Raw genomic sequence first — 57528 nt, forward strand, 5'->3', positions numbered from 1 at the left:
GGCCGGCGCGATCTGGTGGCCGTCGGTCGGGTAGCCGCTGCGACCGGTGAGGTCGACATTCGTCAGTGGAAAACGGCGCGGCAGCACGACGATCCGGGCGCTGCTGTCCGGTACGGCATGACCCGTGCTGTGCAGCGCCAGCGGGAAGTCCGAGCGCAGGTACAGGGGGCCGATCCGGTGATGGCCGCGGCGCTCGCAGCGGATGCGGTAACTGAACGGCCGGCGGCCGGCGAGGCGGGCGATCAGCACGCTGTAGTCGTCCCGGTCGAGGAACGGCAGGCGATCGACGACCTGCAGCATGTAGCGGGCAAAGAGCCCGGTGCAGCTGAGCGCGAGGCGCACCTCGATCTCGTCGCCCTCGGTCGCCTCGGCGGGCAGCTCGCGTCTGACCGCGACGCCACGGGTGTTGTGGCGCGGCAGCAGATAACCGGCGACCAGGGTCGCCAGCAGCAGCACGCCGAGCTGGTAGAGCTGGGCGATGCCCTGGTTCCAGGCCGCCAGCAGAATTCCCAGCGCCAGCAGACCGAGCCAGGGACCGGGCGAGTGCCACCAGGCTGCGGTATCGGCGCGGCCGCTCACAGCGCCTGCGCCTGCTCGAGGACCGGCGGTTCGACCTGGCGCAGCAGCTCGGCCACCAGGTCCTCGGGCCGGCGTCCCTCCAGCCGGGCCGCCTGGCTCAGGATCAGCCGGTGTGCCAGTACCGGTACCGCGACCTTGCGTACCTGGTCGGGACTGACGTAATCGAGTCTGTCGATCAGCGCCGCGGCTCTGGATGCCTTCATCAAGGCCAGGGCGCCGCGCGGGCTGGCGCCAAGTTCCAGCAGCGGATGCTGGCGGCTGGCCTGGACCAGGTCGGCGATATAGCCGAGCACCCTGTCGTCGATATGGATCCGCTCGACCGCCTGCTGCAGCTCGCGCAGCCGGGCGATGCCGAGGCAGGGTTCGAGGCTGTCGATCGGGTGGCCGCTGTGCTGTTGCTGCAGGATGCGTATCTCGGCGTCGCGGTCCGGGTAGCCGATCGACAGGCGCATGAAAAAGCGGTCGAGCTGCGCTTCCGGCAGCGGATAGGTGCCGTGAAACTCGATCGGGTTCTGGGTCGCGATCACCATGAACACCTCCGGCAGCGGCCGGGTCAGGCCTTCGGTGGTGACCTGGTACTCGGCCATGCACTCGAGGAGGCTGGACTGGGTGCGCGGCGAGGTGCGATTGATCTCGTCGGCCAGCAGGATGTTGCAGAACACCGGCCCCGGCATGAACTCGAAGCGGTGCTCCTGCTGGTTGAATATCGAGACACCGGTGATGTCCGACGGCATCAAGTCCGGAGTGCACTGGATGCGCCGGAAATCGAGGTCGATGCTGCGGGCCAGCGCCCGTGCCAGCATGGTCTTGCCGAGACCGGGCACGTCCTCGAGCAGCAGATGGCCGCGGCACAGCAGGCTGACGAGGCTCAGGGTCAGGACGCGGCTCTTGCCGACGATGGCGCGCGCCATATTGGCGTGCAGGTTTTTGAAAAGGTGTTGATGTTCGCTCATCCCTGGATCTCCCGTAGCGAAACGAATACAGGAGGCGCGATGGCAGGGGCGCATCGTGGAAAATCGACCGTCCTGGTCGTTGCTGGCGGAACCTCCTGTTCCTGAAACGCAGATTAGACCATGGACGGTCTGTATGCAGCAATTGCAGGAGCAAATTGCTGCTTAGACCATGGACGACGGAAGGCCGCCCCACGGAACGCCGCCCGGTCTCTATGCAGCAATTGCAGGAGCAAAAACACCGCCCCTGCATCGAGGGGCGGCGAGGCCTTGGGGCCTGGTGCTCGTCAGCGGCCGCCGGCGCCCGGCGGGAACGCTCGGTGTTCTCGACCAGGATGCCGGTACCGATGCGGTTGATCTCGTCCCAGAGGTCGCCATCGATCTCGATGCCCCGATCGACGCTGTGCTCCTTGTTCAGGGCCAGCTGTTGCGGGCTGACATGGCGGGCATTGCGGTTGCCACGGGACTGCTGCAGCGAACTGTTCAGGTCGACCCGGGAGCTGCAGATAATGGTCAGGGTCTGACGCTCGTCCGGCTCACCCTGCAGGCTGGTGGTCGCTTCGCTGTAGCTCGGGTAGCGCTCGCCGGCGCGGATCGCGGCGGTATGCTCGGTCACGGTCCGGCTGCCGTTCTGCCAGTAGGCGACCACGCTGATGCCGCGACGGCCGCAGTCGGTCAGCGCCTTGAGCACGAACTTGCGGTTGTGGCAGTTGTGCACCGTGACCGTGGACAGGCTGCTCTCCAGCGCCTTGGCATGGGCCAGGTCGACGGCGGCGGCGATGCAGTTGAGGGCGCTGCGGCCGTTGCTGTCGATAATCGCCGAGGTGCTGTCCTCGTAGACCACGGTGCTCAGCGGCTTGTCGCTGTCGAGGTCGATGTAGGGCAGCGCGCGGCGCAGCTCGCCGAGGCCGTCGAGGCCGTGCTTTTCCAGCCAGAGGATCATGTTGGCGGCATCCTCGTAATTGCCGACGAAGTAGCCGGTGGCCTCGAAGCAGCGGCGCAGCGCAGCCTTGAGTTCATTCATCGATACGTGCATGGGGCTCTCCTCAGCGCTGCGGGGCCAGCGGCATAAACCAGTCGTCGTTAAAGGTCCGGCCGATCTCTTCCATCAGCGGCGCGCCCTGGAACATGGTGTTGCGCACCCAGAGGCGTGAACGTGGATCGAACTTGCTGACGCCGAAGAACGCCAGTTTCGCCCGCAGCAGGTGCATCGGCAGCACGTCCCGGTCCAGCAGGTTGGCCTGGATGTCGCCGTAGACGCAGCGGTTCATGCTCTGGATCCGGCGCACGATGCCGCGCAGCTTGGGGCGCGCGACCATGAAGCGTGCGGTGGTATGGTCCGGGTGCTGCTGCACGTACTCGCACAGCTGGTCGTAGCATTTGCGCACCGCATAGGCGACCCCGAGGGCCATCTGCTTTTCGCGTCCCTCGTCGCAGGAGGCGCTGCCCAGGCGGGGCTCCATCTTTTCTTCCGAGCGGTACCAGAAGGTCTCGCGAGCACCATCGGCGCCGAAGTCGATCTGCAGCGTCCAGTCGTAGCGCTGTTCGATCACCTGCTGCAGCTCACGCACCGGCATCAGCGGATCGAGGTCGAGGTACTCCTCGGCACTCATGTAATCCTCGAGGTCCTCGACCAGCTCCGGGTACAGTTCCAGCAGGATCGAGACCAGCAGTTCCTGTCCCTGCAGCGAGCAGTGACCCTCGCTCCAGCGCAGCAGCTGGTCCCAGGACTCGAGACCCGCGGTGACCCGGTTGTGCAGCGCTTCGAGGTCCTTCAGCACCTGACGGTTGTTGTCCGACTGCCACGGGTCTTCGGTGACCGTATCCTGCATATGCGAGGTACAGCGGTCGATCAGCTCGCGCAGGTCCAGGCGTCTGCGGTCGTCGAGCTGGCCCAGTGTACGCACCCGTGCCAGTGCCAGTTCACGCATCTCGACCCAGCGGTTGATCAGCTGCGGATGGTTGATCAGATAGGGCGCCATACCGAGGCCGGTGGAGTTGCCGATGCCGAAGTAGCGCTTGATTTCGGGCTCCATCGACCGGAAAGTCTCGGGCGCGCGATGGCGGGCGATATGCTCGGCCTGGAGCAGACTGAAGTTGCGCAGCATCCAGCAGACGAACATCTCCGCCGAGAAGGGACGGGCGAAGTCGGGGAAATGGCTGCTGACCTTCTCCCAGTCGGCCATGCCCAGTTTGCCGCTGCCGTAGACGGCGGTGGTCCTGTAGAGGTAGCCGACGCGGGCGATCTGGGCCACATCGGGCTGGCGGCCGGCGGACAACTGCTCGACCACGGTATCGAAGTTGCGGGCGCTGCGGTTGGCGCGGGACAGCACCAGTACCCGGGCATCGACGCGGCCGGCTTCCTGTTTGGGCACGTTCTGGCGCAGCTGCTCGAGATATTCCGGCTCTACGCTGCCCGCGACCAGGGCCATGGTCAGGTCCCATTGGGTCGCGATGACGCGGTCGTTGCGCTCCTCGGGCGACAGGTAATCCGAAAACAGTACGAAGCTGAACAGGTCATGGGGCGTGCGAACCTCGTAGACAACCGTGCCGTAACCCTGGTCGTCCAGCTCGAAGTGCGCGGGGGCGATCTGCCAGCGTTCGCGCATGATACGGCGGATCAGAATGCGCATGAAACTCAGCCGGCTCTGGTGCATCGCACCCAGGCGCTCGAGCTGCATGACCTGGCTGGTCGGGCGCAGCGGCAGGGCATTGTCGCCCCGCAGGGAGGCGTTAATGGCTGCTGGCGTCGTCATTATGGTTGTCCTCGCTAGTTTGGATGTCACATCGTGTATAACAACCGGTCCGAAGGCCGGCGACAGCATAGATGTGCCGAAACGCTGCGCTGCGCATCCCTGGCGGGTTTCGGGTCTAGTTATTCTTAACGGTGCCGTTCATATCGGGCCCCGGTGGTAAGGACATCATCGGGTATTGCGGCGAGGCTCATCAAATCAAAAGGTTCTATCGTCTGATAAGTCGAACTTATCAGGTTGTGCAAGGTATTATTTTTTTTAACGTAAAAGGTTGGCCAAGCCTGTCCCGCTCGGCCAACGGCGGCGGACAGCTACTGCGGGCTGTTGGCAAGAATAAAGTCGACCAGTGCCTGGGCCGGAGGCGTCAGTGACTTGTTGCCAAGCTGCACGATGCCGGTGTGCCGCAGGATTGTCGGGTTCGTCAGCGGCACGAAGCTCAGGGTGCTGCTCTCCTTCGGAAAGGCGTACCAGGGCAGGGTGGTGATGCCGAAGCCCGCCTCCAGCATCGCGATCAGCGAGATCATGTTGGAAATATAGAACTGCGAGTGGCCGAGCAGCGGGCGGGCCTCGCTGTCCTCCAGCAATGCCGAGGTGCCGTTGCTGATCAGACGGTGCCGGCGCAGTTCCTTCCAGTGCACGCCTTCTTTTGCCGCCAGCGGGTGGTCGTTGGGGCAGACCACCCCGACCTGATCCTCCCATATCGGCCTGAAGGACTTGTCGCTGTGCTCCTCCTCGTGGAACAGGCTGGCGATGCCGAAGTCGACCTGTTCGTTCTCCACCATCCGCAGCACGGCGGCGGAGTTGTCATCGAAAAAGCTGATATGCAGGTCGGGGCTGTCGGCGACAAAGCGCAGCAGCAACTCCGGCAGCACCCGGCTGGCGATCGACGGCACCGACGCCAGGCGCAGATGTCCCTTCTTGTGCTCGGACAGCAGCGTCATATCCTCGGCAACGCGGTCGTGATGGGCGATCAACTCCCGGGCCTTGGGCAGGAACAGCTGGCCGAACGGCGTCAGGTCGGTCTTGGCCGTTCTGGCGTTGCGCTTCTCGAACAGCGCTTCGCCGAGCTTGTTTTCCAGGTCGCGGATCGACAGCGAAATTGCCGGCTGGGTGCGGTGCGCCTTTTCGGCGGCGGCGTGAAAGCCCTTGAGCTCTGCGACCCAGACGAAGTGCCGCAACTGGGCAATCTTGAACTCCGGCAGCATGATAAGAACCTCTTATCGAGTGATATTTTTTATTAACTTTTGTTATTAAATCATGGTGCCTATGATGATTCCAACCAGCTTCAGGAGGTCATCATGTCGGATTCAATTTTTCGCAACTACATCGCCGGTGAATGGGTAGAAGGCAAGGGCACGATCGCCAATGTCAGTCCGGCTGACAGCCGCGATGTCATCGGCCATTATGCGCAGGCGGACGCTGCCCAGACCGAGGCTGCCATCGAGGCCGCGATCAAGGGGCAGGAAGAGTGGCAGAAAAGCGGCCTCGAACAGCGCTACTCGGTGCTGATGGCGATTGGCGACGAGCTGATTGCGCGCAAGGATGAACTGGGCCGCGTACTGGCCCGTGAAGAAGGCAAGACCCTGGCCGAAGGCGTGGGCGAGGTTTATCGCTCCGGTCAGTTCTTCCATTATTACGCCGCCGAAGTGCTGCGCCAGATGGGTGAAACCGCCGATTCGGTGCGCCCCGGCGTCGAGATCGAGACCCGTCGCGAGCCGGTCGGTGTCGTCGGCATCATCACCCTGGAACTTCCCCGTCGCCACCGGTGCCTGGAAAATCGCGCCGGCACTGGCCTTCGGCAATGCCATCGTCTTCAAGCCGGCCAACCAGGTCCCGGCCAGCGCCTGGGCACTGACCGAGATCATCTCCCGCCAGGACTGCCGGCCGGCACCTTCAACCTGGTCATGGGGCCGGGCGCCGAAGTCGGCGATGCGCTGATCAACTCCCGCAAGATCAATGCCCTGACCTTTACCGGCTCACTGGAAACCGGGCGCAAGGTCGCGGCCGCCACGGCAATCAACCTGGTCAAGTGCCAACTGGAGATGGGCAGCAAGAACGCCCTGGTGGTGCTGGACGATGCCGACCTGGAAACGGCCGTCGAATGCGCCGTCAACGGTGCCTTCTTCGGTACCGGTCAGAAGTGCACCGCGTCGTCGCGCCTGATAGTCACCGAAGGTATCCATGACCGCTTCGTCGAGGCCGTGATCGAGCGCATGAAGAAGCTGGTGGTGGGCCATCCGCTGAAAGAGGGCGTGCATATCGGCGCCGTCGCCGACGGGCGCCAGATGGAGCAGAACCTGAAGTACCGGCAATCGCCCGGCAGGAAGGGGCGACCCTGGCCTTCGGCGGCGAGGTGATCAACGAGGAGACCGAAGGATACTTCCTGCAGCCGGCGCTGTTCACCAACACCCGTAACGACATGACCATCAACCGCGAGGAGGCGTTCGCGCCGATCGCCAGCGTCATCAAGGTGAAGGACTTCGAGGAAGCGCTGGCGACGCTGAACGACACGAACTACGGCCTGACCGGCGGCATCATCACCCAGTCGCTGAAATATGCCAGCGAATTCAAGCGTCGCGCCAAGACCGGCTGCGTGATGGTCAACCTGCCGACCGCCGGTACCGATTACCACGTGCCCTTCGGCGGTCGCAAGGAATCCAGCTTCGGTCCCCGTGAGCAGGGCGCCTATGCGAAAGAGTTCTACACCCTGGTCAAGACCACCTACATCCGTGCGTAACGGAGGCCGCTGCCATGCATAACGAGCTGATAGTGATCGACGGTCTGCAGTATTCCAACTGGAACCGCGAGATCTTCCAACAGCTGCGCGAAGGGCGTGACGATGGTGCATGCCACCATCGTCTACCACGAGCAGATCCGCGAGACGCTGCTGCGGATCGCCGAATGGAACCGCCACTTCGAGCAGAACGGCGATCTGATCATGCCGGTCAAGAGCGCGGCGGATATCCGCCGCGCCAAGGAACTGGGCAAGGTCGGCATCCTGTTCGGCGCCCAGAACTGCTCACCGATCGAGGACGATATCGGCATGATCGAGGTGATGCGCGAGCTCAACCTGATGATCATGCAGCTGACCTACAACAACCAGAGCCTGCTGGCCTGCGGCTGCTACGAGGCCGAGGACAGCGGCGTCACCCGCTTCGGCCGCCAGGCGATCCGGGAGATGAATCGGGTCGGCATGATCGTCGACATGAGCCATAGCGGCGAGCGCAGCACCCTGGACGCGATCGAGATCTCGGAGCGACCGGTGGTGATCTCCCATGCCAATCCGTCGAGCTTCCACGATGCCAGGCGCAACAAGTCGGACAAGGTGCTCCGGGCGCTGGGTGAATCGGGCGGATTGCTGGGCTTCAGTCTCTACCCGTTCCATCTGCAGAACGGCTCCGACTGCAGCCTCGAGGACTTCTGCGACATGGTCGCCCGTACCGCCGACCTGATGGGGATCGACCATATCGGCATCGGTACCGACCTGTGTCAGCAGCAGCCGCTGTCGGTGCTGGAGTGGATGCGCAACGGCCGCTGGTCGAAGGAGAAGGATTACGGCGAGGGCTCCAGCTCCAATGCGGACTGGCCGCGGCCGCTGTCCTGGTTCCGCGACAGCCGGGACTTTCCGAACCTTACGCAAGGACTGCTGGCACGGGGCTTCGGGCCCGACGAGGTTGCCCGGATCATGGGACTGAACTGGCTGAACCTGCTGGAAGACGGCCTGTCGCCCGAGATCCGTTGATTATCCCGGGCGTTGCGCGACCGGTGCCTGCACCCTGAGCAATAGCCTGATTCGGCAATAAATATAAGAGTCATCAGGAGAACCTTATGAGTAATGTTTCCCAGGCTTCGCTGAGCGTTCCCGAGAACGCCATGACCCGGAATCGCTGGTTTGCCGGTGTCGATATTCCGGTCTTTCTGATCAGCGGCGGCGCGCTGGTGCTGTTCGTGATCGCGGCGCTCTACGATATCGAAATGGTGTCGAGCTGGGTGAACAGCGCCTTTGCCACCTCGACGAAATATTTCGGCGCCTACTGGCAGGTGCTGCTGCTGCTGACCTTCGTCATCGGGCTGATTCTGGCGCTGGGCCGCACCGGCTCGGTGGTCATGGGGGCGTGAAAACGCCCGAGATGAGCGGCTTCAAGTGGGTCGCGGTAATCATGTGCACCCTGCTGGCCGGCGGCGGCGTTTTCTGGGCCGCCGCCGAACCGATGGCGCACTTCACGTCGCCGCCACCGCTGTTCGGCGGTGAAACCGGCACCCTGGACGCCGCCTACAATGCCCTGGCCCAGAGCTTCATGCACTGGGGGTTCCTGGCCTGGGCGATCCTCGGCAGCCTGACCGGCATCGTCTACATGTACCTGCACTACGAGAAGGGTCTGCCGCTCAAGCCCCGCACCCTGCTGTACCCGGTATTCGGCGACCGCGTGATGACCGGCACCTTCGGTGCCATCGTCGACGCCTGCTGCGTACTGGCGGTGGTCGCCGGGACCGTCGGGCCGATCGGCTTCCTCGGCCTCCAGGTGAGCTTCGGCCTGGAGAAAATGTTCGGCATCCCGAACGAATATTCGACCCAGGTCGCGATCCTGGTCGGCCTGATCGCCATCTATACACTGTCGGCGGTCAGCGGCGTGACCCGTGGTATCCAGATGCTCAGTACCGCAAACGTCATCCTGGCCGTGGTGCTGATGCTGTTCATCCTGGTATTCGGTCCGACCGCCTTTATCGTCGACGGCTTCCTGCAGTCGTTCGGCATCTACCTGCAGGAGTTCATCCCGATGGCGACCTTCCGTGCCGATACCGGCTGGCTGGACTGGTGGACGGTGTTCTTCTGGGGCTGGTTCCTCGGTTACGGTCCGTTGATGGCGATGTTCGTCGCCCGTATCTCCCGTGGCCGCACCATCCGCGAAATGATCCTGCTGATCTCGGTTGTTGCGCCGGTGATCACCTGCTTCTGGTTCACCATCGTCGGCGGCAGCGGTCTGGCATTCGAACTGGGCAACCCCGGTGTGGTTTCCGAGCCCTTCACCGGCTTCAACCTGCCGGCGGCGCTGCTGGCGATCACCGAGCAACTGCCGCTGGGTGGCCTGGTCTCGGCGCTCTTCCTGGTGCTGACGGTGATTTTCGTCGCCACCACCGGCGACTCCATGACCTATGCGGTATCGATGGTGATGACCGGTACCGACCATCCGCAGAGTGCCGTACGCATCTTCTGGGGCGTAATGATGGGGGTCGTCGCCGCACTGCTGATCTCGATCGGCTCGGGCGGCATCTCGGCACTGCAGTCCTTTATCGTGGTAACGGCCGTGCCGGTTTCGCTGGTGCTGCTGCCGTCGCTCTGGAGCGCGCCGAAGATCGCCCGCCGGATGGCCGACGAACAGGGCCTCTGATTCGCCTTGCAACCCTTTGTGGAGCGGCTGCGGCCGCTCTCTTCGTTTCACAACCGGAGTCTGCCGAAATCTTATGAAACAAGTCGTCAAAACCGATCTCTTTGCCTCCAAGGCCCCGCTGGAGTGGGCCACCATCGCCAACGGCCAGCTCTATACGGCACAGATTCCCATCGATGCCGGTGGGCAGGTGGTCGGGGGCGGAATCGAAGCCCAGGCCCGTCAGACGATGGACAACCTCAGGCACACCATCGAGGCGGCCGAACTGACCATGGCCGATGTGACCCAGGTGCTGATCTACGTCACCGACCGCAGCCAGCTGCCGGTCTTCAATGCCGTTTATGCCGAATACTTCGAGGCACCGTACCCCAACCGGGCGGCGATGATCGTGGCGGGCCTTGCGCGCGAAGAGATGCTTTGCGAAGTGGTGGCCTACGCTGCCGTCCCCGCTGCCTGATCCGGCGGAATTGCCGGGAGGCTCGTCCAGAGTCTCCCGCTGCTGCGGCCCGTCGACTTCCCGCGGTGTCGAAATGCCGGTCAGTTCTGTATCAATCTTCCTGCCGAAGCGGGAAAACCTTCAATCCGGCTTGCGGCCCGTTGCGCTTTTTTCCGATAATTTGGGATGCCCGTCTGTTGGAGAGTCCCATGCTCTGGTTGCGTTCGCTGCTGATTCTGCTTTTGCTTTCACCGCTGCTGCCCGTCTCAGCCGGCGAGCTCGCGGTCCCCGAGGGGCCGGTGATCCTCACGGTCGAAGGCGCCATCGATCATACCAATGGCGACGGCTGTGCGCGTTTCGACCGCACCATGCTCGAAGGCCTGCAGCAGAAGCTGGTTCGCACCCGAACCCCTGGACCGATGGCGTCAATGATTTCGAGGGCCCCTGGGCCGCGCCCTGCTGGAAGCGGTCGGTGCCCGAGGCGATACGCTGCTGATTACGGCACTGAACGATTATCGTGCTACGGTTCCGGTGGCGGATCTGTGGGCCCACGATGTTATTCTGGCCCTGAAGATGAACACCGAATATATGCGTATCCGTGACAAGGGGCCGTTGTTTCTGGTGTATCCCTTCGATTCGGATCCGGCACTGAGAACCGAGGTCATTCAGAACCGTTCGGTTTGGCAGATCAAGCATATTCTCGTCAAGTAACCACCAGGGATAGCGGGGAGCAGGGATTGGGATATCTGAAATCGGCATTGGCCGCGATGACAGCCCAGGGCCGTCGCTTTCTGCTGCTGCTGGCGGTGTCGGTGCTGTTTCTCGTAGCCGTTCTTGCGCTGCTGCTGCTGCTGGTCCAGCGCCAGCAGGTCGTGCTCAGCGTTGCCGAGGAGGATGCCCTCTGGGCCGCGTATCAGATCGACCGCGAAAGCCTGAAGCTGCAATCCGGGCTGCAGCGCCTCGTCGAGACGCCCGGGGACGGGCGCCTCGAGGAGGTACGGTTGAGGTTCGAGATCCTCTACAGTCGCATCAGCTTGCTGGACAAGGGGCAGCTGCACGATGTCTACAGCCGGGATGCCGAGGTAAAGCAGGTGGCGGACCTGTTCATCGCCGAAGTTCAGACGATGGACCGCCAGATGTCCCGGCTGCAGGAACCGGGCATGCCCGCGGCACTGCTGCAGCGGTCCGCGCTGATCAGCGAGCATGCCGATGAGCTGATTCTGCAGGTGCTGTCGGCGCGGGCCGAGCTGAAAACCGAGGTCCGCAACGAGACCCTCATTATGCTGGGCTATCTTGGCGTTCTGGTGGTGCTGCTGATGTTCAGCATGGGGACCCTTGTCCTGCTGCTGTTCCGCCAGATGCTCGCGGAACTCCGGTCGCGGGAGCGGGCCGAGCAGCTGGCCGTGCAGTTGCGTGATTCCGTGGCCCGCGCCGAGGCGGCGAGTCAGGCGAAGACGGAGTTTCTGGCGACCGTCAGTCACGAGATCCGCACGCCGATGAACGGCATCATCGGCATGACCAGTCTGCTGCTCGACACCCGCCTGGACCCGGAGCAGCGTCGCTTTGCCGCGACTGTCGGCGAGTCGGCCGAAGCGCTCTTGAAAATACTCAACGATATTCTCGATATCTCCAAGATGGAGGCGGGACACTTCGAACTGGAAAGCTCCGCCTTCGACCTTGAGGAGCTGCTGGAGACCGTCGTCGAGCTGCAGCGCAGCCGTTTGCAGCACAAGCCGGTCAGCCTGCGGCTGGAGGTCGACGAAGGGCTGCAGGGACGTTACGAAGGCGACCCCGGACGCCTGCGACAGGTACTGCTGAACCTGATCGGCAACGCGGCGAAATTCACCGAGCGCGGCCATATAAGGGTGCGGGTTTCGCTGGATGCACTCCGGCAGGGAGGCTGCGACGAGCTGCTGTTCGAAGTCGAGGATACCGGTATCGGCATTGCGACAGAGGTGCAGCCGAAGCTGTTCGGCATGTTCGTGCAGGGAGACGCGTCCACGGCGCGGCGTTACGGCGGCACGGGCCTGGGGCTGGCGATCTGCAAGCGCCTGGTCGAACACATGAATGGCGAAGTCGGCTTCGACAGCGAGCCGGGGAGGGGCAGCCGCTTCTGGTTCCGGCTGGGCCTCAGGCCCGCGCCGGCCACGGCGTCGGTGCCGCCGGCCACAGCCACGGTCACGGCCGCCGCCGGCAACGGTGGGGCGCCTCTGCGCGTCCTGGTGGTGGAAGACAACAGCGTCAACCAGCAAGTGGCATTGGGGATCCTCAATTACCTCGGCCACGAGGCCGATCTGGCCGGCGACGGTCTCGAGGCCCTGGAAATGCTCGAACGGCAGCGCTACGACCTGGTGCTGATGGATGTGCAGATGCCCAATATGGATGGTCTCGAGGCGACCCGGGCCATCCGTCGCCTGCCGGCCCCGCTGGGGCATATCGCCATCGTCGGCATGACCGCCAATGCCATGAACGAGGACCGTCAGGCCTGCATCGATGCCGGTATGGACGATTATCTGTGCAAACCGGTGACCCGTCAGCGCCTGCAGGAGCTGCTGTCGCAGTGGCAGCCGGCGCTGCCGGATGCCCGGCCGCAGCAGACCGGCAGCGATGCGGCGGACGCCGTCGGGACGGAGCTGATGGACCGCCATGTGCTGGCGGACCTGAGGGAGATGATCGGCGAGGAGGGCTGCCGGGAACTGGTCGAAAGTTTCAGGGGCAGCCTGGCCGGTTACCGCAGCCGTATCGAGGCCGCCTTCGCTGCCGGTCGCTACGACGAGGCCGCCAGGGTCTGCCATACCCTCAGGGGTACCGCCGTCAACCTGGGTTTCATGCCGCTGGTGCAACGGCTCACCGAGTTCGAGGCACAGCTGCGCGGCGAGCAGCCAACAGCGGCTGCGCTGCAGTCGCTGATGCAGGCAATCGAGGCGATCGAACAGGTGCAGAGTGAACAGTTAATAGATAACAGTGAACAGTGAACAGTGAGCAGTTAATAGTTAACAGCGCTGGTTACCATTCGCATGACCGCTCACCACTCACTCACCCTCACCGCCACGAAGCGCCATCTGAATTCGCAGCTCGATTGGTTTATCATAGGCGCCTGTTGAACCTTGCAGTCAATCCGGAGTGGCGCATGAGCCTTAAAGGAACCCTCTATATCGTCTCGGCACCTTCGGGCGCCGGCAAGACCAGCCTGGTCAGACAGCTGCTGGCACGTGACAGCCTGGTGCGCGTCTCGGTTTCCCACACCACCCGTACGATGCGCCCCGGCGAAACCGACGGCCATGACTACAACTTCGTGACGATGGAGACGTTCAACGCCCTGATCGAAGAGGGCCGGTTCCTCGAGTTCGCCGAAGTGTTCGGCAACAAATACGGCACCTCCCAGTGCTGGGTTCAGGAGCAACTGGACCAGGGCATCGACGTGATTCTCGAGATCGACTGGCAGGGGGCGCAGCAGGTGCGCCGGCTGATGCCCGAGGCGGTGTCGATCTTTATCCTGCCGCCCTCCCGCGAGGCGCTGCGCGAACGGCTCACCGGCAGGGGCCAGGACGACGAGACGGTGATCGACGGGCGCATGGCCGAGGCGGTCAGCGAGATGAGCCATTTCGGCGAATACGACTACCTGATCATCAATGACCGCTTCGAGCAGGCGCTCGGTGAACTGCACGCGGTGCTGGTGGCGCGTCGGCTGCGGATGGATGTGCAGCAACACCGTCAGCTCGAGCTGATCGGCGGGCTCTTGTCAGAGCAGTAGCGGTAGATTAAAATCCCCGGTCTTTTTGTTTTCGCAATTGCCTTTTCGAGGTCCCTGATGGCACGAGTAACCGTTGAAGATTGCCTGGATAACGTTGATAACCGCTTCGAACTGGTCATGGTCGCTGCCAAGCGTGCGCGCCAGCTGGCGGTAGGCGGCAAGGATCCCAAGCTGGACTGGGAAAACGACAAGCCGACCGTGGTCGCGCTGCGTGAAATCGCCGAAGGTCTGACCGACAAGCGCGTGCTGGACGATATCGACGAAGACTGATCTTCCCGAAAGCCTTCTGATACGGCATCATTCCCGGTATAGCCTTATTGACCGGAGCCTCGATGCCGACGATAGACGCACTCTCTCAGCGACTGACTGAATACCTCGATCCGGATCAGATCCAGAGGGTGCGTCGTGCCTACTACTTCGCCGAGCAGGCGCACGACGGCCAGCGCCGCAAGAGCGGCGAACCCTACGTGACCCATCCGCTTGCCGCCGCCGGCATTCTTGCCGGCATGCACATGGACCATCAGAGCCTGATGGCGGCCATGCTGCATGACGTCATCGAAGATACCGAGATCAACTACGACTCCATCGAGTCGCAATTCGGCATTGCCGTGGCCGATATCGTCGACGGCGTCTCCAAGCTGACCCATCTGGAATTCGAGACCAAGGCCGAGGCCCAGGCCGAGAACTTTCAGAAGATGGTGCTGGCGATGGCCGAGGATATCCGCGTGATCCTGGTCAAGTTGGCCGACCGGCTGCACAACATGCGCACGCTCGGCTCGATGCCACCGGTGAAACAGCGCCGCATTGCCCGCGAAACCCTCGATATCTATGCCCCGATTGCGGCCCGTCTCGGCATGCGCGACCTGCAGGTGGAACTCGAGGACCTGGCGTTCCAGGCCTACCACCCGATGCGCTCGAAATATATTCGCCGCGCGGTGGTCAAGGCGCGTGGCCAGCGCCGTGACATCATCAGCGAGATCCAGCAGACCATTCAGCGACGCCTTGACCAGGAAGGGCTGCCGGGCACGGTCAGCGGGCGCGAAAAGCACCTCTACAGCATCTATCGCAAGATGCGCATGGAGCGCAAATCCTTCGCCGAGATCATGGACGTGTTCGCCTTTCGCATCGTCACCGACAAGGTAGACGACTGCTACCGCATTCTCGGCGCGGTGCACAACCTCTACAAGCCGGTGCCGGGGCGCTTCAAGGACTATATCGCCATCCCGAAGGCCAACGGCTACCAGTCGTTGCACACCGATCTGTTCGGCACCCGCGACATCACCATCGAGGTGCAGATCCGCACCCGCGAAATGGACGCCGTGGCCAGTCAGGGCATCGCCGAGCACAGCCACTACAAGGCCTACGGCGACTCGGACAGCGCCATCGGCTCCTACAACCGGGCGCGCAAGTGGGTCCAGGGGCTGCTGGAGATGCAACGCAATGCCGGCGACTCGATGGAGTTCATCGAGCACGTCAAAAAGGACCTGTTCCCGGACGAGGTCTATGTGTTCACCCCCAAGGGGCGCATCCTCGAGCTGCCGCGCGGCGCCACGGCGGTCGATTTCGCCTATGCAGTGCATACCGATATCGGCAACTCCTGCGTCTCCTGTCGCATCAACCGGCGGCTGGCCCCGCTGTCGGCACCGCTGGTCAGCGGCTCGACCGTCGAGATCATTACCACGCCCAGTGCGCAGCCCAATATGGCCTGGCTCAATTTCGTCGTTACGGGCAAGGCCCGTGCCAGCATTCGCCACTTCCTCAAGAACCAGCAGCGTCACGAGTCGATCGCGCTGGGGCGGCGGTTGCTGAACCAGTTTCTCGGCAACTACGGCATCAGTCTCGACGATGTCGAAAAGAAAAAGCTGCGCCAGCTGCTGAAGGAGGCTGAGTTGCGCTCCGTCGAAGAGCTGCTCGAAGATGTCGGTATGGGTAACCGCATGGCCTATGTGGTGGCGCGGCGTCTGAGGCCGGAGACGCCGCTGGAAGAGGGAGAGCCGGTGCCGGGGAAGCGCGGCACCAGGCCCATGGCGATACAGGGCACCGAGGGCATGGTGCTGCACTATGCCAAGTGCTGTCACCCGATTCCCGGCGATACCATCATCGCCCATATCAGCACCGGCCGCGGACTGGTTATCCATCGCGCCGATTGCCGCAATATCGGCTACCTGCGCGATGATCCCGAAAAATGCATCTATCTGGAGTGGTCCAAGAGCATCGAAGACGAGTTCCGGGTCGGCCTCAAGCTCGAAGTGGTGTCACAGCGCGGCATCATCGCCAATCTCGCCACCACCGTGGCCACTGCCGGCGCCAATATCATCAAGATCGACAGCGGCGAGAAGGACGGTCAGCTTAGCCAGGTCACACTGGATATCTCGGTGCACAACCGCGTTCATCTGGCCTCGGTGATGAAGAGTCTGCGGGTATTGAAAGCGGTCAGTCGTATTCACCGACAATAGACCGGGGACGGCGTGGCACCCTGTTGCTATGCTGTTAAGCTTATACGGCGGTTGCCCTGTTCGTTCATTGCGGTACCGGCGGCCAGCCGGAAGGGTACGCAAGGATAGTCCCGAAGGAGAGAGTGTTTTGGCGATAGGAGTTCGTACGCTCGAGGAAGCCGGTGTGGCGTCGGGCAAAACGGTGCGCGTGCTGCTGCTGCACGACGCCGATGGCAAGGTCCTGGTGTTGCTGCCCTGGTCGGGGCTGCTCAATCTCAATAACGTCTGGAAGGACTCGGGACGCAAGCTACAGCCGGTCCGTGGCGAGGATGCGCGGCGCTTTTTCGGCCAGGAGGCACTGGGGCAGGAGGACGGATTGCGCAAGCTGCTGTCGCTGCCGCTGCTGCTCGATCAGTCGCTGCAGACGGAAGCCGAGCTCGAGCTCTACGAGCCCCATTCGGCACGGACCTTCCGGGTGCCGTCGAGCTGGCTCGAACAGGGCGGTATCGCCGTGCACCGGCTGGGGCTGACACGGGACGATATCGATGCCGGCCAGCCGGACGGCGACGACCGCACCCTGATCTATCGTGCGGTCGAGAAATTCACCGCATTGCGCATCCGCCAGCGCCTCGAGGATACCCTCGGGCTGCCGTCGCTATCGCCCACGACCCAGAAAATCATCATGATGCGCTGTGATCCCGAGGCCGGTGTCGACGGCCTGGTACCGGTGGTGCGCGTCGACCCGAGCCTTTCGGCCCAGGTGATGAGCTGGGCGGCATCGTCCTACTACGCCGTGCCCGGCAAAGTGCATTCGCTGGAGGACGCCATCATCCGGGTGCTGGGTTTCGATCTGGTGATCAACCTGGCCCTGGGCGTAGCCATGGGCAAGACCCTCGAGCTGCCGAAGGATACGCCGCGGGACGGCACCGATTACTGGCAGCAGGCAGTCTACTGCGCGACGCTCGCCGAGCGTCTCTGCGCACAGATGCCCAGGCTGGAGCGGGAACGGCCGCGTCCGGGACTGGCCTATCTGGCCGGGCTGCTGCACAACTTCGGCTACCTGGTGCTGGCGCACCTGTTTCCGCCGCACTTTTCGCTGCTGTCACGCTATCTCGAGGCCAATCCCCATATTCCGCAGGAGTATGTCGAAAAGCAGGTACTGAACGTGACCCGGGAGCAGGTCGGCAGCTGGCTGATGGAAAGCTGGTCGCTGCCTGCGGAGGTCTGCGTGGCCGTGCGCCGGCAGAACGAATGCGACTACCAGGACGAGCACTGGCAGTATGCGGCTCTGGTGTGCCTGAGCAGCCGCCTCCTGCGTCAGCGCGGTCTCAGCGATGGTCCGATCGAGGCGCTGCCACAAACGCTGCTCGATGCACTGGGGCTGGATGCGGAAACGGTCTCCGAGGTCGTCGAGCAGTTGATGGGCGAGCGCGAAGCGCTGGATGAACTGACGCGGCTGTTCGAGATCGCACGGCGCAGCTGACACTTCATTGTCGGGCTGCGCCCTCGGGCCAATCTACGGCTCCCCAGCCGACGACAGTTGCTGCTCGAGCGCTTCCAGGGCTTCCTGGCGCTCCAGCCACTCGCCTTCGATCTGTTCGGCCCTAAGCTTCAGTTCACCCTGCTGTCCCAGCAGGGTTTTCAACCGGTCCTTATTGGCGTCCTGGTACAGACCGGCATCGGCCAGCAGTTCCTCGACGCCGGTCAGTTCGGTCGATACCCGTTCCAGCTGTTGCTCCAGCTTCTCTATGGCCTGGCGCAGCGGGCGCAGTTTGGCCCGGTTCTCGGCTTCCTGCCGCTTCTGGGCCTTGCGGTCGGCGGCGCTGTTGCCTCGGTTGTCGTCCGCCCGCGGCTCCGGGGAGGCCTGACGTCGCTGCTCCGCCAGCCAGCTCTGGTAGTCCTCGAGGTCGCCGCTGAACGGCTCGACCCGGCCGTGGGCGACCAGCAGCAGATCGTCGACGGTATTACGCAGCAGGTGACGATCGTGGGACACCAGTATCAGTGCGCCCTCGAAACTCTGCAGCGCCAGCGTCAGCGCATGACGGACCTCCAGGTCGAGGTGGTTGGTCGGTTCGTCCATCAGCAGCAGGTTGGGTCGCTGCCAGGCGATCAGCGCCAGTGCGACCCGGGCCTTTTCACCGCCGGAAAAGCGTTTTACCGGCTCCAGTGCGTCGTCGCCGTTGAAGCCGAAACTGCCGAGGAAGTCGCGGATCTGCTGCTCGCTGGCCTTGCCGTCGAGACGCTTGATATGCAGCAGCGGCGAGGCTTCGAGGTCCAGCGCCTCGAGCTGGTGCTGGGCAAAATAGCCGACCTGCAGGTGCTCGCCGCCCCGCTTCTCGCCGGCCAGCGGTGCCAGGTCGCCGACCAGGGTCTTGATCAGCGTGGATTTGCCCGCCCCGTTGGGGCCGAGCAGGCCGATGCGTGCGCCCGGGGCCAGTGAAAGGCTGACCTGCTGCAGGATCGCCTTGCCGCTGTAGCCGCAGTCGGCCTTGTGCAGCGTCAGCAACGGATTGGAAACCTTGTCCGCCGGTCGGAAACCGAAGCTGAAGGGGCTGTCGACATGGGCCGGTGCAATCAGCTCCATGCGCTCCAGCTCCTTGAGCCGGCTCTGGGCCTGCTTGGCCTTGGTGGCCTTGGCGCGGAAACGACGCACGAAGTTTTCGATTTCGGCGACACGCTGCTGCTGTTTCTGGTACTGCACGTCCTGTTGCGCCAGGCGCTCGGCCCGGGTGCGTTCGAAGGCGCTGTAGTTGCCCTTGTAGAGGTCCAGCTGCTCGTGCTGCATATGCACGATATGACCGACGACATTGTCGAGGAAGTCGCGGTCGTGGGAAATCAGCAGCAGGGTGCCGGGGTACTGTCGCAGCCACTGTTCGAGCCAGATGGTGGCATCGAGGTCCAGGTGGTTGGTGGGCTCGTCGAGCAGCAGTACGTCGGAGCGGCACATCAGGGCTCGTGCCAGGTTGAGGCGTATGCGCCAGCCACCGGACAGCTCTCCGACCTGGCGCCCGGCATCTCCCGCCAGGAAGCCCAGGCCGTTCAGCAACTGATGGGCGCGGGCTTCGGCACTGTAGCCGCCGATGGCGTCGAGTTCGGCATGCAGTTCGCCAAGCCGGTGGTGCTGATGATCGCGTTCGGCGGCCTCGATCTGCTGCTGGATTTCGCGCAGCTGGGCATCGCCGTCGAGCACATAGTCCAGAACGCGACGGTCGACGGCCGTGACCTCCTGGGCCATATGGGCAATGGTCTGGTTGCCGGCCAGCTGGAGCTCGCCGGCATCGGCCTGCAGCTCGCCGAGAATCAGTTTGAACAGGCTGGACTTGCCGACGCCGTTGGCGCCGATAATGCCGACCTTCCAGCCGGAATGAAGGGTCAGGCTGGCCTGGTGCAGCAGGCGCTGAACGCCGCGATGTAAGCTGAGTTCGAGTATCTGGATCATGGTGGCGGATTTTATCTTATTCCGCGTAAGGAAACCTAGATATGGTTACGCGTCACGCGTCAGGCGTAACCTGTTACGATTCTGCATGTTGTCACTGACCGCACTGAGCCCGGAGGAAGGAAACACCATGTCCCTGGAAAATCCCCTGTGGGATTATGCCCTCGAACTCTACCGTCAACCCGGCGTCGAGCAGGCCTGTCTCGGCCTGCAGCAAAAGGGCGGTCTGAGTATCAACCGGCTGCTGTTCTGCTGCTGGCTGGCCGGCGAGGGGCGCCGGCTGCGCGCCGATGAACTGGAAGCCTCCGATGCGGCGCGCTGGCAGCGGGAACTGACGGCACCGCTGCGGGCGCTGCGCTACCAGGTGCGTGAGCAGAAGCGTCGGGAGGATGGCCTGGAGGTCGTCTATCGGGCGTTGCGACAGGCCGAGCTGGCGGCCGAGCAGGTGGAACTGGCGCGGCTATTCAGTCTCGGCACCCGCTGGCCGGCAGAGAGGGCGATCGACAGGCCAGCTCTGCTGCTGTGCAATATCGTCGGCTATCTGCGCCAGGCCGGTGTCGCCGCGGACGCCTGTCTGGCGGACGATCTGGAAATCCTGCTGTGTGCGGCGCAGCCGGCACTGGACAGGACGGCGGTTCGGCTATTACGGTGGTAATGGGGTGAACTTTAGAGTTAAATCAGTCACTAACCATCGACACCATCGCCAAGGATTTTTTACTGATGAAGAAAACTTTGCTGGCCGTGACACTGGCCTCCCTGATGACTGCAGGGCCTGTGGCTCTGGCCGATGATCTGGATACCGAAGACAAGAAACTCAGCTATAGCCTGGGGCTGATCCTCGGCGACAAACTCAAGCAGGATATCGAGACGCTGGATGTCGAAGCCTTCAGCCAGGGTGTCGAAACCATCTACAAGGGCGAAGAGCCGCAGCTGGATCAGGAGCAGGTTGCCCAGATCATGCAGGCTTTCCAGATGAAGAAGATGGAAGAGCAGCGTCAGCAGTTTGCCGAGCTGGCTCAGGCCAACCTCGACAAGGGGCAGGCCTATCAGGCCGACAATGGCAAGAAGGATGGCGTCACCACCACCGAGTCCGGTTTGCAGTACGAGGTGCTCGAAGGTGGCCAGGGCGAAAGCCCGACCGCCGAGGATACCGTCAAGGTTCATTACAAGGGGCAACTGGTCGACGGCACCGAGTTCGACAGCTCCTACGCCCGTGGCGAACCTGTCTCCTTCCCGCTGAACGGCGTTATTCCGGGCTGGACCGAAGGCCTGCAACTGATGAAAGAGGGCGGTAAGGCACGTCTGGTGATCCCGGCGGATCTGGCTTATGGCCCGGGCGGCATGGGCAATGCCATCGGCCCGAACGAGACCCTGGTGTTCGAGGTCGAGCTGCTGGAAGTGAATCCGGAAGCGGAGCAGGAAGAAGCCGCCGGCGAGTAAGCATGCAGCCTTCCGCCGATACCGAAACCCGCCCATTACGGCGGGTTTCGTTTTGGTAGGAGCGGCGCCCCGAGGCGAAAGGTTCCGGTACCGAGGTTGTTCGCACCGGGGCGGCGCTCCTACGGCGGGCGCCGAAATTTCCGAGGGCGGCTTTAGCCGCGAACTGCCGCCACAGTTGCCATCCCCTTCGCGGCTAAAGCCGCTCCTACAATCAGCGCAGCAGGTTGATCAGGCCGTTGGAGCCGATGGCGTAGTAGCCGTCGGTGCCGAAGGCGACGGCATAGACGCCGGTACCGGGTGTTGCCCCGTAGGGCGCGTGCGGGTGCAGGCTGCGTGGGAGCCTGCTCTGTGGGCGAATACCGCGGTTCGCCCGGAGGGCCGGGCTCCTACAAATATCGTTATCCGTGGGAGCGGCTTCAGCGCAGCCGGTTGATCAGGCCGTTGGAGCCGATGGCGTAGTAGCCGTCGGTGCTGAAGGCGACCGCATAGACGCCGGTGCTGGTCGGCCCGTAGGGCGCGCGCTTGTGGACGCGCCAGCGTTTCAGCTCGCGACCGCTGGCCACATCCCAGAGCTGTACCAGACCGGAGGCGCTGCCGGTGAGCAACTGGTCGCCGTTGGCCGAAAAGCGGGCGCTAAGGTAGCTCATGCGGCGCTGGAAGAGGCTGCGGAAGTCGGACAGGGTCTGCAGCACTTCGCCGTTGCGGGTGTCCCAGATCAGGGCGCGGTCGAGGGTCGCGGCGGTGAAGGCCAGCCGGGCGTCCGGCGACAGGGCAACGGTGTCGACGACATTGCCGAATTCGAGGCTCAGGAGCTTCTCGCCGCTCTGGATGTCCCACAGGGTCGCCCGGTAGTCGTCGGAACCGGTCAGGGCGAAACGGCCGTCCTGGCTCAGATCCACCGCGCCGACCCGGGCGTCATGGCGGAAGGTACGACTGACGCCCCCTGCTTGATATCGAAATAGACAGCCTCGTGATTGGCCAGCCCCATCAGGGCGTGATCGGCATTGGGTGCCAGGTCGAGTGCAAGAATTTCGGCCGGTGAGCTCCAGTACCAGACCGGACCGCCGCTGATCAGACTCCAGAGCACCAGGTCCTGCTGCCCGGCGGTGACGGCGAAGGTCTCGTCCTGGGATATCGCACTGGTGACGATATTCGTGAATTCGCCCTGATGGTGATTCCAGCTGAACAGGCGGGCGTTGCGACGGGTGTCCCAGAGGCTGCCGCCATGGTTGATGGAACCGATCAGAGCATAGCGTCCCAGTTCGGACAGGGAGGCGGAATAGGCGCCCTGGGTGGCGTATTCATGCCATTGCTGCGGTGCTTCGGCCCGGCCGCAGCCGGCCAGCAATACGGCCAGCATGGCCGCCATCCAGGCAGCCCGGGCGCTGCGCATCGGTTACTCTCCGGCTTCGGTCAGCACCAGGTCGCGATGGGAGTTGTGCAGGATCTCGATCATCCGGTCCTCGAGCTCGAAGCGTTCCTCGAGCTTTTCGCCGAGGCGGGACAGGTGATCGGCGAATTCCCTGACCTGATGCACCGTCGGGGCGGCCAGGCAGGCAAAGCCGTTATCGTTGAAATCAAGGGCGTAGTCGGTGCTGTCCTGGATGCGCGGGAACAGCTTCTGGGCTTTTTCCAGGCTGCCGTCGTCGAACTCGCTGCCTTCACGCAGCAACTGCTCGTAGACCTCGAAATGGCCCGACGAGAGGTAATCCATCAGCAGGTCGCAAAACGCCTCGGTATGGGCCTTGAGCTCACTGTCAACCTTGAGAGAAGGCAGCGCCACAAAACGGCTGATCAGTTGTTGGCGCTCTTCAAGCAGGTGGTCGATAATCTCGCTGACGCCACCCCAGCGTTCTTTGGCATTGCGACATTTTTCCAGCATCGCTTGGCTCCTGTCTCTCGGTCAGCCCCAATACTAATCCCAATGCGAAGGCAGGCGCAATAGCGTGCAGAAAGCCGCTGCAGGCCCCTTTTGTAATGATAACCTATTGTTATTTAATGGTATTTTGTCTTATTGGTGAGCCAGGTAGGCCTGGTTGGCGGTTTTATATTGCGTGCAGCGCGGGAAAAACGGCGGGGTATTGCCCCGCTTAGCCGCATTGAGACCCGGCCCTTAACGCCGTTGCCGTCGCCGGGCTATACTGGCGCCTCTGCGAGGGCTGTCATGGACGGGAGATCGATGGTGCGAAACTGGGTGTTGGGGGTGTTGTTGGCGCTGTGGCTGCCGCTGGGGGCTCTGGCGGATGAGTCGGCGGAGGATTACGTCAACTATATCGAGCTGAAGCCGTTCATCGCCAATTTCAGCAGCGAGGGCACGCTGCGTTTCGTCAAATGCGAGATCACCATCCAGGTCAGCAGTCCCGAAGCGCACCATGCGGTGAACTATCATCTGCCCCATATCCGCAACGATATCGTTTTTCTGCTCAGCGCCCAGACCGAAGAGCAGCTGGCCACGGTCGAGGCCCAGCAGACGCTGGCGCATGAAGCGCTCGAACGGGTGCAGACGATTCTGGTGGCGGAGGAAGGAGAAGCGTTCGTGACCGACCTCTTCTTCACCAGTCTTGTGATTCAATAATCCATCGCAGGATGGGCAGAGGCCATCGGGCCGAAGCCCATCATTAGCGCAGGTCGACCGCAGTTGTTGGGTTTCGTGCCTTCGGCACTCCACCCAACCTGCGGCTGTCAGCTGGCCAGATACTGTGCCAGAAATTCATCGAAGGCGAGGCTGTCCGACGCTTCCATTTCAGCTTGCTCGTCGAGCGACGCGGCGGCCATTCGGCTCAGGTATTCCAGGCGCTCGGGTTGCAGCGCAGTGGCCAGCAACAGGTCCCGGTGTGCACGACTCTGGGCCAGCACGAATTCGCTGTAGCCGATACCTTCTTCCCGGAGATGGCGCAGCACCTGAGCGGAAGGCGTCAGGTCCGGCTCCTCGAGCTTCTCCCGTTGTGCGGCGACCGCACGGGAGTAGCGACTGTCCTCGACGTTGCCATCCATCACCGAAGCGGTTTTGCCGACTTCGTCGAGAATTTCCCGGCCCCAGTCGAGCAGCGGTCGTTCGCCGTCGCCAAAGGTCAGTTCCAGTCCCGGTTCCCGGCCCCGGTTGACGACGCGGGCGAGGTTTTCACTGATGCGGTCGCATTCGTCATCGTCGATCAGGTCGTCCGATGCCAGCAGGCAGGTCACCAGGAAGGCGTCGAGGAAGTCGGCCTGTTGCCGGTCAATGCCGACCGGCAGGAAGGGGTTGATGTCGAGGTTGCGAATCTCGACGTACTCGACGCCCCGCATCTGCAGCGCATGCAGCGGTTTCTCGCCGGCCGAGGCCACGCGCTTGGGACGGATGTCGCTGTAATATTCGTTCTCGATCTGCAGAATGTTGGCGTTGAGCTGGCGGTACTCGCCATCCACCCTGAGTCCGATCGCCTCATAGGGCGCGTGGGGCGTGTGTATCGCCCGGTGCAGCGACTGGGTGTAGGTCTGCAGGTGATTGAAGCAGATGCCCAGCGACGATTGTGCCTTGTTGGAATACCCCAGGTCGCTCATGCGCAGCGAGGTGGCGTAGGGCAGGTAGAGCGTATCGTCCCGCAGGCTTTCAAGCTTGTGCGGCCGGCCTCTGAGAAAGGAGCTGCACAGTGCCGGCGACGAACCGAACAGGTAGAGCAGCAGCCAGCCGAAGCGGCGGAAGTTGCGGATCAGGCGGAAATACTGCGCCGAGCGGAATTCCTGCAGGCTGTGCCGGTCCTGCTGCTGTTCCTGCAGCACCTGCCAGAGTTCGTCCGGCAGCGAGAAGTTGTAATGGATGCCGGCGATGGTCTGCATCATCTTGCCATAGCGGTATTTCAGTCCGACCCGGTAAAGATGCTTGAGCTGTCCGCTGTTGGAGCTGCCGTATCGGGCGATCGGGATGCTCTCTTCGTTCGGAATGTCGCAGGGCATGCTGGCGCCCCAGACCAGCTCGTCGCCGATGGCGCCGTAGCCGAAGCGATGCAGGTCGGCGAGAAATTCCAGTGCATCGGCAGGGTCTCTGAACACCGGCGTGATGTACTCGAGCAGCGCCTCGGAATAGTCGGTGGTGATATGGCTGTGGGTCAGGGCCGAACCGAGCGGACGCGGATGATCCGCCTGGGACAGGTGACCCCGGGCATCGACCCGCAGGCCTTCCTTTTCGATGCCGTGCAGGATGCCTTTGAGCAATGCCGCCTGGCCGTTGCGGACCAGCCGGTCCAGCTGCTTTTCGAGTGCTGCAGACAAGTTTCTGCCCCTTTGCGTGTTTATCGGCCGCCATTATAAACCAGTCGGTCAATTAATTAGACGGATAAATCGTGATGTTTCTGCGCAGGTCGCTCTTAGCCCCTGCGCAGGCCGGCGGCCTTCAGCCGTGCTGCCAGTGTACCTTCCGCGGCCGGCGCGGGCTTGGACTTGGGCGGCTGCGGCTTGCCGCTTTCCGACTTCATGCTCAGGGCGATGCGCTTGCGATCCGCATCCACCGACAGCACGCGCACCCTGACGATCTGGCCCGCACTGACCAGTTCGTGCGGGTCCTTGACGAAACGGTCGGCCAGCTCCGAGATGTGCACCAGGCCATCCTGATGCACGCCGATATCGACGAAAGCCCCGAAGTTGGTGACATTGGTGACGACGCCCTCGAGCGACTGTCCCGCCGACAGGTCCCTGAGTGTCGTCACGGTCTCGTCGAAGCGGGCGGTGCGGAACTCCGGGCGCGGGTCGCGGCCGGGCTTCTCGAGTTCGCGGAGGATGTCGGTCAGGGTATAGTCGCCGAAACGGTCGCTGCGCAGCGCCGACAGGTCGAGCTTCCCGAGGCGATCGGCGTCGCCGATCAACTGTGCAAGGGAGCAGCCGAGCTGTGCCGCCATGCGCTCGACCAGGCCGTAGGCCTCGGGATGCACCGCCGAGTTGTCGAGCGGCTGGGCGCCGTCGCGAATGCGCAGGAAGCCGGCGCACTGTTCGAATGCCCTGGGCCCCGTGCGCGGGACCTTGAGCAACTGGCGCCGGTCGACGAAAGCGCCCTGCTGGTTGCGGTATTCGACGATGTTGGCCGCCACGGTCCGGCTCAGTCCCGCCACCTGGGCCAGCAGCTCGGCCGAGGCGGTATTGAGATCGACACCGACATGGTTGACGCAGTCCTCGACCACGTTGCCGAGCATGGCGGTCAGGGCGTTCTGGTCGACATCGTGCTGGTACTGGCCGACGCCGATCGAACGCGGCTCGATCTTGACCAGCTCGGCGAGCGGGTCCTGCAGCCGGCGGGCAATGGAGACCGCGCCGCGTAGGGTGACGTCGAGATCCGGAAACTCGGCGGCGGCCAGCTCCGAGGCGGAGTAGACGGAGGCGCCGGCTTCGCTGACCACCACCGGCACCAGGCCGAGGCCGGGTTCGCGCTCGGCCAGCTCGCGGGCCAGCTGTTCGGTCTCGCGCGAGGCGGTACCGTTGCCGATCGCGATCAGCTCCACCCGGTGTGTGCGACAGAGTCTGGCCAGGCTGGCCAGCGCCTGGTCCCAGCGTTTGTGGGGGCGTGGGGGTAAAGCGTATCCTGGGCCAGCAGTTTGCCGGTGGCATCGACCACCGCCGCCTTGACGCCGGTGCGCAGCCCCGGGTCGAGGCCCAGGGTGGCGCGGGGGCCGGCCGGCGCCGCCAGCAGCAGATCGCGAAGGTTGCGGGCGAAAACGCGGATCGCCTCCTCTTCGGCGGCGCCGCGCAGCTGCCGCGTCAGGTCGGTTTCGATACCGGGCAGCAATTTCTGACTCCAGCACTGGCGGACCGTCTCGTCCAGCCAGAGGGCGCCGGCGCTGTTGCCGGAGGGCAGGCGCCAGTGGCGGGCAATGCGCTGCGGCCCCTCCTGTTCGCGACCTTCGGGCGGGGTCAGGCGATACCGCAGTACGCCTTCCTGCTGGCCACGCAGAATCGCCAGGGCGCGGTGGGACGGAATGCGGCTGCAGCGTTCGCGGTAATCGAAATAGTCGCGGAACTTCTGACCTTCGCTGTCCTTGCCCCGGACGAGGCCGACGCGCAGTTCGCCCTGCTGCCACAACCAGCTTCGCAGCTCCTCCAGCAGGTCGGCACTTTCGGCGAGCCGCTCGATGAGGATCTGGCGGGCGCCCTCGAGGGCCTGCTCCGCTGTCTCGATGCCGGCATCGGGGTTCAGAAAGGCCGTCGCCTGCCGTTCGGGCGCCTGGCCGCCACGGGCCTGCAGCAGCTGATCGGCCAGCGGCTCGAGGCCGGCCTCGCGGGCCTTCTGGGCCCGGGTGCGGCGCTTGGGCCGGTACGGCAGGTACAGGTCCTCGAGCCGGTTCTTGGTCTCGGCGGCGAGAATCTGCTGCTCCAGCGCCGGGGCCAGTTTGCCCTGGGCACGAATGCTGTCGAGAACGACCTGACGCCGCTCCGCGAGTTCGCGCAGGTAACCCAGGCGCTGTTCAAGGGTGCGTAACTGGCCGTCATCGAGGGCGCCGGTCGCCTCCTTGCGGTAGCGGGCTATAAAGGGCACGGAGGCGCCTTCGTCCAGCAACCGTATGGCGGAACTGACCTGTTCGGGACGGGCATTGAGCTCGCTGGCAATAAGCTGTTCGAGTCGCATACTGATTCTCTGACTGCTATAGATATCAAGCCGGTGTGGCGATATCGGGTCGATCACCTGTCGCCGGGCCCGCAAACACTAAGGAGGCACCGGCAAGGTGTCAATGAATCCGTGCTCCCCCTTGGGGGAGCCGCCGCGGTATTTAAAGTTTCGGTGCCGCGGCGCATAATGACCAGAGCCATGAACGATCTGAACCGCCCTGGTGCGTCTCCTTCATCCAGACATCGAATACAGCGACCTGTCGTCATCCTGTTGCTGCTGCTGGTATTCGTCCTGCTGATGGCACAGGTGGCGATGCTGGTGCGCCAGCAGGCGATGCAGGAGGTGCAGCTGCGCAGTGCGGCCGACATGAATCGTTATACCCTGAGCCTGCAACAGAAGCTGGATCGCTACAAGGACCTGCCGCAGCTGCTGTCGAGCCACTCCGAACTGCTCAATGCGCTGATGTTCGAACAGGACAGCGATGCCCGGATGCGGGCCAGCCTCTACCTGGAAGAGGTCAACCGCACCATCGGTACCACCGACGCCTATCTGATGAATCCCGAAGGCGTCACCATCGCCGCCAGCAACTGGGCTCAGGACGCCACCTTCGTCGGGCGCAACTTTGCCTTCAGGCCCTACTTCAGACAGGCGATGGCGGGTGAGGCAGGGCGCTATTTCGCCCTCGGTACCACCTCGAACCGGCGCGGCTATTTCTACTCCTACCCGGTGCGTATCGCCGGTCGCGTCGCCGGGGTGATTGTCGTCAAGATCGACCTCAACGATATCGAGGGGGACTGGAACGACCCGCTGCTGGACATCCTGGTGACCGACGAGGACGGCGTTATCGTCATTTCGACGCGGCCGGAGTGGAAGTTCCGAACCCTGAAGCCCCTCAGCCAGGCGGAGCTGCATCGCATCATCGAGAGCCTGCGCTACGGTGCCCATGAGCTGACCTCCCTCGAGATCCTCTGGCGTGAGGAACAGCCGGACGGCGGCCACCTGATCACTTTGTTTGAGGGCAACCGCATCGACAATGCGGCGCTGGACGGCATACGCACCCGCCATTACCTGCTGCAGACCAGCCCGGTACCGAACTCCGGTCTCAGTGTGGCGGTTCTGGCCAGCATGAAGCCGGTGGAGCAGCGGGTTTTCCGCGCCCTGGTGCTCACGGCGATCGTCTATCTTGCCGGTCTGCTGCTGGTGCTGGTGCTGGTGGCCCGCCGTCGCATCAAGCAGGAGCGGGCGCGCTTTCGCAGTCGCGAACTCCAGGCACTGGCGGAAAACGAAGCCCTGATCCGGGCGATTATCGACAATACCCAGGCGGGTCTCATCACCCTCGATGCCCAGGGGCGTATCGAGTCGTTCAATCCTACCGCCGAGAAACTGTTCCACTACCCCGAGGCGGAGATCAGCGGGCAGTATTTCAGCCACCTGCTGGAGCATCAGGACCGTCCCGTCTGCTGGCGCCACATTACCGGCGGTGCCGGTGATACTGCGCGGGAGCTGCATATCGAGGCCTCGGCGCGGCGGGCGGACCAGTCGCTGTTTCCGATCGAGCTGACGATCGGGCGGATGCCGGCCAACGGGCAACGCCATTTCATCGTGACCATCCACGACATCACCGAACGCAAGCAGCAGGAGCAGCAGCTGCAAAGGGCGCAGCATGAACTCGAGAGCCGTGTCGAGCAGCGTACCCGGGATCTGACCCGGGCCAATACCCGCTTGCAGCAGGAGATCCGGCAGCACCAGAAAACCCAGAACGAGCTGATCCAGACCGCCAAGCTGGCGGTGCTGGGGCAGATGTCGGCCGGCATCAATCACGAACTCAACCAGCCGCTGACCGCCATCCGCAGTTATGCCGACAACGGCCGCCTCTTCCTCGAGCGCGGGCGCAGCGAGACGGCAATGACCAATCTCGAGGAGATCTCGCGGCTGACCGAGCGCATGGCCAAGATCATTCATCCGCTGAAAGAGTTCGCCCGCGTCAGCAGCGGTGCGCCGGAACCGGTCTGCCTGAAGGCGGTGCAGGACGGCGCCATGTCGATCCTTTACGGCCGGCTCGACAAGCAGTCGGTGAGCATTCACTGGCCCGAAGGGCTCGACAAGGTCTATGTGCTGGGCGATATACTGCGCCTGGAACAGGTGCTGGTGAATCTGATCGGCAATGCCCTGCAGGCGATGGAAGGGCAGGCTGAGGGGCGTATCGAGATCGGCCTCGAGCACAGTGGCGGCGAGATCCTGCTGCGCGTGCGGGACACGGGGCCCGGTTTCGAACCGGCGCACCTCGAGCGCCTGTTCGAGCCCTTCTTCACGACGAAGAAGGCCGGTCAGGGGCTCGGGCTCGGACTCTCGATCTCCCATCGCATCATCGACAGCCTGGGCGGCCGCCTCGAAGCCAGCAATCACCCCCGGGGCGGGGCCTGTTTCACCATCGCGCTGAAACAGGTAGCGCACCCCTACACCGCCGCCTGAACCTTTTCAGGCAGACAAGCGACAGCGAGCCGATGCCAAACGACAGACTGCAACAGACCGAAGTGCGTCCGATCATCCTGGTCGACGACGAGAAGCATATCCGCCTCGCGGCCAGCCAGTCGCTGGAACTGGCCGGCTACGACGTGACGGCACTGGAGCGGGCGGAAAAGGTGCTGGAGCTGATTCGCGACGACTGGAGCGGCGTGCTGGTCTCGGACATCAACATGCCGGGCATGGATGGGCTGGCACTGCTCGAACGGGTGCGTGCCGTTGACCCGGATCTGCCGGTGATTCTGATCACCGGCCACGGCGACATCTCGATGGCGGTGCAGGCGATGCGCAGCGGCGCCTACGACTTTATCGAAAAGCCCTTCGCCACCGAGGTGCTGCTCGATGTGGTGCGGCGGGCGATGGAAAAGCGTGCCCTGACCATCGAAAACCGTCGCCTGAAACAGGAGCTCGAGGCCCAGAGTGCACCGGGGCCCCGGCTGCTCGGCAAAACGCCGGCGATTCAGCAACTGCGGCGTCTGGTCCACAGTATCGCCGATGCGCCTGCTGACATCCTGATCCAGGCCGAAACCGGTTCCGGCAAGGACCTGATGGCGCGTTATATCCACGAGCACAGCCTGCGCCGCGACCGCAACTTCGTCGCCATCAACTGTGGCGCGGTACCGGAGAGCCTGATCGAGTCGGAGCTGTTCGGCCACGAGAAGGGGGCCTTTACCGACGCCAAGGCGCGCCGCATCGGCAAGTTCGAGTACGCCAACGGCGGCACCCTCTTTCTCGACGAGATCGAAAGCATGCCGCTGGCACTGCAGATCAAGCTGCTGAGGGTGCTGGAGGAGCGGGCGATCGAACGGCTCGGCGCCAACGAACCGATTCCACTGGACCTGCGCATCATCGCCGCGACCAAGGCTGATCTCAAGGCGCAGGCGGCGCGTGGCGAGTTTCGCGAGGACCTGTATTACCGGCTCAACGTGGTACGGCTCGATATTCCGCCGCTGCGGGAGCGGCCCGAGGACATTCCGCTGCTGTTCCAGCATTTCGCCCTGGTGGCTTCGGCACAATACAACCGCGAAATGCCGCCGTTGTCGGCGGAGCGCATGCACAGCCTGATGCTGCACGACTGGCCCGGCAACGTGCGGGAACTGCGCAACCTGGCCGAGCGCTACGTGTTGCTGGGAGAGGCCTGCACCTTCGATTTCGACAACCGGCCGATCACCGAGGCCGGGGACCAGGGTGTCGCTGCCGGAGCAGGTCGAGCGCTTCGAGAAGACGCTGATCCAGGCGGCCCTGTCCCGCACCGGCGGTTCGATCAAGGATACCCTCGAGTTTCTGGGACTGCCGCGCAAGACCCTCTACGACAAGATGCGCAAGTACGGGCTCGACAAGAGCGATTACAAGTAATGGGCGGATTTCCACCCATTACCCGTAGGAGCGCCGCCCCGGTGCGAATAACCGCTGTGCCAGATTCTTTCGCCTCGAGGCGAGGCTCCTACAGCCGGAAGCGCTTGAGCATCGTCGACAGCTGCCCGGCATGACTGTTCAGCTCGCCGGCGACGCGGGACAGCTGATCGGCCCTGGACGCAGTCTGCTCGGCGGCCTGGCTGATGTCGCCGACGCTCCGTTCGACGCTGCCGGCCATCTGGGTCTGCTCCCGCACCGAGGCCGCGACCTCGTGATTCATGCGGTTGATCGCCTGTACCTCGGTGGCAATCCGCCCCAGGGCATCGGCGGTCTGGCGTACCTGCTGTACGCCGTTGCCGGCGCTGTCGAGGGATGCCTGCATGGCGTTGACGGCGTCCTTGGCGTCCTGCTGCAGCTGCTGGATGATGACCTGGATCTCGTCGGTTGAGTGGCGGGTGCGGGTTGCCGGGTGCGCACTTCGTCGGCGACCACGGCGAAGCCGCGGCCCTGCTCGCCGGCCCGGGCGGCCTCTATCGCGGCATTGAGTGCCAGCAGGTTGGTCTGCTCGGCGATGCGCTGTATCACGTCAAGGACCTGGCCGACCTTTTCGCTCTGGTCATCCAGTTGCACGATCACGCCGGTGGCGTTGCCTATGTTCTGCTGCAGCTGTTCGATGGCGGCGATGGCATCGTCGGTGATGCGCGTGCCGTCGCGGCTCTCCTTCAGAGCCTGGTCCGAGGCGCTGACCGTGTTGCCGGCGCTGGCCTCGACGCTGCGCGTCGCCACTTCCATCTGCGCCATCGCCGCAGCCACCGAGCCGGTCTGGCTCTGCTGCAGGTGCACGGCCCGGTTGGCCAGCTCGGCGATTTCGCCGATCTGGTGGCTGGAACTGCCCAGCATCTGGGCCGTCCGGCTGACCTGCTGTAGGCTGTCGTGGAGCGTCTGCAGCATGCCGTTGAAGGCGATGGACATCTGGCCGATCTCGTCCGGGCTGCCGACCGGCGCCCGCAGACTCAGGTCGGAGCCTCGCTCTATCTCGCCGATGGTCTGGCTCAGGGCCTGTATCGGCTTGACCACCAGGCGTCGCAGCAGCAGGCCGATCACCAGAATGCCGGCGACGAAGAGGCCCAGCTCCAGCGCGGCGACGCGGGCCAGGTTGGCGGCGATCTGCTGATCCAGGCTGGTGAAGGAGTAGGTGACGCGCACGGCGCCGAGCACCGTGCCTTCGCTGACCTGGTGACAGGTCAGGCAGTTGGTGCCCTTGTAGTTCTGCTGCGCCTGCATCGGTGTGACCACGACCAGGCGGTGACCCTGTTCGTCGTCGAGTTCCTCGACGATCGCTTCACCCCGCAGTGCACGACGGTCGTACTCGTCCCGGATACCGGCATCCGCCAGGCCCGGACCGTAGGTGTCGCTGACGGCCTTGCCGCGGATGATGCGGGCCTCGGTCAGGTCCGGGTTGCTGAGGATCTTCTGCTGCAGTGCCTGGCGATTGCCCATAGCGCCGCTCAGCATCAGGATGTTGATGCTGTCGAAATAGGAATCGGCGGTATTGCGGGCGGTGGTCTTGGCGACCTCGCGCACGAGACCGGTTTCGCTGCGAAAGATCGTGGTCAGGGAGCTGATGAGGATCAGTACGAAGACGACCAGCAGTGAAAGATTCACCTTGGTCTGAATGGATATGCCAGCCTGCTTGCTCAAGTGGAATCTTCCGTTTGCTGCCAATGGCATTGATGAAGGACAGGGACGGGCGAGTCACCCATGGCCTCAAAGGTATATCGGCAAGGGTAAGGGAAATCTGCAGGGCTTTTATGAAGCCAGATCAAAAAAAGTAGCCATGCGTCACAGCGCCGATGCAGAAGTGGCGGATTTCCGCCCATTTGTCTGCCTGGCACTGGGGGAAATTCCGCCATTCCATCCGCCACCGTCAGCGTCGATCACCCGCACGCTTTTCCTGGAAGCCCGTAAGACGGGGGCTGGAAGGTCTTTTTCTTTGTTGGCACGATCCCTGCTTTTAAGTATCCAGGTAGCAGCGAATGACTGCCCCATAAAAAGAAACCTGGAGACATCACAAGATGAAAAAGCTCACCCTGACCCTGTCCGCCCTGGCACTGTCCATCTCCGCCACTGGCGCTTTTGCCAACTGCGACAGCGGTGAGATTGTTGCCAAACTGAGCCACGTGACCGGTGGCACCTCCCATCCGAAAGTCGTTGCCGCCAACAACTTCGCCGAGCGCGTCAACAACGAGATGAACGGCAAGCTCTGTGTCGAGGTCTATCCGAACTCCACGCTGTTCGGTGACAGCAAGGAGCTCGAAGCCCTGCTGCTGGGTGACGTTCAGATTCTGGCGCCGTCGCTGTCGAAGTTCGGCTCCTATTCACCGAAGTACGGTGTCTTTGACCTGCCGTTCATCTTCAAGGATATGGATGCCGCCATCCGCTTTACCCAGTCCGAAGCGGGCAAGGGACTGTTGCACGAGATGGAGGACGTCGGTTTCGTCGGCCTGGGTTACTGGATGTCCGGCATGAAATACTTCTCGGCCAACAAGCCGCTGATCGAGCCGTCCGATGCCAACGGCATGAAGTTCCGTGTCCAGACGTCCGACGTCGCCAAGGCGATGATCGAGGCGATGGGCGCCTCGCCGCAGCCGATGGCGTTCTCGGAAGTTTACGGCGCGTTGCAGACCGGCGTCGTCGACGGTCAGGAGAACACCTGGTCCAATATCTACACCCAGAAATTCTTCGAGGTCCAGGACAGCATTACCGAAACCAACCACCAGCTGCTGGCCTACCTCTTCATGACCTCCTCCGAGTTCCTGGACAGCCTCGAGCCCGAGGTGCGTGAGCAGTTCCTGAAAATCGCCGACGAGGTGACTCAGGAAGCGAACCTCGCGGTCAAGGCGGCCGAGGCCGAGAACCGCCAGAACATCCTGAATGCCGGCGGCAAGATCAATACCCTGAACGATGAGCAGCGGCAGAAGTGGGTCGATACCATGAAGCCGGTCTGGAAGAAGTTCGAGAGCGAGATTGGCGCCGACCTGATCGAGGCCGCCGCGGGCGCCTGATCGGCGCATCCATCCGGGAGCCCCTGGGCTCCCGCAGCGCTGGCCCTGCCCACGCCGGGCCAGCCCATCGATCTCCACTCAACTCTTTCGGTCGGGCTGTTCCCGCCTGAACCGCAATGGTGTTTCTCATGGACTACTGGCCGCACATCTATCTACTGGTCTTCATCGGGATTCTCTGGATCCTGGAAAAACTCTTTCCGCGGGCGATGGAAAAGGCCGAAGAAAACCTGCTGGTGATCATCATCACCGCCATCATGCTGGTGTCCTTCGGCCAGGTCATCGCGCGGTACGGTTTCAACACCGGCTGGTCCGCGGCTCTGGAATTCAACACCGTCGCCTTCTCCTGGCTGATCCTGCTGGGCATGAGCTACGGCATCAAGACCGGCATCCACCTGGGGGTCGATATCGTCCTCAATGCGGTACCGCACCGCGTTACCAAGGCGCTGTCGCTGTTCGGTGCCTTCGCCACCCTGATGTACGGCCTGATCCTGATCGATTCGACCTGGCTGGCGATGCTCGGTGTCGATGTCAGGGGCGGCGCCATCGAATACTGGGCCAAGATGTACAAGATCGGCATCGGCTCGGAAGAACTGCGTTACCCCGAGTTTCTGCAGGAGGCTTTCGGCTTGCAGCCGCGGGTGCACCGCTGGCTGGTGCTGGTGATCCTGCCGATCAGTCTGGCGCTGCTGATCTACCGGTCGCTGCAGGCTTTCATCGATATCTGGCGCGACAAGCGGCCGATGCTGATCAGCGGCCATGAGGCCAAGGATCTCGTCGACGAAAACCTGAACGTCCTCAAAGACTGATAGCTGCGGAGAGCACTGCTGTGGAAGCACTGATTCTGTTCGTGATGGTTCTGGCCCTGCTGTTCCTGGGGCTGCCGGTCGGCATCTCCCTGGGCCTGTCGTCCATCCTGTTCATCACCTTCTTTTCCCACGACTCGCTGTCGTCGGTGGCGATTTCGCTGTTCGGCGCCGGTCAGCACTATACCCTGCTGGCGATTCCGTTCTTTATCCTGGCGTCGGCCTTCATGTCCACCGGCGGTGTGGCCAAACGCCTGATCAACTTCGCCATCGCCAGTGTCGGTCACTTTCGCGGCGGCCTGGCGATGGCGTCGGTACTGGCCTGCATGATGTTCGCGGCACTCTCCGGTTCGTCGCCGGCGACGGTCGTGGCGATCGGTACCATTGCCATCGCCGGCATGCGCCAGGTCGGTTATTCGAAGGAGTTCGCCTCCGGCATCATCGCCAACGCCGGTACCCTGGGAATCCTGATTCCACCGTCGATCGTGATGGTGGTCTATGCGGCGTCGACCAACGTCTCGGTCGGCCGCATGTTCCTCGCCGGCGTCATTCCGGGGCTGCTGGCGGGCGGCATGCTGATGCTGGCAATCTATGTCGTGGCAAGGATCAAGGGCCTGCCGTCCGAACCCTGGAAGGGCTTTGGCGCCATCGTGCGCGGCGGCAAGGAGGCGGGCTGGGGCCTGTTCCTGATCGTCATCATCATGGGCGGTATTTACGGCGGGGTCTTCACGCCGACCGAGGCAGCCGTGGTGGCCGCGGTCTATGCGATGCTGATCGCGCTCTTCGTCTACCGTGACATGGGGCCGCTGAAAGACACGCCCTGGGTACTGGATTCGGATAGCGCCGTGGCCCGGGTCGGCTTCAACGGCAGCGTCTATGGCGTCTCCTTCTTTCTCGTCTGGATGATCATGTCGTTCTTCGCCACCGCCGGCAGCGAAACCGTGACCGCCGGCGAGCGGGCGGTCTGGGGACTGGTGTTCGGTCTGGGTATCGCCTTCTTCTACATCTACAAGCGCGGTCATGATCTGCATGAATCGATGCTGCGCTGCCTTCTGGCGGGTCTGCCGGTCTGGCGTCGCAACCTGGTGGCGGTGGTGTGCGCCTTCTTCCCGGCGCTGTTCGGCAGCGAAAGCCGCAAGGTGATGCTGGAGGGTACCAAGACCACGGTGATGCTGATGTTCATCATCGCGAACGCGCTGCTGTTCGCCCATACGCTGTCGTCCGAGCGGATTCCGCAGGTCGTCACCGAGTGGATGCTGGGTGTCGGCTTCAACTGGTTCACCTTCCTCATCGCGGTCAACATCCTGCTGCTGATCGGCGGCCAGTTCATGGAGCCGTCCGGACTGCTGGTCATCGTCGCGCCGGTGGTGTTCCCGATCGCGATGGAACTCGGTGTCGATCCGATCCATCTGGGTATTATCATGGTGGTGAACATGGAGATCGGCATGATTACACCGCCGATCGGGCTCAACCTCTTCGTGACGTCGGGCATTACCGGCATGAGCCTGGCTCGCGTCGTCAAGGCGGCAATGCCCTTCGTCGCCGTGCTGTTTGTCTTCCTGATCCTGGTGACCTACGTGCCGCCGCTCTCGACCTGGCTGCCCTACAGCATCATGGGGCCCGAGCTGATCAATCCCTGACGGGCGCAATGCAAAAGGGTCGCTGCTCCGGCAGCGGCCCTTTTTTATGTTCAGGATGAACGGTATGCCGCGGGCGCAGGGATGCGAAGGAGCGGCGATGTTCGCGCAGACGATTGCCCGACGCAGGGAAGGGTGCCGGATAAACGGCGGCAGGATATAATGTCGGCCTTTCCTTATTCGTTAAGCATGCGGGGCGGGTCTAGTGTTGGGTTCTCTGGCGGCATTTTGGGGTTATACCGGCATTCTGCTGATCTTCGGCAGTGCGATCTATCGCCTCGGTCAGATCAGCTGGCAGATGTTCGGTCAGCCCTTGCAGGCCTATCACTGGGCGGCGCTGGCGTTCAGTCTGGTGTTCATGGGCTTCGCAGAAGGCTATCGCGGTTTTCAATGCGGCTTTTCGCCCCGGGTCGCGGCCCGCATCCAGTATCTCTCCAGAAATGTCACGCCTGTGCGGCTGCTGCTGGCACCCCTGTTCTGCATGGGATTTTTCCATGCCACGCGGCGGCGCCAGATCGTGACGTTCTGTCTGACACTCGGCATCCTGGTGCTGGTCATGCTGGTGCATCAGCTCGAGCAGCCCTGGCGCGGCATTGTCGATGCCGGTGTGGTACTGGGGCTTTGCTGGGGCATTGTCTCGCTGAGCATCTTTACCTTCCAGGCCTTCTTTGGCGAAGGGTTCGAGCATTCGCCCGAAACCCCCGGTTCCTGAGGGTCATCAAATCGCAACGCCGGGCTGGCAGTATCTGACGGGTACCGGCCTGCTGCAGGGGCTGGCAGAACTTTTGTGCACTGCACAAAAAGACTTGATCCGGGCAGATGAACCCGTATAATGAATCTCAATTGTGCAGTGCACAACAACTTGGGAGAGAATAGAGATGACCACTAAAGTAGATTTCCAGAAGCCGTTCGAAGCTGTCCAGACCCTGATGAACATTCAGGTCTCTGCCATCACCAAATCCGTCGAGCAGCAGAAGAAAACCGGTGAAGAGCTGGCGTCCTTCTTCAAGACTGAAGTCGAGAAAGCCCGTGAACTGAAGTCGCCGGAAGACGTCATCAGCTACAACGTCGCCGCTAACCAGGCGCTGTTCGAACTGCTGAAAGCACAGGGCGAAGCCTTCACCGCTATCGCCAACGAAGCGCGCGAAGCCGCTACCGCCGAGTTCAGCAAGCTGGCCAAGTAAGCCGGAGCGCCGTTCTCGAAAACCCCGCTGGCCGTCAGGCCAGCGGGGTTTTTTGGGTGACGCGTAACGGCCAGAATCTCACGCCTCACGCCTCACGTTATTGTGCACTGCACAAAATTCTTGCCTGATCAGTTTTTGTCCGTATAATGAGTCTTATTGTGCAGTGCACAAATTCCAGCGGAGGAAGTGATCATGAATGCCAACAGCAATCTCAAGAAGTCGTTCGAAGCGGTAGAGTCCCTGATGAGTCTTCAGATGGGAGCGATCAACAAGTCCATCGAGCTGCAGAAGAAAACCGGCGAAGAGCTGGCGGCCTTCTTCAAGACCGAGGCGGAAAAAGCCCAGAAACTGACCACACCGGACGAGGTCCTGGCGTTCAACGTCGAGTCCAGCAAGGCGCTGTTCGAGTTGCTCAAGGCCCGGGGCGAAGCCTTTACCGCCATGGCCAACGAAGCCCGCGTCGCCGCGACAGAAGAGCTCGGCAAGCTGGCCAAGTAAGCCGCAAAGCCTCACTCCAAAACCCCGCTGGCCTTCAGGTCAGCGGGGTTTTTCTTTTTCAGGTGACAGGTGACAGGTGACGCGTAGAATCGTCGCCTCACGGCCTCACGGCCTCACGGCCTCACGGCCTCACGGCCTCGCGCCGCCTGACATCTACTTGCCCAGAAACAGCCGGTATGCCGTATTGTCCGTTTCTTCCCAGTAGCTGTAGCCGATATCGGTCAGGAATGCCTTGACCTGCTCATGTTCCGCCGGCGGCACCTGCATGCCGACCAGCACCCGGCCCCAGGCGGCGCCATGGTTGCGGTAGTGGAACATCGAAATGTTCCAGCGCCCGCCGAGCTTGCTGAGGAATTTCATCAGCGCACCCGGACGTTCCGGGAATTCGAAACGGAATACCACCTCGTTGTCGACCGAGGCCGGTGCGTGACCGCCAACCATGTAGCGCACATGCAGCTTGGCCATCTCGTTGTCGGTCAGGTCGATCACCTCTTCGAGGTGCTCCCTGAGTTCCGATAGCAGATCGTCACGGCCATGACCGCCGGGGCTGATCTGAACGCCGGCGAAGACCACGGCCTCCTCGTCGTCGCCGTAGCGGTAATTGAATTCGGTGATATTGCGCTTGCCCAGTGCCGAGCAGAACTTGCGGAAGCTGCCGGGGCGTTCCGGGATCTTGGCGGCGATGATCGCCTCGCGCTTCTCGCCGACCTCGGAGCGTTCGGCGATATGGCGCAGGCGGTCGAAGTTGACGTTGGCACCGGAGTCGATCGCGATCAGGGTCTGGGCGCTGCACTTCTCCCGGGCCACGTATTTCTTCAGACCGGCGACGCCCAGTGCGCCGGACGGCTCGCAGATCGAGCGGGTATCGTCGAAAATATCCTTGATCGCGGCGCAGATCTCGTCAGCCGTGACGGTGATCACTTCGTCGACATACTGGCGGGCGATATCGAAGGTGTGTTCGCCGATCTGGGCCACCGCAACCCCTTCGGCAAAGATGCCGACCTGGCACAGCTTGACCCGCTCGCCGGCTTCCAGTGCGGCCTTCAGGCAGGCGGAATCCTCGCACTCGACGCCGATCACCTTGACGTCGGGGCGCAGATACTTGATGTAGACGGCGATGCCGGCGATCAGGCCACCGCCACCGACCGGCACGAAGACCGCGTCGATGGGCCCGCTCTCCTGATGCAGCATTTCCATGGCGATGGTGCCCTGGCCTGCGATGACATCGGGATCGTCATAGGGCGGCACATAGGTCAGCCCCTTCTCGTCGACGAGGCGCTCGGCGTGGGCCTTGGCCTCCTCGAAACTGTCGCCGTGCAGGAGTACCTTGCCGCCCAGTGCCTTGACGTTGTTGACCTTGATGTCCGGTGTTGTCTTCGGCATCACGATGGTGGCCTTGACCCCCATGTGGCGTGCCGAGATGGCCAGCCCCTGGGCATGGTTGCCGGCCGAGGCCGTGACGACCCCCTTCGCTTTCTCCGTCTCGCTGAGTTGCGCCATCTTGTTGTAGGCGCCGCGCAGCTTGAACGAGAACACCGGCTGCAGGTCTTCGCGTTTCAGCAGCACCCGGTTGCCGAGTCGTTCGGACAGGCTGCGGGCATGGTCCAGCGGAGTTTCGATGGCCACATCGTAAACCCGCGCTTCCAGTATCTTCTTGATGTATCGGTGCGCCATAGGAAAGGGATTGCCATTGGTTAGGTCGTGCAGCGGTAAAGCCGCCGCTACAAGGAACAGGAAATGGTATAAGCTGCCAGTGCTTACGTCTACAAGCGCGCCCTGACTGGCGTATAATTTGCGGCCTTTAACAGGCAGACGGGTTCAAGTTGATGACACAGGATGAAATGAAAAAGGCGGTGGCCGAGGCGGCGGTCGACCGTATCAGGGGGCAGCTGCGGGCCGACTCGATCGTCGGTGTCGGTACCGGGTCGACGGCCAACTGCTTTATCGACGCGCTGGCGGGCATCAGGCAGCTGTTCGACGGTGCCGTGGCGAGTTCGGAAGCGACCGCCGAGCGTCTGCGGGGGCATGGCATTCCGGTTTACGACCTGAACGCGGTCCCGGGCCTCGATCTCTATGTCGACGGTGCCGACGAGTTCGATGCCGGGCTGAACCTGGTCAAGGGCGGTGGCGGTGCCCTGACCCGCGAAAAAATCGTGGCGGCGGCGGCGAAGGAGTTCATCTGCATCGTCGACACATCGAAAAGGGTCGAGGTGCTGGGCCGCTTTCCACTGCCCGTGGAGGTAATACCGATGGCGCGTTCGCTGGTGGCGCGGCAACTGGTCAAGCTTGGCGGTCAGCCCGAGCTGCGCGAAGGTTTCGTCACCGACAACGGCAATCTGATACTCGACGTCTACAACCTCGAGATCCGGGATCCCAAGGTCCTGGAGGCCGAACTGAACAACATTGTCGGCGTGGTTACCAACGGGCTCTTTGCGCGCCGCGGCGCCGATGTGGTGCTGATGGGGACGCCGGATGGCGTCGAGACGCTGCTTCCGAATTGACGGCCAGTGCAGCCAATGCCAAGTTGAAACCGTAGGTTGGAATGAGTGGAACGAATTCCGACGCATGTGCAGTCCCGACAATTATGCCAAGGCCGCGCCTTGGACGTCGGAATTCGCAGGCTCATTCCAACCTACGATACGGCTTTCAGCTTGCCGCTTGCCGTCTGTTACCACTGCACGATCTTGGTCAGTGCGATGGTGACCGGCATGGTGATCCAGAGCATTGCCAGGACATTGATGAAAAGCCAGCCATAACCGGCCGGGTCGCGGAAGTTCGCGTCATGATGAGCCATTTTATTCACCCTGATAATAATTGTTGAACAAGCCCATGGGGCTCTGTGCAGCTCTCTGCAGCCAGAAGGCAGGAGCCATTTTCTGTCAAGCATAGAAGGCCCGCGATTCTATCAGCAAAGCCGCAAGCGGTGTAGCACCTGGTCATGGTCGGTGCTGCTTCAGCCGGCCTTCAGCAGACTGAAGCAGCGTGCCTGGTCCAGCGGTTTGCGCACCAGGGCGCCGATGGCGATAAACAGCAGTGCCGACAGCGGTGGCAGCAGCAGCCAGCCAAGCGGGTGCAGCATCGGTGCGATCTGCAATACCTGGCCATGCACCAGCCAGAGTACCGCCTCGGTGGCGAAGGCCGCCAGGACGCCGCAGATCAGACCCAGCCAGAGCAGCTCGAGCAGGTCCAGTTGCCGGCTCTGCCGGGGTGTGGCTCCGAGTGTCTGCAGCAGGGCGCTCTCGTAGCGGCGCCGTTCCAGCTCCTGCATCAGGGTCACCAGCAGTAACAGCAGTCCGGCCAGCAGCGTCAGCAGCAGAATCAGGCTCGAGCTGTCGACCAATCGTTCGATCAGGGTCTGAGCCTGGGTCAACAGCTGATCGATATCGATCAGGGTCAGGGTGGGGAACTGCTGCAGCAGGGTGCGGGCCAGCTGTCGCTGTTCGCCGTCCAGGCGCATCGCGGTTATAAAGGTGGCGGGCATCCCGTCCAGCGCGCCCGGCGAGAAGATGACGTAGAAGTTGGGCTGGAAGGATTCCCACTGCACGCTGCGGATGCTCGCCACCCGGGCCTCGATCTGCTGGGCGCCAATGCTGAAGCCGAGCCGGTCGCCCGGCGAGAGGTCGAGCGCTTCGGCCAGGTCCTGCTCGACCGAGATCAGCGGCTCGCTGCCGTCGGGGCCGGACCACCATTGGCCGTTCAGCAGGCGGTTGTTGTCCGGCAGACTTTCACTCCAGGTCAGGTTCAGTTCCCGCCTCAGTGCATTGTGGCGCCGCTGGCCGGGCTCCAGTTCGAGGTCGGTCAGCGGCATGCCATTGCGGCTGCTGATGCGGCCGCGCACCATTGGATAGAGCACCGGGTCGAGATCATGTTCGGCCAATACCTGGTCGAGCGGCGCCTTTTCCCAGGGCTGAATGTTGATCAGGAAATAGTTTGGCGTCTCGGCCGGGAACTGGCTGCGCCACTGCTCCAGCAGGTCGCCGCGGGCAATCAGCAGCGTCGCCATCAGGGTCAGCAGCAGCGTCATGGTGGCGGCCTGAAGCCGGTGCCAGCGGCGCTGCTGCCGTATCCGCAGGACCAGCAGACGACCGAGGCGCAGGCGATCGCGCAGGCCCAGCGACAGGTAATGCAGCAGCCGCTGGGCGATCAGGCCCACCAGCAGGCCGCTGAGGATCAGGGCGCCGAGCAGCAGCAGCGCCATGCTCAGTGACTGGATGTAGAGGCTCATCATGCCGGCCAGCAGCAGCAGGCCGAGCAGCTGGAACAGCCTCACGCGGCTGTCGGTCGGCAGCCGGGTTTCCCGGAACAGCGCCACCACCGGGACCCGGCTCAGACGGTAGAAGGCCGGCAATCCGAGGGTCGCGAGCAGCAGCAGGCCGATCAGCGCGCCGCTGGCGATGGCGCCGGAGCCGGCCCGGGGCACCGGTTGCGGCAGCAGATCACCTACCAGCCCGACCAGCAACTGCTGCAGTCCGAAGGCCAGTGCGGTGCCGAGCAGGGCGCAGGCGATCCAGCCGAACAGCAACTGGTAGCCGTAGAGCCAGAGCAGGCGCCGGCTGTCGAGTCCGAGGCTCAACAGCAGTGCGGCCCGGGAGTGCTGGGCGGCATTGTAGCGCCTCAGGCTCAGGGTGATGGTCAGGGCGCCGAGCAGCAGCGCGAAGAGCCCGCTCAGGCGCAGGTAGAGTTCGGCGTTGCGCAGCGCCCGACCCGTGACCGGCTGGTCCGAGCGCAGCGAGTAGAGCCGCTCGTCGCTGTTCAGGCCGGCCGCGAGCCGCCGTTCGAGTGAAGCGATGGCGCCGGCGGGGCCAGCGAAAAGCTGCCGGTACTGCACCCGGCTGCCCGGGGCGATGACCCCGGTGGCTTCGAGTTCATCGGCGCGAATGATCAGGCCGGGGCTGAAACTGCGAAAGCCGCTGCCGCGATCCGGCGAGCTGATCAAGCGGTGGCTGAGGCGAAACTCGCTGTAGCCCAGCTGGATAAGGTCGCCGGGCTCGAGCTGCAGCATCTCGAAGACCCGCGGCTCGGCCCAGGCGGTGCCGGGCTCAGGGATCACGGCATGCGCTGGCGGTTCGGTGACGATTTCGCCACGCAGCGGATAGGGGGCGGTGACCGCGCGGACCGAGACCAGCATCATCTCGTCTGCGGCTTCTATCATGGTCGGGAACTGGGCCACCCGGCTGCTGCGAATGTTGCTGTCGGCGGCGATATCGACCGGCTCCTCCGAGCGCAGCACCAGGTCGGCGCCAAGCAGCTCGGCGGTACGCCGGTTGAGGCTTTGTTCCAGCCGGTCGCCGAACTGGGTCAGCAGCGATATCAGGGTAATGGCGATCAGCAGTGCGGCCAGCAGGGCTCTCCATTCAGGGCTGCGCCAGCTGCGGCGGGCCTGCTGTCGTGCGAGCTTGGTAATGGCTCCGTTCATTTGCGCGGCCTCCTGGTGACGTGCCTGTTGAGCAGGCGCTCTGCCAGATATGCAGGACTGCGCCAGCTGCGGCGGGCCTGCTGTCGCGCGAGCTTGGTAATGGCTCCGTTCATTTGCGCGGCCTCCTGGTGACGTGCCTGTTGAGCAGGCGCTCTGCCAGATATGCAGGACTGCGCCAGCTGCGGCGGGCCTGCTGTCGTGCGAGCTTGGTAATGGCTCCGTTCATTTGCGCGGCCTCCTGGTGACGTGCCTGTTGAGCAGGCGCTCTGCCAGATATGCAGGACTGTGCCAGCTGCGGCGGGCCTGCTGTCGTGCGAGCTTCAGGATGGCGCCGTTCATGCGGGCTGCTCCTCGAACAGCTGTCCCTGGCGCATCTGCAGGCGCCGCGAGCAGCGGCTGGCGAGCTGCGGGTCGTGGGTGATCAGGATCAGGGTGGTGCCCTGCTGGGCGTTGAGGCCGAACAGCTGTTCGACGATACCGTTGCCGGTTTCGCTGTCGAGGTTGCCGGTCGGCTCGTCGGCGAAGAGGATCTCGGGGCCGGTGGAAAAGGCTCGGGCAATGGCCACCCGCTGCTGTTCGCCGCCCGACAGCTGGCCCGGCAGGTGATCGGCACGATCGGCCAGCCCTACCCGTGACAGCCAGTGCCGCGCGAGGCTCTCGGCATCCGCCTCGCCGCGTATATCCAGTGGCAGCCGCACATTGTCCAGAGCGCTGAGTTCCGGCAGCAGGTGGAAGGACTGGAAAACGAAACTGACCGATTCGGATCTCAGCCGTGCCCGGGCGGTTTCATCGAGCTGCGCCAGGTTCTGGCCCGACAGGTAAATTTCTCCGTCGGTGGGTTGATCCAGCCCGGCCAGCAGGCTCAGCAGGGTTGACTTGCCGGCCCCGGACGGGCCGATAATGGCTATGCTCTCGCCGCGCCGGACCTGCAGATCCAGGTGCTCGAACAAGCTGAGTTCACCGGCCTGGGTCCGGAACTTTTTGCCGACCCCGCGGGCCGAAACGACTACCTGGTCTGGATGAGGAGTGTCCATGTTCCGCCTGTTGCTAGTGCTTTTCGTGATTCTGACACCGGGTATCGGCTCGGCACAATCCGTCCTGGTGCTGGGCGACAGCCTGTCCGCCGCCTATGGCATGCCCGCCGAGCAGGGCTGGGTCGCGCTGATGCGACAGCGTCTGGAACTTCGGTCGCCAGGGCTGGAGGTGGTCAATGCCAGCATCAGTGGCGAGACGACCCAGGGCGGCCTGACCCGGTTGCCGTCGCTGCTCGAACGCCACCGCCCCGGACTGGTGCTGGTGGAGCTGGGCGCCAACGACGGCCTGCGCGGCACACCGCTGCCGGTTATACGGCAGAACCTGGAACAACTGATCAGTCTCAGCCAGGCCGGTGGCGCCCGGGTCCTGCTGATCGGTGTGCGCCTGCCACCCAACTATGGCCCGCGCTACAGCGAGGGGTTTTTCAACCTGTTCGTCGAGGTCTCTGAGTCCCTGCAGGTGCCCCGGGTTCCCTTCCTGATGGATGGGGTGGCACTGGACCGCGGCCTGATGCAGGACGATGGCCTGCATCCCAATGCCGCCGCGCAGCCGCGGCTGCTGGACAATGTCTGGCTCCATCTGGAGCCGCTGCTGCCGGATCCGGCAACCGGCGTCACCCAGGCGATCGCGCCGCAGGGGTAAATTGGGGGGCAACGTTGCGGTTTCTCGCTGCAAATGGCGCCTTAGTCGTCTCGCGTCAGCCAAAAAGAAAGGCACCCGAAGGTGCCTTTCCATGTCAGTCCGCAGTCTGGCTGCAGAGACTGTTTCAGCCCGCCAGGTTGGCGTTGACGAAGTCCCAGTTGACCAGAGACCAGAAGGCCTTCAGGTAATCCGGACGGACATTGCGGTAGTCGATGTAGTAGGCGTGTTCCCACAGGTCGACGGTCAGCAGTGCGGTCTGGTCGGAGGTCATCGGGGTACCGGCGTTGCTGGTGTTGACGATTTCCAGGGAGCCGTCGGCGTTCTTGACCAGCCAGGTCCAGCAGGACGCGAAGTTGTTCACGGCCTTGTCGTTGAACTCTTCCTGGAACTTCTCGAAGGAGCCCCACTTGGCGTTGATGGCGTCGGCCACGGCGCCCTTCGCCTCACCGCCGCCGTTCGGCGACAGGCAGTGCCAGTAGAAGGTGTGGTTCCAGACCTGGGCGGCGTTGTTGAAAACGGGACCTGCCGGCGCGGCCTTGATGATCTCTTCCAGTGATTTGCCTTCGTACTCGGTGCCCGGTACCAGACCGTTCAGCTTGACCACGTAGGTGTTGTGGTGCTTGCCGTGGTGGTATTCCAGGGTTTCGGCGGAGATGTGCGGTTCCAGGGCGTTCTTCGCGTACGGCAGCGGCGGTAATTCAAAGCTCATGAGTAATCCCCTTTTTGTAGTCGACAGGTTCAGCATAAAACACGTTTGTCGAGCTGTCGGTTCGACAGAGGACAGACTATAGCACCCTTGCTGCGCCTTTTCATGACACAAAATGTAGTGGTTTTACAGCAGTCCCGGGGGCTGCAGCCGGGCCTTCAGCGACCGCTCTCGTCCTGTTGCAGGAAGGTCCGCGCCATGTAAAGCGCCGCGATGGCGCGGCCTTCGCTGAACTCCTCGCGCTGGATCAGGGTTTCCAGGTCGGCCAGCGGCCAGTGGACCAGTTCCAGCGGTTCCGGTTCGTCGCCTTCGAGCCGGCTCGGATAGAGGTCGCGTGCCAGCAGCACCTCCATGCGGTGTCCCATGTAGTTCGGTGCGCCGGTCATCTGTTTCAGGTGATCGAGGCGGCGGGTACCGAATCCGGCCTCTTCCTGGAGTTCACGGTGGGCGGCATCCTCGGCGTTTTCGCCCGGGTCGATCAGGCCCTTCGGCAGGGTCAGGGTGTAGTCTTCCAGGCCTGCGGCGTATTCGCGAATCAGGATCACTTCTCCGTTCGGCATGACCGGCACGATCATCACGGCGCCGCGGCCGCGGCTGGCCAGGCGTTCGTAGGTTCGTTCAACGCCATTGGAAAAGCGCAGCTCCAGTGCCTCGACGTGGAAGAGGCGACTGCGCGCGACGGTGGCGACCTTCAAAATCTCAGGCTTTACGGGCATACTGGTTCCGTTGTCTTGCTTTAGTCTGACCCTGTCCCGGATATAAACGCCCAATGCTTGACTGGCGCAATATCGATACCGTGCTGCTCGATATGGATGGCACCCTGCTGGACCTCCATTTCGATTCCCACTTCTGGCTGGAGCATCTGCCCCGGCGCTATGCCGAATTGCGCCAGCTGGAGCCGGAAGCGGCCCGGGAATGGCTGCACCAGCGTATCACACGGGAGCAGGGCACGCTCAACTGGTATTGCCTCGACTACTGGTCCGAGGAACTCGGTGTCGATATCCCGGCCCTGAAGCGGGAAGTCGCCGAACGTATCGCCTTCAGACCTCAGGTGCAGGGCTTTCTCAGGAAACTGCGCGAGCAGGGATTGCGTTCGGTCATCGTCACCAATGCCCATCGAGACGGCCTTGCCCTGAAACTGCAGGAAACCGGGCTCGACCGGATGGTCGATGCGGTGATCTGCTCCCACGATTTCCGGCTGCCCAAGGAGGACGTGCGTTTCTGGCAACAGTTGCACGAGGTCGAGCCCTTCAATCCCGACCGCACCCTGCTGGTGGACGACAGCCTGGCGGTACTGCGCTCGGCGCGGCAGTTCGGTATCGGCTATTTGCTGTCGATCGTGCAGCCGGACAGCCGGGCCCCGGCACGCTCGATCGACGAGTTCGGCGCCATCGAACATTTCGACGACCTTTTCCCCGATGATGACTGATGCGTTCAGCTTCCGGCAGCCCGCAGATCAGCTTCCATTGCCACGGATTATCAGATGAGTGATACCCAAGATGAAAAAGTACGCCTGGACAAATGGCTCTGGGCCGCCCGTTTCTACCGTACCCGGGCGATCGCCAAGGCAATGATCGAAGGCGGCAAGGTGCACTACAACGGCCAGCGCAGCAATGCAGCAAGGTGGTCGAAATCGGCGCACTGCTGCGTATCCGCCAGGGCCTGGACGAGCGGGAAGTGGAAGTGCTGCAGCTGTCGGACCAGCGGCGTGGCGCCCCCGAGGCGCAGCAGCTCTACCGCGAGACCGAGGACAGCATCCGTCGGCGCGAAAAGGCGGCGCAGGAGCGCAAGTCCCTGGGCGGCAGCAGCCTGAATCCAAGGCACCGCCCGAACAAGAAGGATCGCCGCCAGATCCGCGATTTCAAGGATCAGTGGTGAGACGTGTTAAACTGGCATCAAACATTTTGAGCCCGGCACTGGCCGCTTCAGTGCCTCCCTCCCGTGAGATGAATACCGATGAGCAATCCCGATCAGATACAGCGCGTGCTGTTCGACCAGCTTGATATCCGTGGCGTCCTGACTGGTCTCGAAGAGAGTTACCTCCATGTACTGGAGCGGCACGACTATCCGCCGGTGATCGAGCGTATCCTCGGCGAGATGCTGGCGGCGGTGAGCCTGCTCAGCTCGACCCTCAAGTTTGAGGGCCGGCTGGTGCTGCAGGCGGCCGGCGAGGGGCTGTGCAGATGCTGATGGCCGAGTGCAATCACGCCCACGATCTGCGTGCCATCGCCCGCTGCGAGGGCGAGGTGCCCGAACAGGCCGGATTCTCCGAGCTTCTGGGCAAGGGGCGCCTGGTCATTACCATTGAACCGGAGAACGGTCACCGCTACCAGGGCATCGTGCCGCTGGAGCGCGATACGCTGGCAGGCTGCCTGGAGGATTACTTCGCCCAGTCCGAGCAGCTGCCGACCCAGGTGCATCTGGCGGCCGACGGCAAACGCGCCGCCGGCTTCCTGCTGCAGGTGATGCCGGCGGCGGGCACCGGCGATGAGGACTGGTCGCATATCAGCCAGCTGGCGGCGACCCTGAGTGCCGAAGAGCTGCTGGGTCTGGACAACGAAAAACTGCTGTACCGGCTGTTTCACGAAGAGGTCTGCCGCCTGTACGAACCACAGACGCTGCGTTTCCACTGCGACTGCAGCCGCGAGCGCAGCGGCAATGCGCTGCAGTTCCTGACCCGGGACGAGCTGCTGGATATCGTCGAGAAGGAGGGGGCGGTCGGTGTCAGCTGCCAGTTCTGCAACCAGCATTACAGCTTCGACGAAGCCGATATCCGGACCATGTTTTCCGACTCCGCCAATGTGCCCCAGTCGGACCGGCTGCACTGACGAAAGCGCTCCCTGCGCATGGCGTTCTGTCGCGAAAGCTGTACATGGTCACATTGTTATTTTTTGTGCAATAATACGCCTCCCCAAAATAAGCACTATAACGCGAATGGGGCGCGCACTAGGGTCTTTCATCTGCAAGACAGGTAACGTTATTGGCGCCTATGCCAAGGGAATCCAGTAATGACCAAAGAAACTGAGAATACCGTACACATCAACCTGACCCGGGCGGAGCTGGTTGAACAGGCCATCGCGCGCGGGGAGGGCCAGCTGGCCGATACCGGCGCACTGGTCGTGACCACCGGCAAGCGCACCGGACGCTCGCCGATGGACCGCTTTATCGTCAAGGAACCCAGCACCGCCGATGAGATCGACTGGGGCAACATCAACCGTCCGTTCGACGCGGACAAGTTCGATGCGCTCTGGGAGCGGGTTGAAGCCTATCTGGCGGAACAGGAACACTATGTGTCCAACGTTCATGTCGGTGCGGATCACAACCATTATCTGCCGGTCAAGATGACCACCGAGACTGCCTGGCAGAACCTCTTTGGTCTTAACCTCTTCATTCGTCCCCACGAGTTCAACCCGAAGGGCAAGGAAGAGTGGCAGATCCTCAATGTCGCCGGTTTCAAGTGCGATCCGGAACGCGACGGCACCAACACCGATGGCTGCGTCATCCTGAACTTCGCCAAGCGCCGCGTGCTGATCGCCGGCATGCGCTACGCCGGGGAAATGAAGAAGGCCATGTTCTCGGTACAGAATTTCCTGCTGCCCGAGAAGGACGTTCTGCCGATGCACTGCTCCGCCAATATCGGCGAAGACGGCAGCACCACCCTGTTCTTCGGCCTCTCCGGTACCGGCAAGACCACCCTGTCCGCCGATCCCGAGCGTTACCTGATCGGTGACGACGAGCATGGCTGGGGCAAGGGTGTGGTCTTCAATATCGAAGGCGGCTGCTATGCCAAGACCATCAATCTGAGCAAGAAGAACGAGCCGATCATCTGGGACGCCATCCGTTTCGGCTCAATCGTCGAGAACGTGGTGCTGGACGAGAAGCGCCGTGCCAACTACAACGATGTGTCCCTGACCGAAAACGGTCGTTGCGCCTATCCGCTGGAGCACGTCGAAAAACGCTCTGCGACCAATATGGGCGACGAGCCGGATGCCATCATCTTCCTGACCTGCGACCTCACCGGCGTACTGCCGCCGGTGTCGATCCTGAGCAAGGAAGCGGCGGCCTATCACTTCCTGTCCGGTTACACCGCGCTGGTCGGCTCCACTGAAGTGGGTGCCGGTCCCGGCATCAAGTCGACCTTCTCGACCTGCTTCGGCGCACCTTTCTTCCCGCGTCCGGCACGGGTCTACGCCGATCTGCTGATCAAGCGTATCGAAGAGTTCGGTTCCCGGGTCTACCTGGTCAACACCGGCTGGACCGGTGGCTCCTATGGCAGCGGCGAACGCTTCAGCATTCCCACCACCCGTTCGATCATCTCGGCGATCCAGAGCGGTGCCCTGGGCAAGGTCGACACCGAGCAGCTCGAAGGTCTGAACCTGGAAGTGCCGAAGTCGGTACCGGGCGTTGATGCGAAACTGCTCAACCCGCGTGAAACCTGGGCCGACAAGAGCGCCTATGACGCTGCGGCGAAGGACCTGATTGGCCAGTTCGTCGAGAACTTCAAGAAGTTCGACGGCGTTGCCGACAGCATCGTGGCGGCCGGTCCGAAGCAGTAACGCTTCAAGCGCATTTCAGGCGGAAAAATCCCGCAGTGGCATTGGCCGCTGCGGGATTTTGTATATGTAGGGTGGAATTCGTCCCTTCGGTCCTTATTCCACCCTACGCCACCTGCAGCTTCAGGCCGAACGCCTTCAGGTATTCGGCTTCCTGCTCCAGGTCGGCCTTGGTCAGCGGGTGCTGCTCGAGCCAGCCGCGGGGGAAGCTCAGGTAGAGCCGTTTCGAGGCGTACTCGAGGCGGAACTCCGGCAGTCGGGCGCGGCTGCGATTTCTGTGCAGCAGGGCGGCCAGACGCAGCAGTACGGCCAGCCGGCGACATGTTTCCTGCTTGGTCTTGGGCAGCAGCTTGAACTCCTCTTTCGGAATCTTGCGGCGGTGACTGCGCACCAGCAGGGCCAGCTGCTGCTTGTCGAGATTGGTGAAGCCGGAAATGTCGGAGTTCTGCAGCAGGTAGGCGCTGTGCTTGTGATACTGGGAGTGGGAGAGGGACAGGCCTATCTCGTGGGTTTCGGCGGCCCAGCGCAGCATCTGACGATGATGGGGCTGGTCCAGTTTCCAGGCCTGCTCAAGCTGGTCCAGAGCCTGCAGTGCCGTGCGCTCGACGCGTTCGGCCTGCTGCCGGTCGACATGGTAACGACGTGTCAGGGCTTCGAGGCTGTGCTCGCGAATATCCTCCCGATGCAGCCGGCCGACCATCTCGTGCAGCAGGCCTTCGCGCAGTGCGCCGTCGGAATACCCCATCTCGTGAATGCCCAGGAGTCAAAGGCGGCGCAGAGGATGGCCAGTCCCGCCGGGAGCACGGCGCGGCGCTCCGGTTTGACCTCGGTGATCTCGTCGACATGGCGATAGGCGAGGATGCGCAGGCGCAGCTTCTGCAGCGCCTGGGCGCTGATCGCTTCCTCGCTGAAGCCCAGCGTAACGCAGGCGTTGCGAATCGCCTTGATGGTGCCCGACGAGCCGACGCAACTGGACCAGCCGCTGCGCCGGTAGCTTTTCTGTATCGACAGCAGCTCGCGCAGAGCCGCATAGGTCGCTTTCTGGAAGGCGCTGTCGCTGATGACGCCGTCGGCAAAGTAGCGCTGGGTAAAGCTGACGCAACCCATTTCGAGGCTTTCGAGCTCGCGCGGCTCGATCTGTCGGCCGATGATGAATTCGGTGCTGCCGCCGCCGATGTCGATGACCAGGCGCTGACCGTCGATCGGCGGTAGCGACTGGGATACCCCGAGGTAGATCAGGCGCGCTTCCTCGCGGCCGGAAATGACCTCCAGCGGTGTGTTCAGCACCTCTTCGGCCCGCTCGAGAAACTCGCGACTGTTGACCGCCTCGCGCAGCGCATTGGTTCCGACGATGCGGATCGCCTGCCGCGGCAGGTCCCGGACCCGCTGGGCAAAACGCGACAGGCACTCGAGCCCGCGTTGCTGCGCGGCTTCGCTGAGTCTCTTGTCCTCATCCAGGCCTGCGGCGAGCTGTACCTTTTCGGACATCACGTCCAGTCGCTTGAACTCGCCATCGAGAAGTTGTCCAACCACCATATGAAAGCTGTTGGAGCCAAGGTCGATCGCTGCCAGTACGGCAGGTTCCTGCTCCGGTGAAGCCTGAGAACGGGCGCTGTTCATCTTGACGGCGTCTTCCATGCCATTTTTCTGTGCGCCCTAGGTTAACAGAAAAATCCGCATTTCGTTGGTTGTCGGGGACTAAATCACCGCACGGCCATGCCCGTCTCCGTTGACCGGGTGGTTGCGGATTGACCAGGGAGTTCACTTTTTTGGACGCAGTGGTATCATCGTCCTCCAGTTGAAGAGATCGTGGTACTGTTTGCCCGTCTGACGGGGGGATACAGACTCTCGATTTCCACAAAAAGCGCTAATCAGAACACCCCGCGTGTTTGGAGAAAGAACCCAATGAGCGAAAACATCGTTAATGTCACCGATGCATCTTTCGAAGAGGAAGTGCTCAAAGCCGAGAGCGCGGTGCTGGTCGATTACTGGGCTGAGTGGTGCGGCCCCTGCAAGATGATCGCGCCGGTACTGGAAGAGATTGCCAAGGATTACGAAGGCAAGCTGAAGGTCTGCAAGCTCAATATCGACGAAAACAACGAAACGCCGCCGAAGTTCGGTATCCGGGGTATTCCGACGCTGATGCTGTTCAAGGGTGGCAATGTCGAAGCCACCAAGGTCGGTGCGCTTTCCAAGTCCCAGTTGGCCGCCTTCATCGACGCCAATCTCTGATTCAGGATCCGGAGGGAAGGAAACTGACCCTGAACCCCTGGGCATTTTCTTTCCCTCCAGTCTGGACAGCCGCGATTCAAGCCTTTATATTGACTGCGACTGCCGGGTGCTTGTCGTCCCTCCCTGACAAGCTACGCATCCCGGTGATTAACACCGATTCCTGATTTTCTCCCGTTTTCCACCCTAACCGGTCTTCACGACCCCCTTTTCCAAAGCATATGAATCTTACCGAGCTGAAAACAAAAAGCGTTCCGGAGCTTCTGGAAATCGCGAAAGACATGGGAATGGACAACCTTGCCCGCTCCCGCAAACAGGATGTAATCTTCGCTATTCTGAAGCGGCACTCCAAGGGCGGCGAAGATATCTACGGCGACGGCGTTCTGGAAATATTGCAGGACGGCTTCGGTTTCCTCCGCTCTGCTGACTCCTCATACCTCGCCGGTCCCGACGACATCTACGTTTCTCCCAGCCAGATCCGCCGTTTCAACCTCCGCACTGGCGATACCATTTCCGGTAAGATTCGACCGCCGAAGGATGGCGAGCGCTATTTTGCGCTGCTGAAAGTCAACGAGATCAATTACGACAAGCCGGAAAACGCGAAGAACAAGATCCTGTTCGAGAACCTGACGCCGCTGTTCCCGCAACAGCGCCTGCGCATGGAGATCGGCAACGGCAGCACCGAGGATCTGACCGCCCGCGTTATCGATCTGGTCTGTCCGATGGGCAAGGGGCAGCGCGCTCTGATCGTGTCGCCGCCGAAAGCGGGCAAGACGCTGATGCTGCAGAACATCGCCAACAGCATCACCCGCAACAGCCCGGACTGCCATCTGATCGTGCTGCTGATCGACGAACGTCCCGAGGAAGTCACCGAAATGCAGCGCACCGTGCGCGGCGAAGTGGTGGCCTCGACGTTTGACGAACCGCCCTCGCGTCATGTCCAGGTCGCGGAAATGGTGCTGGAAAAAGCCAAGCGCCTGACCGAGCACAAGAAGGATGTCGTCATTCTTCTCGACTCCATCACCCGTCTGGCCCGCGCCTACAATACCGTGATCCCGTCGTCCGGCAAGGTGCTGACCGGTGGTGTCGACGCCCATGCGCTGGAGCGGCCGAAGCGCTTCTTCGGTGCGGCCCGTAATATCGAGGAAGGCGGAAGCCTGACCATCATCGCCACCGCGCTGGTCGATACCGGTTCGAAGATGGACGAGGTGATATACGAGGAATTCAAGGGTACCGGTAACTCCGAGGTGCACCTGGATCGCCGCGTGGCCGAGAAACGCATCTTCCCGGCCATCAACATCCGCCGCTCCGGCACCCGTCGCGAGGATCTGCTGGCGACCGAGGACGAAATGCAGCGCATGTGGATTCTGCGCCGTCTGCTCGACCCGATGGAAGATACCGCCGCCACCGAGTTCGTGATCGACAAGCTGAAGGACTTCAAGACCAACAACGAGTTCTTCCTGTCGATGAAGCGCGCCTGATTGGTTTGAGCGACAGCGAAAAAGGGTAAGCATCTGCTTGCCCTTTTTTATAAGGCGAGGCGCCTAACACGTGGCAGGTGACGTCCAGCCGGTAATCCGATTCGTTCCGTAACCCGTAACCCGTAACCCGTAACCCGTAACCGGAAATGCCGCAGGGCGGCGTGCCAACATCTATGTCCTCACCGAAATACAAGGATCTACGCGACTTTATCGCCATGCTGGAAGCGCGTGGCGAACTCAAGCGCATCAAGCAGCCGATCGACCCGAAACTCGAGATGACCGAGATCTGCGACCGCACGCTGCGTGCCGCAGGTCCCGCACTGCTGTTCGAGAACCCCAGGGCTATGACCATCCGGTACTGGCCAACCTGTTCGGCACCCCGGAGAGGGTGGCGCTCGGGATGGGCGAGGAATCGGTCGCGGCACTGCGTGACGTCGGTAAACTGCTGGCTCAGCTGAAGGAACCGGAACCGCCGCGCGGCATGAAAGACGCCTGGGAGAAGCTGCCGATCTTCCGGCAGGTGCTGAACATGGGGCCGAAGGTGGTGAAATCCGCGCCCTGCCAGACCCATGTGATCGAAGGGCAGGATGTCGATCTCTACAAGCTGCCGATCCAGACCTGCTGGCCCGGCGATGCGGGGCCGCTGGTGACCTGGCCGCTGGTGATCACGCGCGGGCCGAGCAAGCCGCGTCAGAACCTCGGCATCTACCGCCAGCAGCTGGTCGGGCGCAACAAGCTGATCATGCGCTGGCTGGCCCATCGCGGCGGCGCGCTGGATTTTCGCGAGTGGAAGGAACAGCATCCGGGCGAGCCCTTCCCCGTTGCGGTGGCACTGGGCGCAGACCCCGCCACCATACTCGGCGCCGTGACACCGGTACCCGATACGCTGTCGGAATATGCCTTCGCCGGACTGCTGCGCGGGGGCAAGACCGAAGTGGTGAAGTGCCTGGGGAGCGACCTGCAGGTGCCGGCCAGCGCCGAGTTCATCCTCGAGGGCCATATCCATCCCGACGAGATGGCTGACGAGGGCCCTTCGGCGACCATACCGGCTACTATAATGAAGTGGACCGCTTTCCGGTCTTTACCGTCGAGCGAATTACCCACCGCAACCGGCCGATCTATCACAGCACCTATACCGGCCGGCCGCCGGACGAGCCCGCCATTCTTGGCGTGGCGCTGAACGAGGTGTTTGTGCCGATCCTGCAGAAGCAGTTCCCGGAGATTGTCGACTTCTATCTGCCACCGGAAGGCTGCTCCTACCGCATGGCCGTGGTGACGATGAAAAAGCAGTATCCGGGGCATGCCAAGCGGGTGATGCTCGGGGTCTGGTCTTTCCTGCGCCAGTTCATGTACACCAAGTTCGTGATTGTCTGCGACGATGACGTCAATGCACGGGACTGGAACGACGTGATCTGGGCGATCACGACCCGGATGGACCCTCAGCGCGATACGGTGATGATCGACAATACGCCGATCGACTATCTCGACTTCGCATCGCCGGTCTCGGGGCTCGGTTCCAAGATGGGCATGGACGCGACCAATAAGTGGCCGGGCGAGACCAGCCGCGAGTGGGGCGTGCCGATCCAGATGGACGACGAGGTCAAGGCCCGTGTCGACGAGATCTGGGATAGCCTTGGCATCCTCGATGACCGCTGAGTCCCGGCGCATCCGGCTCGACGACCGAGGGCTTGAGGTCGAGGCACTGCCGGGCGAGACGCTGCTGGAGGCGCTGGAGCGTGAAGGCTTGCGCATGCGCCGCAGCTGTCGCAACGGCGTATGCGAGATCTGTGAAATCAGTCTGCTGCAGGGGCAGTTGCAACAGCGCTATCCGCAGCGGCTGCTCGACGGCGATCCGTGCAAGCCGTCGCTGGCACTGGCCTGCACCAGCGTGCCGCTGACCGATATAAGTGTAAAGATTAAGGGATTGAAGCTCCCTGGAGAGGTAGCCGTGAAAAAACTGAACTGCGATATCGCCTCGGTCGAGGTGCTTAACCGGGATGTGTACCGCGTTCGCCTGCACCTGCCCGCCACCGCATCCCAGGCGATGACATTCCATGCCGGACAGTATCTGGATATCTGCCTGCCGAACGGCCGCAAGGCTTCCTTTTCGATCGCCTCGGCGCCGGATCAGGGGCGTGATGTCGAACTGCATATCCGTCTGATGCCGGACAGCGAGATGTCCCGTGCGGTGCTGGATTACCTGCAGCAGAACGAAAGGGTCGACATCGAAGCCCCCAAGGGCGGTTGCTGGCTCGATGCCCGTAGCGTTACGCCCGGCAGCCGGCTGGTGTTCGCCGCGGCCAGTACCGGCTTTTCCCAGATCAAGAGCATGGTCGAGCACCTGCTCGCCAATCAGGTGATGAACCCGATCCGTATCTACTGGGGAGCCCGCAACGCCCAGGATCTCTATCACCTGGCATTGCCGGAACAGTGGGCGCGGGAGCACGCCAACGTGCATTTCGTACCGGTGGTCAGCGAGCCGGAACTCTGTCCGGACTGGATCGGCCGTTTCGGCACGCTGCCCCAGGCCATCCTCGAGGACCTGGACCACTTCGAGGATACCCATATCTATGCCAGCGGTTCGCCGGCCATGGTCTATGCACTGCTGGATGCCTGCGAAGCCCATGGCATGCAGGAGTCGCAACTCCATTCCGATGTT

General features: G+C 62.7%; 43 protein-coding genes and 11 pseudogenes (2 of these 54 cut by a window edge). 32 read left to right on the forward strand and 22 right to left on the reverse strand.

All coding sequences use genetic code 11. The features are described from left to right. The 5 genes and pseudogenes from ACFQDL_RS12670 to ACFQDL_RS12690 all read right to left on the reverse strand — a co-directional run. On the reverse strand, positions 1-579 hold the 5' portion of the coding sequence (locus ACFQDL_RS12670; protein ID WP_379913060.1) for a DUF58 domain-containing protein. Its footprint begins 645 nt before the window's first position; 579 of the gene's 1224 nt are visible here — the first part of the coding sequence; its start codon is at positions 577-579; its stop codon lies beyond the left edge, outside the window. Next, complete coding sequence (locus tag ACFQDL_RS12675; RefSeq protein WP_379909329.1) at positions 576-1532, reverse strand: AAA family ATPase; 957 nt, start codon at positions 1530-1532, stop codon at positions 576-578. Before ACFQDL_RS12675 ends, ACFQDL_RS12670 begins: the two co-directional genes overlap by 4 nt. 853 nt (positions 1533-2385) lie before the next feature. Next, positions 2386-2565 (reverse strand): annotated as a pseudogene (locus tag ACFQDL_RS12680) (DUF3726 domain-containing protein); the annotation flags it as partial. Positions 2566-2575: 10 nt separating this feature from the next. After that, positions 2576-4285 (reverse strand): hypothetical protein, encoded by a 1710-nt coding sequence (locus tag ACFQDL_RS12685; RefSeq protein WP_379909330.1) that lies wholly within the window; start codon positions 4283-4285, stop codon positions 2576-2578. Positions 4286-4593: 308 nt separating this feature from the next. Beyond that, positions 4594-5487: a LysR family transcriptional regulator gene (locus ACFQDL_RS12690; protein ID WP_379909331.1), complete on the reverse strand. Its 894-nt coding sequence runs from the start codon at positions 5485-5487 to the stop codon at positions 4594-4596. A gap of 93 nt (positions 5488-5580) precedes the next feature. On the opposite strand from ACFQDL_RS12690, the pseudogene ACFQDL_RS12695 reads away from it, so the two are divergent. The 11 genes and pseudogenes from ACFQDL_RS12695 (at position 5581) to ACFQDL_RS12740 (ending at position 17777) form a co-directional block, all read left to right on the forward strand. Beyond that, a pseudogene (locus tag ACFQDL_RS12695) lies at positions 5581-7019 on the forward strand (aldehyde dehydrogenase family protein). Between the two features lie 14 nt (positions 7020-7033). After that, positions 7034-8024 (forward strand): annotated as a pseudogene (locus tag ACFQDL_RS12700) (dipeptidase). A 131-nt stretch (positions 8025-8155) separates the two neighbouring features. Continuing rightward, positions 8156-9672: pseudogene (locus ACFQDL_RS12705) on the forward strand (BCCT family transporter). A gap of 73 nt (positions 9673-9745) precedes the next feature. After that, positions 9746-10126, forward strand: a complete 381-nt coding sequence (locus ACFQDL_RS12710; RefSeq protein ID WP_379909332.1) for a RidA family protein — start codon at positions 9746-9748, stop codon at positions 10124-10126. 471 nt (positions 10127-10597) lie between these two features. Beyond that, positions 10598-10675 (forward strand): annotated as a pseudogene (locus ACFQDL_RS32950) (hypothetical protein); the annotation flags it as partial. 3 nt (positions 10676-10678) lie between these two features. Then, positions 10679-10816, forward strand: a complete 138-nt coding sequence (locus ACFQDL_RS12715; RefSeq protein ID WP_379909333.1) for a hypothetical protein — start codon at positions 10679-10681, stop codon at positions 10814-10816. A 26-nt stretch (positions 10817-10842) separates the two neighbouring features. After that, positions 10843-13080: an ATP-binding protein gene (locus ACFQDL_RS12720; protein ID WP_379909334.1), complete on the forward strand. Its 2238-nt coding sequence runs from the start codon at positions 10843-10845 to the stop codon at positions 13078-13080. Positions 13081-13235: 155 nt separating this feature from the next. Further along, positions 13236-13859, forward strand: coding sequence for a guanylate kinase (gene gmk / locus ACFQDL_RS12725; RefSeq protein ID WP_379909335.1), 624 nt, complete (start codon positions 13236-13238; stop codon positions 13857-13859). Between the two features lie 57 nt (positions 13860-13916). Further along, the gene (gene rpoZ / locus ACFQDL_RS12730) at positions 13917-14129 is read left to right on the forward strand and encodes a DNA-directed RNA polymerase subunit omega (RefSeq protein WP_379909337.1); all 213 of its coding nucleotides are present in this window, start codon (positions 13917-13919) and stop codon (positions 14127-14129) included. Between the two features lie 62 nt (positions 14130-14191). Then, positions 14192-16315, forward strand: a complete 2124-nt coding sequence (spoT, locus tag ACFQDL_RS12735) for a bifunctional GTP diphosphokinase/guanosine-3',5'-bis pyrophosphate 3'-pyrophosphohydrolase (protein ID WP_379909338.1) — start codon at positions 14192-14194, stop codon at positions 16313-16315. 127 nt (positions 16316-16442) lie between these two features. After that, positions 16443-17777, forward strand: a complete 1335-nt coding sequence (locus ACFQDL_RS12740) for an aminoacyl-tRNA deacylase and HDOD domain-containing protein (RefSeq protein WP_379909339.1) — start codon at positions 16443-16445, stop codon at positions 17775-17777. Positions 17778-17810: 33 nt separating this feature from the next. Here ACFQDL_RS12740 and ACFQDL_RS12745 read toward each other — a convergent pair whose 3' ends face one another. Continuing rightward, positions 17811-19733 carry an ATP-binding cassette domain-containing protein gene (locus tag ACFQDL_RS12745; protein WP_379909340.1) on the reverse strand — a complete coding sequence of 641 codons (1923 nt, stop codon included), beginning with the start codon at positions 19731-19733 and terminating at the stop codon, positions 17811-17813. Between the two features lie 127 nt (positions 19734-19860). On the opposite strand from ACFQDL_RS12745, the gene ACFQDL_RS12750 reads away from it, so the two are divergent. Together ACFQDL_RS12750 and ACFQDL_RS12755 are read left to right on the forward strand one after the other, a co-directional pair. Then, on the forward strand, positions 19861-20385 hold the full coding sequence (locus ACFQDL_RS12750) for a TIGR02444 family protein (protein ID WP_379909341.1): 525 nt from the start codon (positions 19861-19863) through the stop codon (positions 20383-20385). Positions 20386-20450: 65 nt separating this feature from the next. Beyond that, on the forward strand, positions 20451-21170 hold the full coding sequence (locus ACFQDL_RS12755) for an FKBP-type peptidyl-prolyl cis-trans isomerase (RefSeq protein WP_379909342.1): 720 nt from the start codon (positions 20451-20453) through the stop codon (positions 21168-21170). Between the two features lie 416 nt (positions 21171-21586). Here the strand turns inward: ACFQDL_RS12755 and ACFQDL_RS12760 are convergent, their stop codons facing one another. The 3 genes from ACFQDL_RS12760 to rsd are packed head-to-tail and all read right to left on the reverse strand — an operon-like array spanning position 21587 to position 23052. Then, positions 21587-22069 (reverse strand): WD40 repeat domain-containing protein, encoded by a 483-nt coding sequence (locus tag ACFQDL_RS12760; RefSeq protein ID WP_379909343.1) that lies wholly within the window; start codon positions 22067-22069, stop codon positions 21587-21589. Continuing rightward, a complete protein-coding gene (locus tag ACFQDL_RS12765; protein WP_379909344.1) occupies positions 22060-22563 on the reverse strand; it encodes a WD40 repeat domain-containing protein in 504 nt (167 codons plus the stop codon). Before ACFQDL_RS12765 ends, ACFQDL_RS12760 begins: the two co-directional genes overlap by 10 nt. A gap of 3 nt (positions 22564-22566) precedes the next feature. After that, positions 22567-23052: a sigma D regulator gene (rsd, locus tag ACFQDL_RS12770; protein ID WP_379909345.1), complete on the reverse strand. Its 486-nt coding sequence runs from the start codon at positions 23050-23052 to the stop codon at positions 22567-22569. A 297-nt stretch (positions 23053-23349) separates the two neighbouring features. On the opposite strand from rsd, the gene ACFQDL_RS12775 reads away from it, so the two are divergent. Continuing rightward, positions 23350-23745 (forward strand): flagellar basal body-associated FliL family protein, encoded by a 396-nt coding sequence (locus tag ACFQDL_RS12775; protein WP_379909346.1) that lies wholly within the window; start codon positions 23350-23352, stop codon positions 23743-23745. 107 nt (positions 23746-23852) lie between these two features. Here the strand turns inward: ACFQDL_RS12775 and gshA are convergent, their stop codons facing one another. From gshA to ACFQDL_RS12790, 3 genes and pseudogenes are all read right to left on the reverse strand, one after another. Then, on the reverse strand, positions 23853-25418 hold the full coding sequence (gshA, locus tag ACFQDL_RS12780; protein WP_379909348.1) for a glutamate--cysteine ligase: 1566 nt from the start codon (positions 25416-25418) through the stop codon (positions 23853-23855). 95 nt (positions 25419-25513) lie between these two features. Then, positions 25514-25852 (reverse strand): S1 RNA-binding domain-containing protein, encoded by a 339-nt coding sequence (locus tag ACFQDL_RS12785; RefSeq protein ID WP_379913062.1) that lies wholly within the window; start codon positions 25850-25852, stop codon positions 25514-25516. A gap of 80 nt (positions 25853-25932) precedes the next feature. After that, a pseudogene (locus ACFQDL_RS12790) lies at positions 25933-27759 on the reverse strand (helix-hairpin-helix domain-containing protein); the annotation flags it as partial. 180 nt (positions 27760-27939) lie between these two features. Here ACFQDL_RS12790 and ACFQDL_RS12795 point away from each other — a divergent pair. Both ACFQDL_RS12795 and ACFQDL_RS12800 read left to right on the forward strand, forming a co-directional pair. Next, a complete protein-coding gene (locus tag ACFQDL_RS12795) occupies positions 27940-30213 on the forward strand; it encodes an ATP-binding protein (protein WP_379909349.1) in 2274 nt (757 codons plus the stop codon). A 32-nt stretch (positions 30214-30245) separates the two neighbouring features. After that, positions 30246-31620, forward strand: a pseudogene (locus tag ACFQDL_RS12800) (sigma-54-dependent transcriptional regulator). Positions 31621-31708: 88 nt separating this feature from the next. Here ACFQDL_RS12800 and ACFQDL_RS12805 read toward each other — a convergent pair. Then, complete coding sequence (locus tag ACFQDL_RS12805) at positions 31709-32056, reverse strand: methyl-accepting chemotaxis protein (RefSeq protein ID WP_379913064.1); 348 nt, start codon at positions 32054-32056, stop codon at positions 31709-31711. 92 nt (positions 32057-32148) lie between these two features. After that, a pseudogene (locus ACFQDL_RS12810) lies at positions 32149-33351 on the reverse strand (methyl-accepting chemotaxis protein); the annotation flags it as partial. A 344-nt stretch (positions 33352-33695) separates the two neighbouring features. Between ACFQDL_RS12810 and ACFQDL_RS12815 the strand changes: the two are divergent. The 6 genes from ACFQDL_RS12815 to ACFQDL_RS12840 all read left to right on the forward strand — a co-directional run bounded on the left by ACFQDL_RS12815 (position 33696) and on the right by ACFQDL_RS12840 (position 38807). Continuing rightward, on the forward strand, positions 33696-34685 hold the full coding sequence (locus tag ACFQDL_RS12815) for a TRAP transporter substrate-binding protein (protein ID WP_379909350.1): 990 nt from the start codon (positions 33696-33698) through the stop codon (positions 34683-34685). A 128-nt stretch (positions 34686-34813) separates the two neighbouring features. Continuing rightward, positions 34814-35491: a TRAP transporter small permease gene (locus tag ACFQDL_RS12820; protein ID WP_379909352.1), complete on the forward strand. Its 678-nt coding sequence runs from the start codon at positions 34814-34816 to the stop codon at positions 35489-35491. Positions 35492-35511: 20 nt separating this feature from the next. Next, complete coding sequence (locus ACFQDL_RS12825) at positions 35512-37128, forward strand: TRAP transporter large permease (RefSeq protein WP_379909353.1); 1617 nt, start codon at positions 35512-35514, stop codon at positions 37126-37128. Between the two features lie 202 nt (positions 37129-37330). Then, the gene (locus ACFQDL_RS12830) at positions 37331-37837 is read left to right on the forward strand and encodes a hypothetical protein (protein WP_379909354.1); all 507 of its coding nucleotides are present in this window, start codon (positions 37331-37333) and stop codon (positions 37835-37837) included. A 166-nt stretch (positions 37838-38003) separates the two neighbouring features. Continuing rightward, positions 38004-38309, forward strand: a complete 306-nt coding sequence (locus ACFQDL_RS12835; protein ID WP_379909355.1) for a hypothetical protein — start codon at positions 38004-38006, stop codon at positions 38307-38309. A gap of 192 nt (positions 38310-38501) precedes the next feature. Continuing rightward, positions 38502-38807, forward strand: coding sequence for a hypothetical protein (locus tag ACFQDL_RS12840; protein WP_379909356.1), 306 nt, complete (start codon positions 38502-38504; stop codon positions 38805-38807). 153 nt (positions 38808-38960) lie between these two features. Here the strand turns inward: ACFQDL_RS12840 and ilvA are convergent, their stop codons facing one another. Next, positions 38961-40481, reverse strand: a complete 1521-nt coding sequence (gene ilvA, locus ACFQDL_RS12845) for a threonine ammonia-lyase, biosynthetic (protein ID WP_379909357.1) — start codon at positions 40479-40481, stop codon at positions 38961-38963. Between the two features lie 152 nt (positions 40482-40633). Here ilvA and rpiA point away from each other — a divergent pair, with 152 nt between their 5' ends. Next, positions 40634-41308, forward strand: a complete 675-nt coding sequence (rpiA, locus tag ACFQDL_RS12850; protein WP_379909358.1) for a ribose-5-phosphate isomerase RpiA — start codon at positions 40634-40636, stop codon at positions 41306-41308. A 167-nt stretch (positions 41309-41475) separates the two neighbouring features. Here the strand turns inward: rpiA and ACFQDL_RS12855 are convergent, their stop codons facing one another. The 3 genes from ACFQDL_RS12855 to ACFQDL_RS12865 all read right to left on the reverse strand — a co-directional run bounded on the left by ACFQDL_RS12855 (position 41476) and on the right by ACFQDL_RS12865 (position 45257). Then, positions 41476-41601 carry a hypothetical protein gene (locus tag ACFQDL_RS12855; RefSeq protein WP_379909359.1) on the reverse strand — a complete coding sequence of 42 codons (126 nt, stop codon included), beginning with the start codon at positions 41599-41601 and terminating at the stop codon, positions 41476-41478. A 159-nt stretch (positions 41602-41760) separates the two neighbouring features. Then, entirely contained in the window at positions 41761-44223 is a 2463-nt protein-coding gene (locus ACFQDL_RS12860; protein ID WP_379909360.1) for an ABC transporter permease, read from the reverse strand. A 335-nt stretch (positions 44224-44558) separates the two neighbouring features. Further along, positions 44559-45257 carry an ABC transporter ATP-binding protein gene (locus ACFQDL_RS12865; protein ID WP_379909361.1) on the reverse strand — a complete coding sequence of 233 codons (699 nt, stop codon included), beginning with the start codon at positions 45255-45257 and terminating at the stop codon, positions 44559-44561. Here ACFQDL_RS12865 and ACFQDL_RS12870 point away from each other — a divergent pair. After that, positions 45256-45900 (forward strand): arylesterase, encoded by a 645-nt coding sequence (locus ACFQDL_RS12870; RefSeq protein ID WP_379909362.1) that lies wholly within the window; start codon positions 45256-45258, stop codon positions 45898-45900. The genes ACFQDL_RS12865 and ACFQDL_RS12870 overlap by 2 nt on opposite strands. A 124-nt stretch (positions 45901-46024) precedes the next feature. Here ACFQDL_RS12870 and ACFQDL_RS12875 read toward each other — a convergent pair whose 3' ends face one another. Both ACFQDL_RS12875 and nudE read right to left on the reverse strand, forming a co-directional pair. Continuing rightward, the gene (locus tag ACFQDL_RS12875; protein WP_379909364.1) at positions 46025-46609 is read right to left on the reverse strand and encodes a superoxide dismutase; all 585 of its coding nucleotides are present in this window, start codon (positions 46607-46609) and stop codon (positions 46025-46027) included. Positions 46610-46764: 155 nt separating this feature from the next. Further along, entirely contained in the window at positions 46765-47322 is a 558-nt protein-coding gene (gene nudE, locus ACFQDL_RS12880; RefSeq protein WP_379909365.1) for an ADP compounds hydrolase NudE, read from the reverse strand. A gap of 53 nt (positions 47323-47375) precedes the next feature. Between nudE and yrfG the strand changes: the two genes are divergently transcribed. The 4 genes and pseudogenes from yrfG (at position 47376) to ACFQDL_RS12900 (ending at position 51162) form a co-directional block, all read left to right on the forward strand. Then, positions 47376-48035: a GMP/IMP nucleotidase gene (yrfG, locus tag ACFQDL_RS12885; RefSeq protein ID WP_379909367.1), complete on the forward strand. Its 660-nt coding sequence runs from the start codon at positions 47376-47378 to the stop codon at positions 48033-48035. A gap of 54 nt (positions 48036-48089) precedes the next feature. Then, positions 48090-48484, forward strand: a pseudogene (hslR, locus tag ACFQDL_RS12890) (ribosome-associated heat shock protein Hsp15). A 78-nt stretch (positions 48485-48562) separates the two neighbouring features. After that, positions 48563-49434: pseudogene (gene hslO / locus ACFQDL_RS12895) on the forward strand (Hsp33 family molecular chaperone HslO). A 180-nt stretch (positions 49435-49614) separates the two neighbouring features. After that, positions 49615-51162 (forward strand): phosphoenolpyruvate carboxykinase, encoded by a 1548-nt coding sequence (locus ACFQDL_RS12900; RefSeq protein WP_379909369.1) that lies wholly within the window; start codon positions 49615-49617, stop codon positions 51160-51162. A 103-nt stretch (positions 51163-51265) separates the two neighbouring features. On the opposite strand, the gene ACFQDL_RS12905 is transcribed toward ACFQDL_RS12900, so the two are convergent. Both ACFQDL_RS12905 and ACFQDL_RS12910 read right to left on the reverse strand, forming a co-directional pair. Continuing rightward, positions 51266-51904: a hypothetical protein gene (locus ACFQDL_RS12905; RefSeq protein WP_379909370.1), complete on the reverse strand. Its 639-nt coding sequence runs from the start codon at positions 51902-51904 to the stop codon at positions 51266-51268. Further along, on the reverse strand, positions 51805-52797 hold the full coding sequence (locus tag ACFQDL_RS12910; RefSeq protein WP_379909371.1) for a Ppx/GppA phosphatase family protein: 993 nt from the start codon (positions 52795-52797) through the stop codon (positions 51805-51807). Before ACFQDL_RS12910 ends, ACFQDL_RS12905 begins: the two co-directional genes overlap by 100 nt. A gap of 267 nt (positions 52798-53064) precedes the next feature. On the opposite strand from ACFQDL_RS12910, the gene trxA reads away from it, so the two are divergent. The 4 genes and pseudogenes from trxA to ACFQDL_RS12930 all read left to right on the forward strand — a co-directional run. Continuing rightward, positions 53065-53391 carry a thioredoxin TrxA gene (gene trxA, locus ACFQDL_RS12915; RefSeq protein ID WP_188862582.1) on the forward strand — a complete coding sequence of 109 codons (327 nt, stop codon included), beginning with the start codon at positions 53065-53067 and terminating at the stop codon, positions 53389-53391. Between the two features lie 218 nt (positions 53392-53609). Next, positions 53610-54869 (forward strand): transcription termination factor Rho, encoded by a 1260-nt coding sequence (gene rho, locus ACFQDL_RS12920; protein WP_379909372.1) that lies wholly within the window; start codon positions 53610-53612, stop codon positions 54867-54869. Between the two features lie 173 nt (positions 54870-55042). Next, positions 55043-56525 (forward strand): annotated as a pseudogene (gene ubiD / locus ACFQDL_RS12925) (4-hydroxy-3-polyprenylbenzoate decarboxylase). Continuing rightward, positions 56515-57528, forward strand: the 5' portion of a protein-coding gene (locus ACFQDL_RS12930; RefSeq protein ID WP_379909373.1) for a 2Fe-2S iron-sulfur cluster-binding protein. Its footprint extends 33 nt past the window's final position; only the first 1014 of its 1047 coding nucleotides appear in the window; the start codon lies at positions 56515-56517; the stop codon falls past the right edge of the window. The pseudogene ubiD and the gene ACFQDL_RS12930 overlap by 11 nt, the downstream one beginning before the upstream one ends.

Origin of the sequence: Marinobacterium aestuariivivens (assembly GCF_042661465.1) — a bacterium.
In the GTDB taxonomy this organism is placed as follows: domain Bacteria; phylum Pseudomonadota; class Gammaproteobacteria; order Pseudomonadales; family Balneatricaceae; genus Marinobacterium_A; species Marinobacterium_A aestuariivivens.

What these genes read in the sequence shown, in the direction of transcription:
- ACFQDL_RS12795 (WP_379909349.1), top strand. Translation starts at nt 27,940, where the DNA reads ATGAACGATCTGAACCGCCCTGGTGCGTCTCCTTCATCCAGACATCGA.
- gmk (WP_379909335.1), top strand. Translation starts at nt 13,236, where the DNA reads ATGAGCCTTAAAGGAACCCTCTATATCGTCTCGGCACCTTCGGGCGCC.
- ACFQDL_RS12910 (WP_379909371.1), bottom strand. Translation starts at nt 52,797, where the DNA reads ATGGAAGACGCCGTCAAGATGAACAGCGCCCGTTCTCAGGCTTCACCG.
- ACFQDL_RS12675 (WP_379909329.1), bottom strand. Translation starts at nt 1,532, where the DNA reads ATGAGCGAACATCAACACCTTTTCAAAAACCTGCACGCCAATATGGCG.
- ACFQDL_RS12900 (WP_379909369.1), top strand. Translation starts at nt 49,615, where the DNA reads ATGACCAAAGAAACTGAGAATACCGTACACATCAACCTGACCCGGGCG.
- ACFQDL_RS12875 (WP_379909364.1), bottom strand. Translation starts at nt 46,609, where the DNA reads ATGAGCTTTGAATTACCGCCGCTGCCGTACGCGAAGAACGCCCTGGAA.
- nudE (WP_379909365.1), bottom strand. Translation starts at nt 47,322, where the DNA reads ATGCCCGTAAAGCCTGAGATTTTGAAGGTCGCCACCGTCGCGCGCAGT.
- ACFQDL_RS12835 (WP_379909355.1), top strand. Translation starts at nt 38,004, where the DNA reads ATGACCACTAAAGTAGATTTCCAGAAGCCGTTCGAAGCTGTCCAGACC.
- ACFQDL_RS12755 (WP_379909342.1), top strand. Translation starts at nt 20,451, where the DNA reads ATGAAGAAAACTTTGCTGGCCGTGACACTGGCCTCCCTGATGACTGCA.
- trxA (WP_188862582.1), top strand. Translation starts at nt 53,065, where the DNA reads ATGAGCGAAAACATCGTTAATGTCACCGATGCATCTTTCGAAGAGGAA.
- rsd (WP_379909345.1), bottom strand. Translation starts at nt 23,052, where the DNA reads ATGCTGGAAAAATGTCGCAATGCCAAAGAACGCTGGGGTGGCGTCAGC.
- rpiA (WP_379909358.1), top strand. Translation starts at nt 40,634, where the DNA reads ATGACACAGGATGAAATGAAAAAGGCGGTGGCCGAGGCGGCGGTCGAC.
- ACFQDL_RS12765 (WP_379909344.1), bottom strand. Translation starts at nt 22,563, where the DNA reads ATGCGCAGCGCCCGGGCTGCCTGGATGGCGGCCATGCTGGCCGTATTG.
- ACFQDL_RS12905 (WP_379909370.1), bottom strand. Translation starts at nt 51,904, where the DNA reads ATGGGGTATTCCGACGGCGCACTGCGCGAAGGCCTGCTGCACGAGATG.
- ACFQDL_RS12815 (WP_379909350.1), top strand. Translation starts at nt 33,696, where the DNA reads ATGAAAAAGCTCACCCTGACCCTGTCCGCCCTGGCACTGTCCATCTCC.
- ACFQDL_RS12710 (WP_379909332.1), top strand. Translation starts at nt 9,746, where the DNA reads ATGAAACAAGTCGTCAAAACCGATCTCTTTGCCTCCAAGGCCCCGCTG.
- rpoZ (WP_379909337.1), top strand. Translation starts at nt 13,917, where the DNA reads ATGGCACGAGTAACCGTTGAAGATTGCCTGGATAACGTTGATAACCGC.
- ACFQDL_RS12715 (WP_379909333.1), top strand. Translation starts at nt 10,679, where the DNA reads ATGAACACCGAATATATGCGTATCCGTGACAAGGGGCCGTTGTTTCTG.
- yrfG (WP_379909367.1), top strand. Translation starts at nt 47,376, where the DNA reads ATGCTTGACTGGCGCAATATCGATACCGTGCTGCTCGATATGGATGGC.
- ACFQDL_RS12745 (WP_379909340.1), bottom strand. Translation starts at nt 19,733, where the DNA reads ATGATCCAGATACTCGAACTCAGCTTACATCGCGGCGTTCAGCGCCTG.
- ACFQDL_RS12775 (WP_379909346.1), top strand. Translation starts at nt 23,350, where the DNA reads ATGGTGCGAAACTGGGTGTTGGGGGTGTTGTTGGCGCTGTGGCTGCCG.
- ACFQDL_RS12685 (WP_379909330.1), bottom strand. Translation starts at nt 4,285, where the DNA reads ATGACGACGCCAGCAGCCATTAACGCCTCCCTGCGGGGCGACAATGCC.
- ilvA (WP_379909357.1), bottom strand. Translation starts at nt 40,481, where the DNA reads ATGGCGCACCGATACATCAAGAAGATACTGGAAGCGCGGGTTTACGAT.
- ACFQDL_RS12750 (WP_379909341.1), top strand. Translation starts at nt 19,861, where the DNA reads ATGTCCCTGGAAAATCCCCTGTGGGATTATGCCCTCGAACTCTACCGT.
- ACFQDL_RS12690 (WP_379909331.1), bottom strand. Translation starts at nt 5,487, where the DNA reads ATGCTGCCGGAGTTCAAGATTGCCCAGTTGCGGCACTTCGTCTGGGTC.
- ACFQDL_RS12865 (WP_379909361.1), bottom strand. Translation starts at nt 45,257, where the DNA reads ATGGACACTCCTCATCCAGACCAGGTAGTCGTTTCGGCCCGCGGGGTC.
- ACFQDL_RS12860 (WP_379909360.1), bottom strand. Translation starts at nt 44,223, where the DNA reads ATGAACGGAGCCATTACCAAGCTCGCACGACAGCAGGCCCGCCGCAGC.
- ACFQDL_RS12840 (WP_379909356.1), top strand. Translation starts at nt 38,502, where the DNA reads ATGAATGCCAACAGCAATCTCAAGAAGTCGTTCGAAGCGGTAGAGTCC.
- ACFQDL_RS12820 (WP_379909352.1), top strand. Translation starts at nt 34,814, where the DNA reads ATGGACTACTGGCCGCACATCTATCTACTGGTCTTCATCGGGATTCTC.
- ACFQDL_RS12870 (WP_379909362.1), top strand. Translation starts at nt 45,256, where the DNA reads ATGTTCCGCCTGTTGCTAGTGCTTTTCGTGATTCTGACACCGGGTATC.
- rho (WP_379909372.1), top strand. Translation starts at nt 53,610, where the DNA reads ATGAATCTTACCGAGCTGAAAACAAAAAGCGTTCCGGAGCTTCTGGAA.
- ACFQDL_RS12855 (WP_379909359.1), bottom strand. Translation starts at nt 41,601, where the DNA reads ATGGCTCATCATGACGCGAACTTCCGCGACCCGGCCGGTTATGGCTGG.
- spoT (WP_379909338.1), top strand. Translation starts at nt 14,192, where the DNA reads ATGCCGACGATAGACGCACTCTCTCAGCGACTGACTGAATACCTCGAT.